This window comes from Streptomyces sp. 796.1 (assembly GCF_047525675.1).
GTDB lineage: Bacteria > Actinomycetota > Actinomycetes > Streptomycetales > Streptomycetaceae > Streptomyces.
On sequence record NZ_JBLIWA010000030.1, the window covers coordinates 1 to 57,671 of the forward strand.

A 57,671-nucleotide genomic window follows, 5' to 3' on the forward strand; every position below is an offset into this window, starting at 1 on the left:
GGCGAGGGGCGGGGCGCGCCGCCCGCCGCGGACTGACGGGCCCGCCGGCAGCGGGGGCGGGACGGCCCGGGGGCGGCGGGGCACCGGGCACGGGTCAGCCGCCGAGCGCCGCGGCCAGATAGCGGGCCGTGATGCTGCGCGGCGCGGCGGCGACGGTCTCCGGCGGGCCGGCCGCGACGATCTCGCCGCCCCGGTCGCCGCCGTGCGGGCCGAGGTCGAGCACCCAGTCCGCGCCGGCGACGACGGCCATGTCGTGTTCCACCACGAAGACGGAGTTGCCCGCGTCGACCAGGCCGTGCAGTTGCCGTAGCAGCAGGTCGGTGTCGGCCGGGTGGAGCCCGGTGGTGGGCTCGTCGAGCAGGTACACGGTGTGGCCGCGGTGGGCGCGTTGGAGTTCGGTGGCGAGCTTGATGCGCTGGGCCTCGCCGCCGGAGAGTTCGGTTGCTGGCTGGCCGAGCCGCAGGTAGCCGAGGCCCACCTCGCGCAGTGCCCGCAGTCCGCGCCGGGCTGCGGGCACGTCGGCGAGGAAGTCGGCCGCGGCGTCCACGGTCAGTTCGAGCACGTCGGCGATGGTGGCGCCGCGGTAGGTGATCTCCAGCGTCTGCGGGTTGTACCGCGCCCCGTGGCAGTCGGAGCAGGGCGCGTACGTACCGGGCAGGAAGAGCAGTTCGACGGCGACGAACCCCTCACCCTGACAGGTTTCGCAGCGCCCGCCGGCGACGTTGAAGGAGAACCGTCCGGCCCGGTAGCCGCGGGCGCGGGCCTCGTCGGTGCCGGCGAAGACCTTGCGGACGGCGTCGAACAGGCCGGTGTAGGTGGCCAGGTTGGAGCGCGGCGTACGGCCGATGGGGCGCTGGTCGACGCGGACCAGCCGGTCCACGGCTGCCAGGCCCTCGACCGTGGCGGGCAGGGGCGCGCCCTCGCGGCCTGCCGTACGGCCGTCGCCACCGACATCAGCACCGGCCCCGGCGTTGGCGGGCCCTTCGCCGTCCGGCGCATCCGGGTCGTCGCCGGGGGCACCGAGGTGGTCGGCCAGCACCTCCGCGAGCACCTGGGTGATCAGGGTGGACTTGCCCGATCCGGAGACGCCGGTCACCGCCGTGAAGACGCCAAGGGGCAGTTCCACGTCCAGGTCCCGCAGGTTGTGCCGCCGTACGCCGCGCAGCGTGAGCCAGCGCGCGGGCTGCCGGGGCGTACGGACCGGGACGCGCGGCGCGGTGGGGAAGAGGTACTCGCGGGTGGCGGATGCGGGGACGTCGGCGAGGCCGGCGACCGGCCCGCTGTAGAGCACCCGGCCGCCGTGTTCGCCGGCGCGCGGACCGACGTCCACCACCCAGTCGGCGCGGCGCACCACGTCCAGGTGGTGTTCGACGACGAAGAGCGAGTTCCCGGCCGCCTTGAGCCGGTCGAGCACGGTGAGCAGCGCGGCGCCGTCGGCGGGGTGCAGCCCGCCGGACGGCTCGTCCAGTACGTAGACGACGCCGAACAGGCCGGAGCGCAGTTGGGTGGCGAGCCGCAACCGTTGGAGTTCACCGGCCGAGAGGGTGGGGGTGGGGCGGTCCATGCTGAGGTAGCCGAGGCCGAGTTCGGTCAGCACCTCGATGCGGGCGACCAGGTCCCGGGAGAGGGTCGCGGCGACCTCGGCGGTGATGTCATCGGCGGGGGCGGCGGCCTGAGTCCCGCCGGGCGCGGTGGTCGCCGGGCGGAGGACGTCGGCCAGCCGGTCCAGCGGCAGGCCGGCGAGGTCGGCGATGGTGTGACCGGCGAAGGTGACGGCCAGCGCCTCGGGCCGTAGCCGGCGCCCCTCGCACGTCGGGCAGTCCGCGCTGATCAGGAACTGCCGTACCCGGCGACGTAGCGTCTCGCTCTTGGAGTCGGCGAAGGTGTGCAGCACATAGCGTTTGGCACTCATGTACGTGCCCTGGTAGGGGCGTTGGATGCGGTCGGCGTCGCGGACCGGGTGCACGGTCACCACCGGCTGCTCGTCGGTGAACAGCATCCACTCGCGGTCGTCGGCGGGCAGTTCGCGCCAGGGCCGGTCGATGTCGTGGCCGAGGGCGGCCAGGATGTCGCGGAGGTTCTTGCCCTGCCAGGCGCCGGGCCAGGCGGCGATCGCCCCCTCCCTGATGCTCAGCCCGGGATCGGGCACCAGGGACGCCTCGGTGACGTGGTGGACCCGGCCGAGCCCGTGGCAGGCGGGACAGGCGCCGGCCGCGGTGTTGGGTGAGAAGGCGTCGGAGTCCAGGCGCTCGGTGGCCCCCGGCGGATAGCTGCCGGCCCGGGAGAAGAGCATGCGCAGCGAGTTCGACAGCGTGGTGACGGTGCCGACGGATGAGCGTCCGGTGGGCGCGGAACGGCGCTGTTCCAGGGCGACGGCCGGCGGCAGTCCGGTGATCTCCGCCACCTTGGGCGCGCCGACCTGGTGGATGAGGCGCCTGGCGTAGGGGGCGACGGACTCGAAGTAGCGGCGCTGCGCCTCGGCGTAGATGGTCGCGAAGGCCAGCGACGACTTGCCGGAGCCGGAGACGCCGGTGAAGACGACGAGGGCGTCCCGCGGAACGTCCACGTCAACACCACGGAGATTGTGCTCGCGGGCCCCGCGCACCCGCACGTACGAGTCGGTCATCCCCCCATGATCGCGCCCGCCCGGCGTGCGGTGACGTCGGGCTGCCGCCGACCGGGTGGGGCGCGCTGCCTGCCCGCGGGGCACGGGAGCGGATGTGGAGGTGTGGGGGCGGATGCCAGCAGCCGGGGTGCTCCGCGGACGGCGGCGGAACGAGTGGGGGCCGGCCGCCGAGGCCCGGCACGGGGAGGCCCGCGGAAAACTCCCGCGCCATCCCACACCGGGCCGCCCTACCCTGCAACCATGCCGCCCACGCCGATATCCGACGGCTTAGCCGCCGCGTCCGTGCAGCCCTCCCGCCCCGCCCCTTCGACCTCGGACGCCGCACTGGTGCCCGCCACGCTGCCCGTGGTCGCCGAGATGTCCAAGACCGCCTCCGGCCGCGCCTGGCTCGCGGGGTTGCCCGCGCTGATAGCGGAGTTCCAGGACCGATGGGAGCTGCGGCTCGGGCCGCCGATCCACGGCGGGAGCTGTTCCTGGGTGGCCCCGGTGACGCTGCCGGGCGGCGGGCCCGCGGTGCTGAAGCTGACCTGGCCGCACCGGGAGGCAGCCGGCGAGGCGCAGGGGCTGCGCACCTGGGGCGGGGCGGGCGCGGTGCGGCTGCTGGCGGCCGACGCCGAGCGGTACGCCCTGCTGGTGGAGCGCTGTGAGCCGGGCACCGAACTGGGCGAGGCGGGCGACCTCGCCCCCGACGCCCGGCTGACGGCCGCAGCCGACCTGCTCAACGACCTGTGGTCGGCGCCACCGCCCACGTCCGGGCTCGAACGGTTGGCGTCGGTCACCCGGGAGTGGGCGACGCTGGTGGAGCAGCGGATGGCACGGCTGGACCCCGGGTACGACCCGGGGCTGGTGGCGATCGGGGTGGACTTGCTCCGTACGCTGCCCGGGTCCGCCGGTCGCGAGGTCGTGGTGCACGGCGACTTCAACCCGGGCAACGTGCTCGCCAGCGGGCGCAGACCTTGGCTGGCCATCGACCCCAAGCCGATGGTCGGCGACCCCGGATACGACCCGTGGCCGCTGCTGACCCAGTTGGACGAGCCGTTCGAGTACGCGGCCCCGGCCCCGCTGCTGGCCCACCGGTACGCCCTGGTCGGCGACGCCGTGGGCGAGGACCCGCAGCGGCTGCTGGCCTGGTCGGTGGCGCGCACCGTGGAGAGCGCGCTGTGGTTCGCGGCCATGGGTGAGATCGAGGACGGCGCGGAGGAGATGGCCCAGGCCACGGTGTTGGCCGGGCTCGCGGGGCTGTGACGGGCAGGCTGCGTGGCCCGGTCGGCAGGCCACGGCCCCGTAGCGGCGGTGTCCGCCGTACGGGGCCGGCGCGGCGGCGACCTGGGCGGCGTGGCGCTGGCCTGACGCCGTCCACAGCCACGGTCGCGGCCACGACTCACCGGGTCTTGGCCAACGCCCCCGCAGCCACGGGACCCTCCGGCGCGGCGCCACCGGCCCCAGCAGCCGTCCCCGTGCCGTCAGCGCCGTCGCCATCGGCCCCCGTGCCCGCGTCCGCCCCCGCGCGCCCCTCATCGGCGCCGTCATCGGCCTCGTCCGCGAACTGCGTGCGGTAGAGCTGCTCGTACCGGCCGTGCTGGGCCAGCAGTTCGGTGTGCGTTCCGCGCTCCACGACCCGGCCCTCCTCGATGACCAGGATCAGGTCGGCGGCCCTGACCGTGGCGAGCCGGTGGGCGATGACCACGGCGGTCCGGCCGTCCAGCGCCTCGGTCAGTGCGTCCTGGACGGCCGCCTCGGAGGTGGAGTCCAGGTGCGCGGTGGCCTCGTCGAGGATGACCACCTGGGGGCGGGCCAGCAGCAGCCGGGCGATGGTCAGGCGCTGGCGCTCGCCGCCGGAGAGCCGGTAGCCGCGTTCGCCGACGACGGTGTCGAGGCCGTCGGGCAGGGCGGCGATCAGTCCGTCGAGCCGGGCCCGGCGCAGGACCTCCCACAGTTCCTCGTCGCTGGCGCCCGGCCGGGCGAGGAGCAGGTTGGCGCGGATGGACTCGTGGAAGAGGTGGCCGTCCTGGGTGACCATGCCGATGGTCTCGCGTACCGAGTCGGCCGTCAGGTCGCGCACGTCCACGCCGCCCACCCGCACCGCCCCGGCGTCCGCGTCGTACAGCCGCGGCAGGAGTTGGGCGATGGTGGACTTGCCGGCGCCTGACGAGCCGACCAGGGCGACCATCTGGCCGGGCTCGGCCCGGAAGGAGACCTGGTGGAGCACCTGTTCGCCGCCGCGGGTGTCGAGCGTGGCGACCTCTTCGAGGGAGGCGAGGGAGACCTTGTCGGCGGCCGGGTAGCCGAAGTCGACGCGGTCGAACTCCACCGCGGCCGGGCCGGCGGGGAGTGTACGGGCGTCCGGCTTCTCGGCGATCAACGGCTCCAGGTCGAGCACCTCGAAGACGCGCTCGAAGCTGACCATGGCGCTCATGATCTCCACGCGGGCGCTGGCCAGCGCGGTCAGCGGCGCGTACAGCCGGGTCAGCAGCAGGGCGAGGGCGACGACCGCGCCGGGGTCGAGCGAGCCGCGCAGCGCGTAGTAGCCGCCGAGCCCGTACACCAGGGCCAGCGCCAGCGCCGAGACCGTGGTCAGGGCGGTCATGAACACGGTCTGCACCATGGCGCTGCGCACCCCGATGTCCCGCACCCGCGCGGCCCTGGCGGCGAACTCGGCCGACTCGTCCGCCGGCCGTCCGAAGAGCTTGACGAGCGTGGCGCCGGGGGCCGAGAACCGCTCGGTCATCTGGGTGCTCATCGCCGCGTTGTGGGCCGCGCCCTCCCGCTGGAGCCGGGCCAGCCGGGCGCCCATCCGCCGGGCGGGCAGCACGAAGATCGGCAGCAGGACCAGCGCGAGCACGGTGATCTGCCACGACAGGCTGAGCATCACGGCCAGCGTCAGGAGCAGCGTCACCACGTTGCTGACCACGCCGGAGAGGGTGTCGCTGAAGGCCCGTTGGGCGCCGATCACGTCGTTGTTGAGCCTGCTCACCAGGGCGCCGGTGCGGGTGCGGGTGAAGAAGGCGACCGGGAGCCGCTGTACGTGGTCGTAGACGGCGCGGCGCAGGTCGAAGATGAGCCCTTCGCCGATGCGCGCCGAGAACCAGCGCTGGGTGAGGCCGAGTCCGGCCTCGGCCACCGCGATGACGGCGATCAGTACGGCGAGGCCGACCACGTGGCCCACCGCGTCGCCGTCCACGATGGCGTTGACGACCCGCCCGGCGACCACCGGCGTGGCGACCGCGAGCGCCGCGGTGACGACGCTGAGCACCAGGAAGGTGACCAGCAGGGGACGGTGCGGGCGGGCGAAGCGCACGATCCGGCCGAGCGCCGCCCGGGAGAACGGGCGCTTGTCGTTCTTCGCGTTCATCGCGTGGTGCAGCGATGTCCAGGCGGTGACTTCCATGTCCACGGGGACTCCTCGGTGGGCGGCGGGCCGCCTGACCGGCGGTTGACCACGAAGGTAGGACTTCAACAAATGTTTAAGTCAACTCTCCGGGCGAGCCGCGCCGCTCCCCGCGTGCTGCACCACGGCGCGCCCGGGCACCGTCCCACCGGCCCGGCCGGTCCCGCCGAGCGGGCGGTCACGCCTTCGCGCCGGCGGGCAGCGGTCGCCATCAGCCCGGCCCGGGTCGCCGTCAGCCGGACCGCTGGCGTCAGCCGGCCCGCTGGCCCTGCGGGCCGGTACCGGCGATCCGGGTCGGCGCCCCCTCCGGGGTGAAGGCGTGCGGAAAGGTGAAGGCACGCGGCGCGGGGCCGTGCGCGTGCAGGTGCTCAAGCCGGGTCACCCCGTCCCGCCAGGTGGGCGTCACACCGTCGGGGACCCACCAGAAGGCGTACCCCGGGTGTGTCGCCCGCTCGAACCAGTCTTGACGCCTGTTCAGCGCCGCACGGTGCAGACCGGTGTAGATGGCGTCGAAGGCGGAGCGCGGGTCGGTCCAGAGCGAGAGGGATGCGGCCATGGCGAGGGTCTCCGCCGTGCGGCCCCTGTCGTACCAGGCCGGTACGGCGAACTCGCCCCACGCGCCCCAGTCCAGCTCGAAGTGCGTGCCCTCGCCGGCTTCCGCTCGGGCGTGGGCGAGGTATCCGGGGTGCTGTCCGATCGTCCGGTAGATGGCCTCGCCGTGGTCGTGGAACTCACGTGTGGGCAGCGCCGGATCGGCGAGCGGCGACTTCAAGACGCCGAAGGTGTACAGCGCGAGTTGGGGCATGCGGCTCTCCCTGGTCGGGGGTGGCTGGCGGGGGCCCGGTTCGGCGGTGGCGCACAGGGGGGCGGGATTCCGTGGGCGTGGCCGAGCCGCCCCGTCACGGGTGGCCCGGCCGGCGGGAACCTTCCGCTCCCCCTCCCGACCGCCGAGGACGAGGTGAAGGTAGCCGCCTCCGCGCTCCCTGTCGAAGTTGCGCCGCCGCCTCCGAAGTGGCTTCCTCACCACGCTCTTGCGGGGGTTGGGGAGGGCACGGGTGGGCGCGTCGTGCGCGGTCAGGGACGCGGAGCCGGTACGTGAGCGTCTGGTGCCGCCGGTGCCGGCGCCAGCAGCGCGGCCGTGCGGGGATGCTGTGGAGCCGTGCGCAGCAGGTCGGCCGGGCCGCACTCCACCAACTCGCCGGCGTCGAGCACGGCGATGCGGTCGGCGACCGCGGCCGTGTCCTGGTCGTGCGTGATGAGGACCAGCGCGAGGTCGCCGCGGTCGCGGGCCAGGCCGACCAGGAGGTCGAGGACCGCGCGCCGGGTGACCGGGTCGAGGCCGGCGGTGAGCTCGTCGCAGAGCAGCACCCGCGGCCGGGCCAGCAGCGCGCGGGCCAGGGCGGCCCGGTGCAGCTCGCCGCCGGACAGCTCGGCCGGCCGGCGGGCCACCAGGTCGCCCGTCAGACCGGTCTCGGCGAGCAGCGCGCGGGCCTGCGCGCGCGCCGTGTCGGCCGCGGTGCCGTGCAGCCGCACCGCCGTGCGCGCCACCTGGTCGAGCACCGGCCGGTACGCGTCGAACGCGGCCCGCGCGTCCTGGAAGACGTACTGCACGGCGGCGAGCTCGGCCCGGGAGCGGTCGCGCAGGCTGCGCGGCAGCGGCCGGCCGGCGAGCAGCACCTCGCCCGTGGCGTCGCGGTGCAGCCCGGCCAGGCAGCGGGCCAGGGTGGTCTTGCCGCTGCCGGAGCGGCCCACCACGGCCAGGCACTCGCCGGGCGCGATGGTGAGTTCGACGTCGCGCAGGACGGGGGTGCTGGTGCGGCCGGTGCGGCCAGTGCCGTCGGCGTGGCTGGTGCCGTTGGGGTGGCTGGCCGCGCGGTGGTGGGCGGTGAGTCCGCGTACGGACAGTGCCGCGGCCGTCGCCCGGGGGGCCGGCCGTGGCGGGTGCGGGGCAGTGCTGGCGGCTGCGTCGTCCGGGCCGCTCCCCACCTGCGGTGGAGTCACGGTCGCTCGGCCCGCCGGAAGCGCCGCGGCGACCTGCTGCGGTGGATCGGGGCGAACCGGCGGTACGGGCGGGGCCGCGGCCAGCAGCTCCTTGGTCCAGGGGTGCTGCGGGTGGGCCAGCGCCGACCCGGTGGGGCCGCCTTCGACGATGCGGCCGGCGCGCATCACCCAGACCTCGTCGGCGAGTTCCCGCACCACCTCCAGGTCGTGGCTGAGCAGGACGAGTGCGATGCCGCGTCGCTTCACGGCGGCCAGCTCGCGCACCAACTGGCGCTTGGTCAGCGCGTCCAGGCCCGTGGTGGGTTCGTCGGCCACGATGACGCGGGCGCCGAGCAGCAGCGCCTGGGCGAGTACGACGCGCTGCTGCTGCCCCCCGGAGAGCTGGTGCGGGTAGCGGCGCACCAGCTCGGCCCCGTCGGTGAGTTGGGCCGCCGCCAGGGCGCGGAGCACTCGGGCGTGGGCGGCGGCCCGGCGCTCGCGGCGCGGCAGGTGGCGCACCTGGCGGCGGGCGACGTCGCCGAGCAGGGCGCCCACCCGGCGGGCCGGATTGAGCACCGCCGCGGGGTGCTGCGGCACGTGGCCGGCGAGCCCATCGGCCACGCGTACCTCGCCGGTGACCGTGGCCCCGGCCGGGAACCTGCCGATGAGGGCCAGCCCCGTACTGGTCTTGCCGCTGCCGGACGCCCCCACGAGCGCGGTCACCCGACCGGGCCCGACCCGCAGGTCCACCCCGTCCACGATGGCCCGCCCCGCCACCTCGATGCGCAGGTCCCGCACGTCGACGACGTTCTCCACGAGCGCGCTCATCGGTCTGGCTCCTCTGGTTGGGGGTGGGATTCCGGTTGGGGTTGGATGTGGGGTTGGGGCCGGCTGCCGGATGGGGGCCGGGGGTCCGGTCGGGGCTGGCTGGGGGATGGAGACCGGCCGTCTCGTTGCGGCCGGGTGCGCCGTCGGGACTGGAGGGCGGGTCGGGACTGAGCGCCGCGCGCCGTACGGGGCGTCAGGGCCGCGTCGAACAGCAGGTTGGTGCCCATCGAGAGCGCCACGATGAGCAGCGCCGGCAGCACCACGGCCCAGGGTTGGAGGAAGAGACCGGGGCGGTTGCGGTCGACCATGACGGCCCAGTCCGCGGCGTCGGGTTCGACTCCCACGCCGAGGAAGGCGGCGGTGGCCACCAGGTACAGCACGCCCGTCAGCCGTACGCCGGCGTCCGCGACGAGGGTGCGCCGGGTGGCGCGGCCGACGTGCCCGACCGCGATCCGCCACCAGCCCTCGCCCTGCATCCGCAGCGCCTCCACCGCCGGTCGCGAGGCCGCATCGGCCGCCGTCGCCCGCACCATGCGCGCCGCGTCGGGCAGGTTGACCAGCGCCACCAGCAGCACCAGACCGAGCGCGCCCGGCTGGTAGAGGGCGGCGACCAGCAGGACGAGCAGCAGCGAGGGGACGGCGAGCAGCACGTCCAGCGGACGCATCAGCACCTCCTCCAGCCATCTGCGGTGGGTGAGCGCCGCGGTGAGGCCAAGCGGCAGGGCGAGCGCGTAGGTGAGGACGGTCGCGGCGAGTACGACCAGTACCACCGACTGCCCGCCGACGAGCACCTGGTGCCACACGTCGCGGCCGACGAAGTCGGTGCCCAGGCCGAACTGGCCGCCGGCACTGAAGGAGACGCCCCGCTGCCCCGCGGCGCCCGCGAGCCACGGCCCGAGCAGGGCGATCAGCAGCGGCGGGACGACGAGGAGCAGCCCCAGCAGGAAGGGGCCGCCGGGCGGTCGGCGGCGCGCACGGGCCGGGCCCGGCGTCGCCGTGCCCCGCGACCGGCCGCGAGGCGGCGCCGACGGCGACGCATCGGGCGGGGACGCCGGCGTACCGGAGGCGGCCGGGGCCGCCGGGGAGGGGGTGTCCGGCGCACCGGAGAGGCCCCTGGGCGTGCCGGAGGGGGCGTCCGGCGCACTGGGCGGGTCCGTGGGTGCACCAGAAGAAGGGGTCGGCGCACCGGACGGAGCCGTGGGCTCGGTCATGCGGCCACCTCGGCGCGGGGTGCGAAGCGGCGCGCGACCAGGTCGGCGGCGAGGTTGAGCAGCACGGCGAGCACCCCGAAGACCACCGCGAGCCCCTGCACCACCGGCAGGTCACGGGCCGCGACCGCCTCCATGAGCACCGTGCCCAGGCCCGGGATGACGAACAGCGCCTCGACGACGATCACGCCGCACAGCAACCAGTCGACGGTACGGGCAAGTTGCTGGGCCGCCGGCGCCACGGCGTTGGGCAGCGCATGGGCGAAGCACACCCGCGGCCCGCTCACGCCGTACCTGCGGGCCTGGTCGGCGTACGGGGCGGCGAGCGCGTCGATCATTCCGGCGCGGACCAGGCGGCTGATGGAACAGACCGGCCGGCAGAGCAGCACCGCGACCGGCAGCACCAGGGCCGCGGGGTGGGCCGGCAGGTCGTCCCCGTAGCCGACGGCGGTGGGCGGCAGCCAGTCCAGGCGCAGCGCGAAGACGGTGACCAGCAGCACGCCGAGGGCGAATTCGGGCACCGCGTACACGCCGAGCGTCACCGCGGTGATCAGCCGGTCGAGCGCCCCGCCGGCGTGCCGGGCGGCCAGCACGCCGAGCCCGACCGCGAGCGGCACCAGCAGCGTGACCGTGAGCGCGGCCAGCAGCAGGGTGGGCCCGAACCCGGCGGTGAGGTAGCCGGCGACGGGCCGGCCGGAGGCCAGCGAGGTCCCGAAGTCGCCGCGGCACAGCCCGCCGACCCAGTCGGCGAACCTGGCCGCCGCTGGCCGGTCCAGGTCCAACGCGGCGCGCAGGTGCGCGATGCGCTCGGGGTCGGGCTGGTCGCCGGCGAGCGCGACGGCGGCGTCGCCCGGCAGCGCCTCGGTGAGCGCGAAGACCAGCAGCACCACGGCCGCGATCTGGGCGAGGCCGAGCAGCAGGCGCCGGACCAGCCAGGAGCGGAGCGGGGTCATCGCAGCCACACCCGGTCGAACCTGGCCCAGTCCACCGTGTTGGCGGGCGCGTCGGACCGCACACCGGCGACGTTGCGGGCGGTGCCGACGATCCAGTCGGCGAAGCCCCACACCAGGAAGCCGCCTTCGGCGTGCAGCCGACGCTGCATGCGCCGGTAGAGCGCGGCCCGGTCCTGCGGGTCGGCGGTGGACTGGGCCTGTCGGTACAGGGCGTCGAAGTCGCGGTGGCGCCAGTGGGTGGCGTTGGTGGTGGAGTCGGTGAGCAGCCGCTGGGAGAAGTGCGACTCGATGGGCATGGCGCCCGAGCGGTAGCAGCACAGGGTGCCGGAGTCGAGCACGTCGCTCCAGTAGCTGTCCTTGTTGCCCATCCTGACGTCGACGCGCACGCCCGCCTTGGCGGCCTGGTCCCGGAAGATGCCCGCGGCCTCGGTGAACCCGGCGGCGACCGCGGAGGTGTCCAGGGTGACGCGGAGGTCCTCGGCCCCGGCCCGCCGCAGCAGGTGGCGCGCCCGGTCCAGGTCCTGGGTGCGCTGCGGCAGGTCGGCCGCGTAGTACTGGTAGCCCTTGCCGAACAGGTCGTTGCCGATCTCGCCGGCCCCCGACAGCGCGCCGTCGACCAGTTCGCGCCGGTCGGCGATGTGGAAGAACGCCTGCCGCACCCGCGGGTCGTCAAACGGTGGCCGGTCGGTCTTCATCGCCAGGGCCTGCATGGCGCTGTTGCGCAGCCGTACGACGTTGATCTGGCCGCGCCCCTCGTGGGCGCGCGCGGTGGCCGGGCTCAGTTCGTGCGCGTAATCGACCTGCCCGCCCAGCAACGCGTTCAGCCGGGCGGACTCCTCGCCCGCGATGACGAACTGCACCTCGTCCAGGTGCGGCGGGCCGTCCCAGTAGTCGTCGAAGCGGCGCACGGTGCACGAGCGGCCGGGGGTGAAGGAGACGAACCTGAAGGGCCCGGAGCCGATGGGCCGCTCGAAGCGGTCGCTGTCGCGGGGCACGACGTACGCGCCGAACGCGGCCAGCACGTTGGGGAATTCGGCGGTGGGCCGCCGCAGCCTGAACTCGATGGTGCGCGCGTCCACGGCCCGGCTGGCGGCCAGGTCGATCGGTTCCAGGGAGGCCCTGGCCCGGAAGGTGCGCCGCGGGTCGGCGATGCGGCGGTAGCTGTAGAGCACGTCATCGGCGGTGACGGGGCTGCCGTCGTGGAAGGTGGCGCGGCGCAGGGTGACCCGCCACCGGTCGAGCCGGGGCCCGGGTTCCCAGCCTGAGGCGAGGCGCGGGGTTGCCGACATGTCGCCCGCGCAGTCGGCGAGCTTGTCGAAGAGCGCCTTGGCGCGAGCCACGTCGGCGAACAGGTTGCTGCGGTGCGGATCGAGGGTCTCGGCGGCGCCTCCACCGGCGAACGCGGCCCGCAGCCGCCCACCGCGCCGCGGCGTACCCGCACCACCGGTGGGCACGGCCCGCTCCCCCGCACCACACCCGGCGAGGGCGAGCGCACCGACCCCGGCCGCGGCACCGGCAGCCAGGAACCCGCGGCGCCGCAGCGCGGGGAAGGCGCGGTCGGGTGGCACCGCGGCCGTGAGGTGGGGGTGGCTCACTCTTTCTGCCGTCCCTGTTCTCTCCGCTATCTCCGTCTCGGGCTGAGGCTGGGGCTGGGGCTCGTTCTGGGGCTGAGACTGGGACACGGGGACTCCTGGTACGAGGTGGGTGTGATGTGCGTACGGGTGTGATGTGGGTGTGGGTGGGGGCGTGATGGGGTGTGGCCCGGGTGCCACGACAGGGGCGCGGGAGTACGCGGCGTACGAGTGGTGGGGCCGGGCCCGGGAGGCGACGGCGTACGGCCAAGGGGGCGCGGCGCCCGGAACCGGGGCCGGGGCCCGAGGCGGAAACCGGGCCGGTGGTCCCGGGGGGGGCGTCAACTACCGCTCACATGCGGTGCGTTCGGCCACCAGATGCAACCGGTCACCGTCCGCGGTGCCGCGCGGCGGCGGCGCGTCCTCACTCCAGGCGGGTTCGGTCCGCGGTCCTGGACCGTCGTGGAGTTCGTGGACCCGGAAGCCGTGGCTGGCCAGCAGGTGCCGCAACTCCTGTGGAAAGAGCAGCCGCCAGGCCGAGTCCTGTTCGACGGGGTCGGAGCCGTCGTCGAAGGTCCACACCCGACGCCTGCGCAGCAGTTGCCCGACCCGGTCGAGCCTGAGCGTGGTGGTGGCCGAGTAGCTGACGCCCTGCCAGTCGAACCGGGTGTGCACCGGGGTGTCGAGGAGTTCGGTGTTGCCCAGGAAGAACGCCCCGTTCCGCAGTTCGGCCAGGAGCAGCCCGCCGGGGGCCAGCGCGCGCCGGCAGGAGGTGAGCAACCCATCGAGGTCGGCACCGGTGTGGCAGTACAACAGGGCGCTGTCCAGACAGGTGATGACGTCGAACGCACCCCGGCCGAGGTCGAATCCACGCAGGTCAGCGGTGACGTAGCGGGGCCCGGGGTGGTGCCGCTCCGCGTAGTGGAGCATCGCGGGCGACAGGTCGGCGGCCACCACCCGACGCCCGGCCGCCTGGAGGTGGGCCGCGTCCCGACCGGTGCCACACCCGAGGTCGAGCACGCGCGGCCCGGCCCCGTACGCGCGCAGCGTCGCCTCCGCCCAGCGCCCCGCGAGCCGCCCCGGATCGGGGAAGCGCGCCTCGTACAGGGCCGGGTGGTCGGTGAGCAGGTTGCCGCTGGTGCGCGGTGTGGTGGGCGCGGTCGCGGCGGCTCCGGGGCCCGTGGCCGGTGGGGGTGCCGTCGCGGCGGACGGGGCCGCGGGGCCCGCCGCGGGCGCGGTGGGGCCGGTCCGCTGGGCGGGGGACGGTGCGGTGGGCCGACGTGCCGGGACGGTGGGGCGGTCGATCATCGCCGAACTCCCTTCGGATCACCATGGCGGGCGTCGTGGCGTCGGCCGTACGTTTCGCCGTCGGATCCACCGTGGAATTCGCCGTCGCGTTCGCCGTGAAGGGTGTCGGCGGGCTGGTGCGGTACGGGGCCGGCCGGTGCCGAGTCCACCGTCTGCCGTTCCGGGAGTTCCCGCGGTTCGGGTGGTTCGGGCGGTTCGGGCAGTCCCGACCGCCTCGGCCGTTCCGGCGCGCCCCCGGTCACGGGCAGCGCACCCGACCGGTAGAGCCAACCCACCGCCGCGGCCGATGCCAGGCCGATCCCCACACAGCAGGCCCACGGCAGCCAGGGGGCGCCGTGGCGACCGCCCGCGTCCATCGCCCAGCCGACGGCCGCGTTGCCCAGTGCCGCCGCGATGCCGGAGACCACGTAGAAGACGCCGAAGTAGGTGCCGGTCAGCCGGGCGTGGCCGAACCGCGGGATCAGCTCCATCACAAACGGCTGGGCCACCATCGTCCCCAGTGCCAGCAGCAACGCCCCGGCCAGCAGCGGCAGCAGGGCGAGCGCCGCACCGGCCGGACCGTCCGGTGGCGCCGCACCGCTGACCGCGAGCGGCGGCAGTAACGCCAGCCCCATCAGGGCCACCCCGCAGCCGATCCACCGGGCGCGTGCGCCGCGCCGGCCGAGCCGGGCGGTGATGCGCAGTTGGAGGGCGAGGCTGGCGACCGTGCCGACGAGGAAGACCAGGCCGGCCGCGCCGTCCCAGCCGCTGGCCCGGCGGGCCCCGGCGGGGAGCAGCAGGTAGAGCTGGTTCTCCAGCGTGAACATGCCGACCATGGCGAGCGAGAAGGCGAGGAAGGCCCGGTTGCCGACCGCCTCGCGCCAGTCGCCGAGCACGCTGCCCGGTGCCGGTGGCACCGCGCGGGCGGGCAGGACGAGCGCCTGGGCGACGGTCAGCAGCGCGAAGACGGCAGCGGCGGTCAGGGCCGCCGCCCGGAAGTCGATCAGCAACAGGGCGCTGCCGAGCACCGGCCCGACCAGGGCCCCGGTGGTGGCGAACACGTTGAACAGGGCGAACGCCTCGGCCTTGCGGTCGCCCGCCTCCTGCGCCAGATAGGCGCGTACGGCGGGGTTGAACAGCGCCCCGGCCACCCCGCTCAGCACCGACGCGGCCAGCAGCACGGCCAGCCCGTCGCCGAGCGCGAAGAGGGCGAACCCCACGGTGCGCAGCGCGCAGCCGGCGATGATCACGCCGCGGGCGCCGAGCCGGTCGGCCGCCGAGCCGCCGACGATGAAGAGCCCCTGCTGGCTGAGGTTGCGCACGCCGAGCACGATGCCGACCACCGCGGCCGACATGCCGAGGTCGGTGCTCAGGTGCGTGGCGAGGTAGGGGACGAGTAGGTAGAAGCCGGTGTTCACACCGAACTGGTTGACCAACAGGAGGCGGCTGGCGAGCGGGAAGCCGCGTATCTCTCTCCATATGTGCACGGGTTGCTCACTTCCTCGGTCGGGGGTGGGGTGGGCCGGCTGCTGGCCCGCGGGGGCCGGGCGCGGCCGTGGGCACGCGGGGGTCGGGCGCGGGAGCGTGGCTTGCGGGCCCGCACCGTCGCCGGCCGCAGGGCACCGCACGGCCGGCCAGAGGGCACGTCGCAGCGCCCGTCACGGCGCCGGTCGGGGCACCGCCCGGTCGGCACCGTCGGCATCGTGGGCACCGGCCGTCGGGCCCACGGGGCGTACGGGAAGTACGGGGCGTACGCCGAGCCCCGGGCGGTCCGGCGCGCGGACCGTGCCGTCGGTGCCGCCGATGCCCGTCCACGGGTCGTCGGCGAGCAGCAGGTGGCCGTCCAGGTCCACCCAGCGGGCCCGGTCGGCGATGTGCACGGCCGGGGCGATGCCGAGCGAACTCGCGGTGAGACAGCCGAGCATGAGGGCGGTGCCGCTGCCCGCGACGAGGTCGGCGATGCGCAGTGCCGCGTACACGCCGCCGCACTTGGCCAGTTTGACGTTGACGCCGTGCACCCGCCCGGCCAGCCGGCGCACGTCCTCGTGCGTGACGGCGTCCTCGTCCGCGATGACGGGCACCGGCGAGTCGGCGGCGAGCGCCGCCAGCGCGTCCGGGTCGCCGGGCGCGGTGGGCTGTTCGACGGCGGCCACGCCGATGGCGGCGTACCGCGGCAGTAGGGCGCGCGCCTGGGCCGCAGTCCAGGCCCCGTTCGGGTCGAGCAGCAGCCGCACGCCGGGGGCCGCGGCTCCGATGGCGCGCACCCGGGCCAGGCCCGTCTCCGGGTCGGCGCCGCCGACCTTCACCTTGAGCGTGCGGAAGCCGCGCGCGGCCAGCCGGCGGGCGGTCTCGGCGGCGTGGTCAGCGGTGCTGATGCCGAGCGTGCGGGCGGTGCCCGCGACCGGTGCGGCCCGGGCGCCGAGCAGCCGGTGCACGGGGGTGCCCGCGCGCTGGCCGACGAGGTCGAGCAGGGCCGCTTCGACGGCGGCGACCACGGCCGGCGGGGTGTCGGCCGCGGGCAACTCCCCCACCCGCAGCGCGTCGAGCGCGCTCTGTGGGTCGGCGTGCCGGGCCAGGTCGCGGGCGGCGTCGGCCAGCAGGCGACAGATGGTGGGCGCGTCCAGGCCGAAGTAGGTGCTGGCGACGGCCTCGCCGTGGCCGCACCAACCGTCGTGTTCGATGGTGAGCCACACCGCGTCGCGGGCGGCCATGACCGAGCGGGAGATGCGCAGCGGCTCGGCGAGGTGCAGCACGGTGGTGCGGACGGTGGTCCTCACGGGGCGGTCTCCAGGGGGTCGATGACCGTGCGGCAGCGCGCCCAGCCGGTGGCTTCCACGGCCGTGGGGTGCGGGATCTCGACGGGGCGGGTGGCGGCGCGGGCCGGGTCGATGCCGTGGGCCGTGGTGAAGGCGTCGTCGTAGATGCTGGTGAGGTAGCGGTGCGGGCCGTCGGGGAAGACGGTGGCGACCACCGCGCCGGGCTGTACCCGGGCGGCCCAGGCGGCGACCCGGGCGACGGCCCCGGTGCTCCAGCCGCCGCTGACGAAGTTGGACCTGGCCAGCCGCCGGCAGGCGTCGGCCGACTCGGCCGGCCCGACCCAGTGCACCTCGTCGAAGGCCCGGTAGACGACGTTGCGCGGGTGGATGCTGCTGCCCAGGCCGCGCATCAGGCGTGGCCTGGCGGGCTGGCCGAAGATGGTGGAGCCGGTGGCGTCCACGCCGATCAGCCGCAGGGCCGGCCACTGCCGGCGCAGCGGTCCGATCATCCCGGCGCTGTGTCCGCCGGTGCCGACGCTGCACACCAGCACGTCGAGGTGGTCGAGTTGGCCGGCGAGTTCGGCGGCCAGTGATGCGTAGCCGGCGCGGTTGTCGGGGTTGTTGTACTGGTCGGGCCAGTACGCGCCGGGCAGGGCGGTCCGTACCTGGCGGAGCCTGGCGATGCGGGCTGCCTGCCAGCCACCGCGGCGCGCAGGCCGCTCCACGATCTCCAGCCGGGCGCCGTGGGCGCGCAGCAACCGCCGCATGGCGGGTTCGAGTTCGGCGTCGCAGACCAGCACTACCGGGTGGCCGATGGCCTGGCCGGCGAAGGCGAGGCCGATGCCGAGGGTGCCCGAGGTGGATTCCACGACGGGTGCTCCGGGGGCGAGTTCGCCGCGTTCGCGGGCGCCGAGCAGCATGGCGACGGCGGCCCGTGCCTTCATGCCGCCCACGCCGAGCCCTTCGAGTTTGGCGAAGAACCCGGGGTGCGGCCCTGGCAGTGCGGCGGTGATGCGGGCGAGCGGGGTGCGGCCGATGAGCGCGAGGAGTTCGGGCCTTGCGGGGGCGGCGGGTGCCGTGGCCGTCGGGGCGAGAAGCCCGGCCGCGCCGGTCAACACGGCTGTCCGTACCGGTAGATGACGCTGTCGCCGCCGTCGAGCCAGAAGAACGGGTACGGCTCGGCGCACACGGCGCTGACGCCGGCGGCCAGGAGTCTGGGCGCGATGGCGCTGCCGGTCTGGGCGAACACCACCAGTGGCTTGCCGTGGTGTGCGGCGTGTTGGCGCAGCGCCTCGAAGCTGCCGTTGCCGAGCGTCATGCCGGAGACCAGGAGGGCGTCGCAGCGGTCCAGGACGGCCGCGGCGTCGGTGTGGACGGGTTCGCCCCATTCGGTGCTGCCGCCCTTGAGGTCGCAGGGCAGGTAGCCGATGCCGCGGGCGCGCAGCGCCTCAAGGAGCGAGTTGACGACGCCGACGACCAGCACCTGCCGTGCGGTGGCGGGCAGCAGGTCGGCGACGGCACGCGCGCGGGCGCGCGACTTGTCGAGCGAGGTGCCGGCCGGTAGCCGGTGCGGTCTGGCCCGTGGGTCGCGGTGGGGTGGGAAGGCGTGCAGCAGGTAGGCGTCGAGCGCGGCCACCCGGACGGCCGGCAGCCGGTGGTCGAGCAGGGTGGCGACGTCGGCGCCGACGCACTCGTCGAGCGTGCCGGCGCGCAGGGCCCCGGGTTCGACGGCGCAGCAGCCGACGGCGCCGGCCAGCCGCAGGCTGAGCACCTCGTTGCGGTAGCCGTGGGTGCGGCCCGTGTGGCGCACGGCCTGGCTGGTACTGAAGGCGACGGAGATCCGCTGGTGGGCGGGGTCGGGCCCGAGTTCGCCGGCGCGTACCCGGCGGAGCAGGTCGGGGTAGCCGGTGGCGGTGTGCAGTGCGGTGCTCATCGGGCCACCACCTCGGCCCGTACGCCCGCGAGCAGGTCATCGACGCGGGCGCGGGCGCCGCCGCCGGTGGGGTCGCCGGCCATGACGTGGCCGAGGTAGCCGTTGTTGCTCGCGGTCGCCTGGACGGCGGTGCCCGGCTCGGCGAACTGGGCCTCAAGGACGCCGGGGCGCCGGGCGAGTTCGGCGGCGCCGTGCACCGTCTCCAGCACGCCGCTGGCACCGGGGACCAGGAAGCCGACGGCGGCACTGGCGAGGCCGGTGTCCTGAGGGGTGAGGTCCGGGGTGGCGCCCAGGGCCAGGTCACCGAGGACGGCGGCGAGGTCGATGCCGGTGACGCGGCGGACCAGTTCGGTGATGCGGTTGCCCGCCGGCCTGGGGTTGACCTCCACGATGCGGGGGCCGTCCGGGGTGAGCTTGATCTCGGTGTGCGCGACGACCCGGTCGAGCCCGAGGGCGGCGATGGCCTGCCGTGCGGTGTCGGCGGCGGCCTCGGCGGTGGCGGGGTCGAGCGCGGCCGGGAACATGTGGCCGGTCTCGATGAACGCGGGGGCACCCGCCACGCTCTTGTCGGTGATGCCGACGACGTGGGTGAGCCCGTCGAAGGAGACGGACTCCACGCTGACCTCGGGCCCGGTCAGGAGCTCTTCGACGAGCACCTGGGGCGCGCGGCGCTGGCCGCGGGCGTTGACGGGGAAGTCGGCCAGCGCACGGTGGGCGGCGGCGAGTTCGGCCTCGTCGTCCACGCGTCGTACGAACATTCCGGCACACAGGTCGACGGGCTTGATGATCAGCGGATAGCCGATCTCGCGGGCGGCGGCTGCGGTGGCGGGCCAGTCGGTGCACACGGCGAAGCGGGGGCCCGGCACGCCGGCCTCTTGGAGTGCGCGCCGGGTGAGGTCCTTGCGGCAGGCGCTCCGTACGGCCTCCGGCGCGGGGCCGGGCAGTCCGAGGTGGGCGGCGAGGTGGGCGGCGGTGGGCAAGTAGTAGTCGCACGAGGTGAGGACGCCGTCGAAGCGCAGCGCCGGCTGGAGCCGTGTCACCTGGGCCGCCAGCGCGTCGACGTCGTGGGTGTCGCAGGTGAGGACGTTGCGCGCGCCGAGCAGGGGGTGGCGCGTGCCCTCGGCCGCGGTGCGTAGGTAGTGGTGCAGGTCACGGGTGAGGAAGGTGAACTCGTGCCCGCTCTCGCGCAGGGCGCGTGGCAGCAGTCGGCTCATGGCTCCGACCCAGCTTTCGACCATCAGAAGATGACCCACAACTCTCCTCATTGACAGGGCATTTGGGGTGACCGGGGCACGCCGAAGGGGGGCCTTGGGGCGGCCGGGCCCGTTGACTGGAACGACACGTTATCGATAATCATTTTCATTGTCATCTAGCTGGCCGCCCTTCCGGCGATCGCCCTCCCGATTGCGAGCCCACCGTGCCCCGCACCCCCACGACCGCTCCCGCCCCCGCGCGGACCATCCACGACCGCCGCGGCGCCAGGGCGCGCCGACGCCGACGCGCCACCGCGACCGGCGCGGCGCTGGCCAGCGTGCTCACGCTGACCCCGGCCAGCGCGCAGCCCGCCGCGCACCCCGCGACCGCCGCCCACCCGCCGCTGGCCTTCGGCCCGTGCCCGGCCGACGTGCCCGCCCCGCCGCAGGGCGAACGGGTCGAGTGCGGCACGGTGCGGGTGCCGCTGCACTGGGACCGCCCGGCCGGGCCCACCATCGCCGTCGCCGTCTCCCGCGTCCGGGCCTCGGGCACCGCGGCCGAGCGGCGCGGCGCACTGCTGGTCAATCCGGGCGGGCCCGGGGGCGCGGGCCTTTCGTACGCGGTGACCAAGCGGGCCAAGCTCCCTGAGCCGGTGCGCCGCGCGTACGACGTGATCGGCTTCGACCCGCGCGGCGTCGGCCACAGCGCGCCCGTCCACTGCGGTGCGATGGGCGGCCTGTTCGACCTCCCGGGCGCCGACCCGATACCCCGCGGCGCAGCGGCCGAGCGCCGTCACCTCGGCGCGCTGCGCCAGTTGGCCACAGACTGCGCAGCGGGTGCGGGCGAGGCACTGGACGCGCTGTCCACGGCGGCGACGGCGCGGGACATGGACGCCATCCGGGCCGCCATCGGCGAGCGGCGTACCCACTTCCTCGGCGTCTCCTACGGCAGTTACCTGGGGGCCGCCTACGCGGCGCTCTTCCCGCACCGCACCGGCCGCCTGGTCCTGGACAGCGTGGTCGGCCCCTGGGACTGGCACGACTTCGACGTACGCCAGGCCACGGACCTCATCGACCAGCGCCGGCGACTCTTCCGGTGGTGGGCGGGCGACGCCGACAGGTACCGCCTCGGGGAGACCTCCGGACAGGTGGACGCGGCCTACCGGCGGGCGCGCGCCGCTCTCGCGTCGGCCCCGGTGGACGGTTTCGGCCCGGCCGAGTTCGACCGCGCGGTCTACCGGGCCCTGGCCCGCACCGAACGCTGGGCCCCGCTCGGCGACGGCCTGCGCGACTACCTGCGGACCGGCTCCGTCGCCGGGCTGCGGCCCGCGGCCCCGTTCGACGGCCCGGCCTCACGCAACTACGAGGCGGCCAATCGGGTCGTCAAGTGCGCGGACGGCCCCGGCCCGAGCCCCCGGCAGGTCATCGCCGACCTGCGCGACCTGCGGCGCCGCGACCGAGATCCCGTACTGGTCGGTCTGGAGGCCAGCGCCTGCGCCTTCTGGCACCACCGGCCCCGCCACCGCACCCCGCTCGGCGGCCGGCTCGCCACGCCGCCGCTGCTGGTGGCCAGCGAGCACGATCCGATCACTCCACTGGCCGGCGCCCGCGCCCTGGCTTCCACCCTGCCGGGGGCGCGCCTGGTCACCCTGCGGAACGACTACGCGCACGGGGTCTTCGCCAGCCGGGGCAACCCGTGCGTGGACCGGGCGGTGACCGGGTACCTGCTCGCCGGCACCCTCCCCGCAACCGACCTGACCTGCCACGGCGCGGGCCTGCCGGCGCACGAGGGGCGCTAGCCGCCCCGGCCCGCAGCCCCGCGCGCGACACGCGGCCGGACGGGAAGCGGCGCCCGCCACCTGCCGGGTGGTAGGGATGGCGCGCTCCCCCGTGGGGCGAAGGCGAGGAGTGAGAGGCATGGAGTGGTTCACGGCCGATGGCTACTGGTGGAGCCGGCTGGTCTTCCAACGCGCGCTGGCCGCCCTGTACCTGACGGCGTTCCTGACCGCGGCCCTCCAGTTCCGGGCGCTGCTCGGCACGCACGGGCTGACCCCGGTGCCGCAGTTCGTGGCCCGGGTGCCCTTCCGTGCGGCGCCCAGCCTCTTCCACTTCCACTACAGCGACCGGGCGTACGCGGCCCTCGCCTGGGGCGGGGCCGCGCTCGCGGCGCTCGTCCTGGCCGGCGGTGCGGACGCGGTGCCGCTCGCGGCCGGGATGGCGCTGTGGGCCGCGCTGTGGGTGCTGTACCTGTCGATCGTGAACGTCGGCCAGACCTGGTACGGGTTCGGTTGGGAGTCGCTGCTGCTCGAAGCGGGATTCCTCGCCGTCTTCCTGGGCAACTCCCGCGTCGCCCCGCCGGTCCTGGTGCTCTGGCTGGTGCGGTGGCTGCTGTTCCGGGTCGAGTTCGGCGCCGGTCTGATCAAGATGCGCGGCGACCGCTGCTGGCGCGAGCTGACGTGCCTGGACTACCACCACGAGACCCAGCCCATGCCGGGCCCGCTGAGCTGGTTCTTCCACCATCTGCCGGCGCCGCTGCACCGGGTGGAGACCGCGGCCAACCACGTGGCCCAACTCCTGGTGCCGCTCGCCCTGTTCACCCCGCAGCCGGTGGCCTCCGTTGCCGCCCTCGTCATCATCGGCACCCAGCTCTGGCTGGTGCTCTCGGGCAACTTCGCCTGGCTCAACTGGCTCACCATCACGCTGGCCGTGACCGCCGTGGACGGCGACCTGATCGGCGACCTGTCCGGCGCCGGCGCGCCACCTGACCGCGGCACGCCACCGGTGTGGTTCACGGTGCTGGTGCTGGCGGTCACGGCACTGGTGGCGGTGCTCAGCTACTGGCCGGTGCGCAACCTGTTCGCCAGGCAGCAGCGGATGAACGCCTCCTTCAACCCGCTGCACATCGCCGGCGCGTACGGCGCCTTCGGCAGCGTCAGCCGACACCGGCGCGAGGTCGTCATCGAGGGCACCGACGCCCCGCCCGGCACGGCCGACCCACAGTGGCGGGCGTACGAGTTCAAGGGCAAGCCGGGCGATCCGCGCCGTCTGCCGCGGGCGTGCGCGCCCTACCACCGGCGGCTGGACTGGCTGATGTGGTTCGCCGCACTGTCACCCTCGTTCGCCAGGCCGTGGTTCGCCCCGCTGGTGGGCAAACTGCTCGCCGGCGACCGGGCGACGCTACGGCTGCTGCGCGGCAACCCGTTCCCCGACGCGCCACCGGCCCAGGTGCGGGCCAGGCTCTACGCGTACCGCTTCACCACCTGGGACGAGCTGCGCACCACCGGCGCCTGGTGGCACCGCACCCCGATCGGCGCCTTCCTGCCGCCGGTCACCGCCCAGTCGCTGGAGGCCACGGCCCGCCGGGCCGGCCTTGCCCCGCCCCATCACGAGCGGTGACCGGCCGGCGGGCCGACACCCCGTCCCGCGGATCCGACCCCCGCGGCCCCCGCCAGCGCGGCGTCAGGGCAGGTCGCGGGCGCCGAGGCGGAGGTGCTCGATGTGGTAGACGGCCTCGTCGAGCAGTTGGGCCACATGGTGGTCGTAGAGGCTGTAGACGATCCGCCGGCCCTTGCGGGAGCCGGTGACCAGGCCGAGGGCGCGGAGCAGGCGCAGTTGGTGGGAGACGGCCGACTGCTCCATGCCGACGGCCTCGGCCAGTTCGGTCACCGGGCACGGGCCCTGGCGCAGCCGGGTGAGGATCATCAACCGCGACGGCGTCGCCAGGGCTTGGAGCGTGGCGGCGATCGTGGCGGCGGAGTCCGCGTCGAGGAGTTCCACCGGGGTGGTTTCGCCCTTGGCGCCGCCTGTTCCGTGTCCCATGCGGGTCATCGTAACCACGAGTTTCGGCAAACATCTGAAGACCTCTTCATGTATTCGGCTATGGTGAGTGCATCCACCCGCCATCGCCCGCGAAGAGGTACGCCGCCATGGCCACCCAGCTCGTCGACGAGCCCCACGCCCCTTCATCCCCCGACGCCGCCGCCGGCGCCCCGCCGCCGCGCCGCACCCCGGTGGCCGCGCTGCCGGAGGTGCGCTGGGCGGCGCTGGCCACCCTCGCCTTCGTCCTGGCGCTCCCGCTGGACCTGGCCGGCGCGCCCGGCTGGGCGTGGGGGCCGCTGTACGCGGTGTGTTACGCGGCAGGTGGCTGGGAGCCGGCCTTGGCGGGCCTCGTGGCACTGCGCGAGCGGACGCTCGACGTGGACCTGCTGATGGTGGTGGCGGCGCTCGGCGCGGCGGGCATCGGCCAGTTCCTGGACGGCGGGCTGCTGATCGTCATCTTCGCCACCTCGGGGGCGCTGGAGGCGCTGGCGACCCGGCGGACGGCCGACTCGGTGCGCGGCCTCCTCGACCTGGCCCCGGCCACCGCCCGTCGGCTGGCCCCGGACGGCACCGAGCACCGGGTGGACGTCGCGGAGCTGACGGTGGGTGACGTGGTGCTGGTGCGACCGGGCGAGCGGCTGCCCGCCGACGGCGCGGTCACCGATGGCGCCAGCGACGTGGACCAGGCGACCATCACCGGCGAGCCGCTGCCGGCGCCCAAGCGGCCAGGCGACCCCGTCTTCGCCGGCACGCTCAACGGCACCGGCGCCCTGCGGGTGCGGGTGGAGCGCGACGCCGGCGACTCGGTCATCGCCCGGATCGTGGCGCTGGTGGAGGAGGCCAGCGAGACCAAGGCGCCGACCCAGTTGTTCATCGAGAAGGTGGAGCAGCGCTATTCGGTCGGCGTGGTCGTGGCCACGCTGGCGCTGTTCGCCGTGCCGCTGGCGCTCGGCGCGCCGTTCACCGAGACGTTGCTGCGGGCCATGACGTTCATGATCGTGGCCTCGCCGTGTGCGGTGGTGCTGGCCACCATGCCGCCGCTGTTGTCGGCGATCGCCAACGCCGGGCGGCACGGCGTGCTGGTGAAATCGGCCGTGGTGATGGAGCGCATCGGCGAGGTCGACCGGGTGGCCCTGGACAAGACCGGCACGCTCACCGAGGGGGCGCCGCGGCTGGCCGCGGTGCACGTCGTCGGGCCGGTGCCGGGACGGCCCGCGCGGGCGGCGGCGGGCGCGACAGGCGCGGCGGGCGCGGAGGCGGAGGCGGCTCCGACGGGCCCGGCCGGCGTCTCCCCGGCGGACGCCGCCCTGGCCCTGGCCGCAGCCGCCGAGCAGCCCAGCGAACATCCGCTGGCCCGGGCCGTGGTAGCGGCGGCACGGGCCCGCGGCCTGGCCCTGGAGCCCGCGCACGACTTCGACTCCGCCCCCGGCAGCGGGGTGCGCGCCCAGGTCGCGGGTCAGCGGGTACGGGTCGGCAGCCCGGCCGCGACGCTCGGCGAGGCAGCCGACGGCCGGGCGCCCTCGGGCCCGGCGCCCTCGGGCGTGTCGCAGGGGGGCGTACCGCCGGTGGGTACACCCACGGCGGCTGTGCCACCGGCGGGCGTGTCCCCCGTGAGCGCGGACCCACCCGGGGCGGCGGAGGCGCGGCAGGTGGCGGAGGCGCACCGGATGGTGGCGGCCGAGCAGGAGGCGGGCCGTACCGCCGTCGTCCTCACGGTGGCCGACCGCCCGGTCGCGGTGCTGGCCGTCGAGGACCGTACGCGCGCGGGCGCGGGCGATGCGGTCGCCGCGCTGCGCCACCTCACCGGCGCCGAGCCGGCCCTGCTCACCGGCGACAACGAGCGCGCCGCGCACCGGCTCGCCGCCGACACCGGCATCACCGACGTACGCGCCGACCTGCTGCCCCAGGACAAGGTCGCGGCGGTCCGCGGTTGGCAGGAGGCCGGGCACCGGGTGCTCGTGGTCGGCGACGGAGTCAACGATGCACCGGCGCTGGCCGCCGCGCACAGCGGCCTGGCCATGGGCCGCGCCGGCTCCGATCTGGCCCTGGAGACGGCCGACGCGGTGGTCGTACGCGACGAACTCGGCACGGTCCCGGCCGTGGTGGCACTGTCGCGGCGGGCCCGCCGGGTGGTGCGGCAGAACCTGGTGATCGCCGCCGTGTGCATCGGGGCGCTGGTGATCTGGGACCTGGCCGGCCACCTCCCGCTGCCGCTCGGCGTCGCCGGCCACGAGGGTTCGACCGTGCTGGTCGGCCTGAACGGGCTGCGGCTGTTGCGCGAGGCGCAGTGGGGGCGGGGCATGACGGGCCGAGAGGGCTGAGGGTTGATGGGGTGGGGCGGGGCGGCCGGCTGCGGTCATTGCGGGGGTGCGGCCGTCCGCGGGTCGGTGGTGGCGTACGAGGTGGCCGCGGCGGCGAGCGGCCACCCGCGGGCGCGGAGGGCGGGGCACCGGGCGTGGAGTGTGCGGCGCATGGCGCGGGATGCGCCGCACAGGATGCGGGGCGCAGAGCGTGGGGCGCGAGGCGTGAGGCCGCGGAGCAGTGGGCGTGGCTGAGGTGCGGGCCGGGGCGGTTCGGGGCAAGCTCGACGACGAAACCTGGGCGTCGGTCCGGACGACGGCGGCGCCGGCCGACGCGACGGGCGGCCGGGAGGCGGGCCGCGGCCGTGCGCCCCACCGTCCAGACCGCCGCAACCGCCGCGACCCGCGAGGGCAGAGCACTGACCACCAACGGCCCGGCCGCACGGCGCCGGGGGCGACCGCCACGGCTGTCCCGGGAACGGATCGTCGCCGCGGCCCATCAGATCCTGCGTACCGAAGGCACGGCGCAGTTGACGATGCGCCGGCTGGCCACCGCACTGCACAGCACGCCGACGGCCCTGTACCACCACGTGGCGGACAAGGACGCGCTGCTGGTCTCGGTTCTGGAACACGTGGCGCGCACCCTGCCCCGCCCCGACCTGCCCGCCGACCCGCGGCAACGGGTGCTGGCGGCCTGCACCCTGATGCACGGGGCGTTCCTGGCCGACCCGTGGATGGTGCCGATCGTCGCCCGCAGCGCGCCGGTGGGCACGTCGGCCGGCTGGCTCACCGAGGAGGTCGTGGCCGCGCTGACGGAGCTGGGCCTGAGTGACGAGCGGGCCTTCTGGGCCTGCCAGACCCTCTGCTACTTCACCGCCGGCCAGGCCCTGTCCACCGCGCCGGAGCACCGCTCGGACGACGGCCCGCCGCGCCCGGACTACGTCGAGGCTGCCACGTCCGACCAGGAGTCACCCCCGCTCCCCCACCTGACCCAACTAGCCGACCGCTCCCGCCAGTTGACGGACACGTACAGCTACCAACTCGGCGTCACGCACATCGTGGACGGGGCTCTGGCACAGGGTGGTTAGCTCACGGGCCGAACCACCTCGGCGCGTGGCAGAGCAGGACGGGGGCGCCCCGGTCCGCGCCGCGGCCCCGCCCCGGTGAGACCGCCGTGGCCGGCCCGTCCAGCCGCCTGGCGCACCCGCGCAACGGCAGCGCAGCACCAGCGGGTGCGGCGCCAGCGGGAGAGCGCGGCAAGTCCTGCCGGGCCTCGTTGACCATCGCCCAGCACTCGCCCGACCGTACGAACGCGGTGCCCACCGCCGCGCCGGTCCCCCACGCCCACCTCCCGTAACGACCGCGCCCCCAACGACCGCGCGCCGGCCGGAGCCGCCTGGGCGGTCCGACCGGCGCGCGCCGGTGCCGTGCTGCTGGGGAACGATCAGTCGGTGCCCAGGACGGCCTTGACCGCCTCGCGCGCCTCCTGCGGGGTGTCGGTGGCCAGGGCGGCGCGGGCCGCCTCCTGACACGCCTGGAGGGTGTGCTGGGCCAGCGTGGCGCGCACCCGCGGGATGGCGTTGGGGCTCATCGACAGGCTGGTGACGCCGAGGCCGGTCAGGACGCAGGCCAGCAGCGGGTCGGCCGCCGCCTCGCCACACACGCCGCAGCTCTTGTCCTGCGCCTGCGCGGCCTGCGCCGCGGCCTGCACGAGGTCGAGCAGGGCCGGCTGCCACGGGTCCTGGAGCCGGGCCAGCGAACCGGTCTGCCGGTCGGCGGCGAACGTGTACTGCGCCAGGTCGTTGGTGCCCAGCGAGAGGAAGTCCACCTCGCGCAGGACGGAGCCGGCGCGCAGCGCGGCCGACGGGATCTCGACCATCGCACCGACCTTGGCGGGCAGCCCGACCTCGCGGCAGGCGGCGGCGAAGGCCGCCGCGTCGGCCCGGTCGGCCACCATCGGCGCCATCACCTCAAGCTGCACCGACAGCCCGTCCGCGGCCCGGGTGAGCGCCTCAAGCTGGCCCTTGAGCACCTCGGGGTGCTCCAGCAGGGTGCGCAGACCGCGCACGCCGAGCGCCGGGTTCGGCTCCTCGGCCGGGGTCAGGAAGTCCAGCGGCTTGTCGGCCCCCGCGTCCAGCGCCCGCACCACCACGCGGGCGTCCGGGAACGCCTCAAGGACCTGCCGGTACGCCTCCTGCTGCGCCTCGACCGAGGGGGCCTGCTTGTGGTCGTCCAGGAAGAGGAACTCCGTCCTGAACAGCCCCACGCCCTCCGCGCCGGCCTCGACCGCGGCGGCCACGTCGCCGACGCCGCCGATGTTGGCCAGCAGCGGCACCCGGTGGCCGTCGCTGGTGGCGCCGGGGCCGCTCACCGCGGCCACCGCGGCGCGGCGCTGCTCGGCCCGGGCGATCAGTTCGGCGCGGCGCTGCTCGTCGGGCTCGATGACGACCTGCCCGTCGGAGCCGTCCAGCGCCACGGTGGTGCCCTCCACGAGCTCCCCGGCGCCGGGCACCGCGACCACGGCCGGCACGCCGAGCGCCCGCGCCAGGATCGCGCTGTGGCTGGTCGGCCCGCCCTCCTGGGTCACGAAGCCGAGCACCAGCGCCGGGTCGAGCAGCGCCGTGTCGGCGGGCGCCAGGTCACGGGCGACCAGCACGTACGGGTGGTCGCTGTCGGGCACGCCCGGCATCGGCACCCCGAGCAGCCGGGCCACCAGGCGGTTGCGCACGTCGTCCAGGTCGGCGACGCGGCCGGCCAGGTACTCACCGGCGCCCAGCAGCAGCACCCGGTAGGCGGCGAAGGCGTCGTAGACCGCGCGCTCGGCCGTCCCGCCGTCGGCGATGCGCCGCTCGACGTCGGCGGCGAGCTCCGGGTCGCGCGCCATCAGGGCCTGCGCCTCCAGCACGGCCTGTGCCTCGCCGCCGGCCAGGTTCCCCCGCGCGATCAGGTCGGCGGCCACCCACTCCACGGCCTGCCGCGACCGCGCCTGCTCGCGCTCCACCTCGTCGGCGGCGATCGTGCGCACCGGCGGTTCCAGTACGGCGGTGCCCATGTGGCGCACCTCGCCCACCGCTACCCCGTCGCTCACCCCGACGCCACGCAGCACCGTCTCCATCAGACCCATCTCCCGTTCCACCGATGAAACCCCCGCATCCGCACCCGCGCCCGTTTCCGCGGACACGCCGACGCGGGGCGGTCGTCCCGCCCCGCTCTGCCGCGGGTGGCAACCGACCACCCGCCCGCGATCTACTGCCAGCGGAAGAGGACGCCCTGCGCGGCGACCTCCCCGTCCTCCACGACGTCGCTCAGCGCCTCGGCGGTGGCCTCAAGGGCGACCACCGGGCACACCGGCGACTTGCCGGCCGCTTCGACGGCAGCCGGGTTCCAGCGCACCACCGGGTCGCCGGCCTGCACCGTGTCGCCCTTGGCCACCAGCAGCTCGAAGCCCTCGCCATTCAGCTGAACGGTGTCGATGCCCAGGTGCGTGAGCACCCCGTGGCCCTCGTCGTCGACGACCACGTACGCGTGCGCGTGGAGCGAGACGATGACGCCGCTGACCGGGGCGACGGCCACGCCCTCCTCGCGGGCCGGGTCGATGGCGGTGCCCGGGCCGACCATCGCGCCGGAGAAGACCGGGTCGGGAACGGCGGCGAGACCGATGGCACGCCCGGCCAGGGGGGACAACACGAGGGTCATGGGAAGCCTTTCAACAGCGAGGGTGGGGTGGTACGAGCACGGTGGCGGCCGACCGGCGCAAGTCGCCGGCCCCTCGACCGCCACCGTGGTGGGACATGGCTCAGTGGGTCTCGGTGACCTTGGCCAGCGCGCGGGGCGAGTCCGGGTCCTGGCCGCGGGCGATGGTGACCTCGTACGCCAGCATCTGGAGCGGCAGGATCTCCAGGATGGGCTGCACCTCCTCGGCGACGCCAGCGGTGGGCAGCGCGAAGCCGGCGGACGCCTTGGCGGCCTCGGCCTCGGTGCCGATCACCACGAGGTCGGCGCCGCGGCCACGGAGCCGCTCAAGCACCGGCTGGAGCGCCTCGCCGCCGCGCCCGTCGGTGACGATGGCGATGACCGGCGAGACGTTGTCGACCATGGCCAGCGGGCCGTGCAGCAGGTCGGCGCCGGAGTAGGAGAGGGCCGGGATGTAGCTGGTCTCCATCAGCTTCAGCGCGGCTTCCTTGGCGGTCGGGTAGCCGTAGCCGCGGGAGGTCAGCACCATGCGCTCGGCGAAGCGGTAGCGGCCCGCGAGGACGCGCACCTCCTCCTGCCGGTCCAGGACCTGCCGGGCCAGGTCGGGCAGGACCTTGGCCGCCGCGCCGTCACCGCCGGCGAGCCCCTCCACGAACAGGTACAGGGCCAGCAACTCGGCGGTGTAGGTCTTCGTCGCCGGCAGCGCCTTCTCCGGGCCGGCCAGCACGTCGATGTGGTACTCGGAGACCTGGGCCAGCGGCGAGTCGGCGTTGTTGGTGACGGCGAGGGTGATCGCACCGGCGTCGCGCGCGGCCCGGGTGGAGGCCACCAGGTCCGGCGAGCCACCCGACTGGCTGACGGTGATCACCAGCACGTCCCGCAGGTCGGGCTTGGCCTCGTACGCCGTGGTGGTGGACATCGAGGTGAGGCCGCACGGCAGGCCGAGCCGGATCTCCAGCAGGTACTTGGCGTAGAGCGCCGCGTTGTCCGAGGTGCCACGGGCGGTCAGCAGGACGAAGCGGGGGTTGCGACCCGCGATGGCCTGGGCCACCTCGCGGATGCGGGGCGCGCCCTCCTCCAAGATGCGACGCAGTACCTCGGGCTGCTCGGCCATCTCGCCGGCCATGATCCGGCCCGGACGATCTTCGTGCTGAGCGGCAGTCGTCGCCGACATGTAGGTGCCTCCCATTGGGCGCTGTGAAGCGCGGATGGTGATCTCCCGCGCGTCTTATTTGTACCCCGTACCGCTTCAGAGGTCTAGTCCACTCCCCCGCGTGGCGCGACGGTGCCCTGACGGGCACTCTGCGTGTGGGTCAACACCCGCCCACAGGGCACCAGTCGACCTCCGCTACCCCGTTCGAGTGCCCGCCGGTGCGGGTGAGCCGGGGGCCGGCGACGTGACCGCTGGGCACGGGCCGCCGTTGGCCCGGTGTGACGACGACGCGGCGTGCCACTTCATACCACCGCCGACGCCCCCTGCGCTCCCCGACGGAGGCGAAGGCCACGTGTACAACGGGTGCGGAAACGGTTCGGCTCACCCAGCAACCTGCGCCGACCGGCGTGCCGGCCCCGGTCCCGGCGCTGATCACCACGCCGGTACGGGTCGCGCCGGCCCCCGCAGCGCCCCTCCCGACCGGCCTTGCTGCTTCCTCCTCCGCCCTCTCCCCCGTCTCCCCCGCCCGGGCGGCACGGGTCTCCGGCGCCCCGGCCCCGCTGCCGCGCCCGCCGGTCCCGACGACTGACGTGCCGATCTACGCGGAGCTCGCGCAGCGCTGGGGCGCCGCGGGGCGGGCGGTGCCTGGCGCGTACGACGAGGAGTGGCAGGCGTTGGCCGGCGGGCCCGCCTGGCCGCGGGAGGAGACGGGCCGCAGGACGGGCCAGGCGGTGGATGCCCCCGGGCGCCCGGCCTCCGCGCAGGGCCGGTCGGGCGGCGGCCCCGCAGGCCGCGACTGAGGCGACCGGGCCGGCCCCACAGGCCGGTGCCCTCGCGGGCGCCGGGACGGCCGGACGTGGCCCGCTCAGCGGGTCGAGCGCTCGGGGGCGGGGAGCCGGTCGGCCCGCGGCCCCCATGCCGCCGGGCGCCGAGGGGCCCGCACGGCGCGGCACCGGGGCCCGACGGCCGGCGTTGCGGCTCCCGCGGCCCGGAGCGGCCGAGACCGCCGGCCCGGCGCGGGGGCCGGGCACGGCGGTCTCGGTCGCAGCCGCCGCCGTGCCGGGCCCGTTCCGTCCCTCTCAGCCCGCTTCAGCGCGTGCCTGCACGCGCCGGTCCGCGCCGGTCCGCACCGCTAGCCGGCCACCGTTCCGTTTGCGGCCAACCGGGCCAGGACTTGGCGCAGCGCCGGGGCGCCGCGCCGGGCGTCCTGGTCGCTGGCCAGGAACCAGTCGAGTTCGGCGATCTCGCGGGCCGGCCGCAGCTCACCGGTGGCCGGGCCGGTGAAGCAGGTCATGCGCAGCGGCCGGCCGCCCTGCCCGTGGGCCTCGTCCTCGATGACGAACGCCGGGGTCAGCTCCCGCGGGTCGGCCCGCACGCCGAGTTCTTCGGCGAGCTCCCTGGCCAGTGCCTGGGGGCCGCTCTCGCCTGGTTCGAGCTTGCCGCCCGGCAGGTAGAACACGTCCCGGCCCTGGGTGCGGACGGCCAGCAACCGGCCGTCGCGCACGCACAGCCAGGCCACCGACTCCAGCGGGGCGAGCGGCTCAGTCATCGCCGCCGCCCGCCGCGCCGTCTTCGAGGTTGCCCTCGGTCTCCAGGTACAGCTCGCGCACGGCCGCCAACGTCTCCTGGTCGGGCTCCGCCCACAGGCCCCGGCTCTCCGCTTCGAGCAGCCGCTCCGCCATGCCGTGCAGGGCCCACGGGTTGGCCTCTTCGAGGAAGGCCCGGTTCTCCGGGTCGAGCAGGTAGCTCTGGGCGAGTTTGTCGTACATCCAGTCGGCGACCACGCCGGTGGTGGCGTCGTACCCGAAGAGGTAGTCGACGGTCGCGGCCAGTTCGAAGGCGCCCTTGTAGCCGTGCCGGCGCATGGCCTCGATCCAGCGCGGGTTGACCACCCGGGCGCGGAAGACCCGGGAGGTCTCCTCGTGCAGGGTGCGGGTGCGGACCGTCTCCGGGCGGGTGCTGTCGCCGATGTACGCGGCCGGGGCGGTGCCCTTGAGCGCGCGCACGGTGGCCACCATGCCGCCGTGGTACTGGAAGTAGTCGTCGGAGTCGGCGATGTCGTGCTCGCGGGTGTCGGTGTTCTTCGCCGCGACCGCGATCCGCTTGTAGGCGGTCTCCATCTCGTCCCTGGCCGGCCGTCCGTCGAGCCCGCGGCCGTACGCGTAGCCGCCCCAGACGGTGTAGACCTCGGCCAGGTCGGCGTCGGTGCGCCAGTCGCGGCTGTCGATGAGCTGGAGCAGGCCGGCCCCGTAGGTGCCGGGGCGGGAGCCGAAGATGCGGGTGGTGGCGCGGCGTTCGTCGCCGTGCTGGGCGATGTCGGCCTGGGTGTGGGCGCGTACGTAGTTGTCGGCCGCCGGCTCGTCCAGCGCGGCGGCCAGCCGTACGCCGTCGTCCAGCAGGCCCACCACGTGCGGGAACGCGTCGCGGAAGAAGCCCGAGATGCGCAGCGTCACGTCGATGCGGGGGCGGCCGAGTTCGGCCAGCGGGATGGCTTCGAGGCCGGTGACCCGGCGGGACGCCTCGTCCCACACCGGCCGCACGCCGAGCAGGGCCAGCGCCTCGGCGATGTCGTCGCCCGCGGTGCGCATGGCGCTGGTGCCCCACAGGGACAGGCCGACCGACTGCGGCCAGGTGCCGTCGTTGTCGGTGCGGTAGCGCTCAAGGAGGGAGTCGGCGAGTGCCTGGCCGGTCTCCCAAGCGAGCCGGCTGGGCACCGCCTTGGGGTCGACCGAGTAGAAGTTGCGGCCGGTGGGGAGCACGTTGACCAGGCCGCGCAGCGGCGAGCCCGACGGGCCCGCGGGGACGAAGCCGCCGGCGAGCGCGTGCACCACGTGGTCGATCTCGGCGGTGGTGCCGGCGAGCCGCGGGACCACCTCGCGGGCCGCGAAGTCGAGGATGGCGGCGACGTCCTTGCGCACGTCGTCGGGGAGCGCGGCGCACACCGTCTCGGTGGCGCCCACCTCCCAGCCGGCGTCCTCCATGGCCTGCACCAGCGTCCTGGCCCGCTCCTCGATCTCGTCCGCGCTGGTGCGGGTGGCGGCCGACTCGTCCAGGCCGAGCGCCTCACGCAGCCCGGGCAGGGCCGCGGTGCCGCCCCAGATCTGCCGGGCGCGCAGGATGGCCAGGACCAGGTTGACCCGCTCGGGCCCGGTGGGCGCGCCGCCCAGTACGTGCAGCCCGTCGCGGATCTGGGCGTCCTTGACCTCGCACAGCCAACCGTCGACGTGCAGCAGGAAGTCGTCGAACCCGTCGTCGTCGGGCCGGTCGTCAAGACCGAGGTCGTGGTCGAGCTTGGCGGCCTGGATCAGGGTCCAGATCTGGGCGCGGATGGCGGGCAGCTTGGCCGGGTCCATCGCGGAGATCGCCGCGTACTCGTCGAGGAGTTGCTCCAGCCGGGCGATGTCGCCGTAGGACTCGGCGCGGGCCATCGGCGGCACCAGGTGGTCCACCAGCGTCGCGTGCACCCGGCGCTTGGCCTGGGTGCCCTCGCCCGGGTCGTTGACCAGGAAGGGGTAGATCAGCGGCAGGTCGCCGAGGGCGGCGTCCGGGCCGCAGGCAGCGGACAGGCCGGCGTTTTTGCCCGGCAGCCACTCCAGGTTGCCGTGCTTGCCCAGGTGCACCATGGCGTCGGCGCCGAAGCCGCCGTCCTGCTGCGCGGTGGCGATCCACCGGTAGGCGGCCAGGTAGTGGTGCGAGGGCGGCAGGTCGGGGTCGTGGTAGATGGCGATGGGGTTCTCGCCGAAGCCGCGCGGCGGCTGGATGACCACGAGCAGGTTGCCGCGCCGCAGGGCCGCGAGGACGATCTCGCCCTCGGGGTCGCGGCTGGTGTCCACGAACATCTGCCCCGGCGGCGGGCCCCAGTGCTCCTCCACGGCGTCCCGCAGCTCCTGCGGCAGCCCCGCGTACCAGCGGCGGTAGTCGGCGGCCGGGATGCGCACCGGGTTGCGGGCGAGTTGTTCCTCGGTCAGCCACTCCTGGTCGTGGCCGCCGGCCTCGATGAGGGCGTAGATGAGTTCGTCGCCGTTGCCGGACGCGAGGCCGGGCAGCGCCCCCTCGCCCTCCTCGGGCCCGAGGTCGAAGCCCTCGGCGCGCAGCCTGCGCAGCAGGGCGACGGCGCTCGCCGGGGTATCGAGACCGACCGCGTTGCCGATCCTGGAGTGCTTGGTGGGGTACGCGGAGAGCACCAGGGCCAGGCGCTTCTCGGCGGCCGGTACGTGGCGCAGCCGGGCGTGCCGTACGGCGATGCCGGCGACGCGGGCGGCGCGCTCGGGGTCGGCCGCGTAGACCGGCAGGCCGTCCTCGTCGACCTCCTTGAAGGAGAACGGGACGGTGATCAGACGGCCGTCGAACTCGGGCACGGCCACCTGCGTCGCGGCGTCCAGCGGCGAGAGGCCCTCGTCGTTCTCCTCCCAGGCCGCGCGGGTGCCGGTCAGGCACAGCGCCTGGAGGATGGGCACGTCGAGCGCGGCGAGCGCGCCCGCGTCCCAGGACTCGTCGTCGCCGCCGGCTGACGCCTCGGCGGGCTTGGTGCCGCCCGCGGCCAGCACGGTGGTGACGACGGCGTCCGCGGCGCCGAGCGCCTCGATGAGCTCGGGCTCGGGGGCCCGCAGCGAGGCGACGAACAGCGGCAGGGCCCGCCCGCCGGCGTCCTCGACGGCCGTGCAGAGCGCGTCCACGAAGGCGGTGTTGCCGCTCATGTGGTGAGCCCGGTAGTAGAGCACCGCGATCAGCGGGCCGCTGGCGTCGGCCCGGGCGGTGCGCTCCAGCGGGCCCCAGGTCGGGGCGGGCTGCGGGGGCTCGAAGCCGTGGCCGGTCAGGAGCACGGTGTCGGAGAGGAAGCTGGCGAGTTGGCCGAGGTTGGCGGGCCCGCCGTGCGCGAGGTAGGCGTGCGCCTCGGCGGCGATGCCGACCGGGACCGTGGACGCCTCCATGAGCTGGGCGTCCGGGGCCTGTTCACCGGTGAGCACGACGACCGGGCGGTCGCCGGCGAGCAGCAGGTCAAGGCCGTCCTGCCAGGCCCGCAGGCCGCCGAGCAGGCGGACGACGACGAGGGAGACGCCGTCGAGCAGGGCGGGCAGGTCGGCGAGGTCGAGCCGGGCCGGGTTGGCGAGCCGGTAGGGCACCGGGCCCTCGGCCGCACGAGCGCTGAGCAGGTCGGTGTCGGACGTCGACAGCAGGAGGATCATGCGGCAGCAGCCTTCCTCGGGGTCCGCGCCCCGGGCGGGTGGGAGGACGGCAGGAGTTCCTGGCTCGCCCGGCATCGCTGCCGGACTCACAGTGGCGGGACCGCGCCGGGTTCACACCGGCTTCCTCCCCTGGCGCCGTCGCTTGCGGGAGCGGGCCAGCAGGCCCGTCGGGGAGCATAGTAACGACCTGGCCAGCGCCGCGTCGCCGGCTCCCGCCCCCGGTCAGGCCCGGCACGCCCGGGCGTGGCGGCCCCGACCGCGGCCCAGCCGGCCGCGACGGCCGCCGGCCCGCGTACCCGCCACGGCCGAGGGCCACCGGGTTGGGCCCGCCGGCCAGCCGGGCCGACCCGACAACCGGACGGCACTTCAAGGCCAAGCAAGGCCGAATAAGGCCGGAACCCGACGCCCGCGCGCGACGGCTGGCCCGCGGTCGGGCCGCGACACGGCGCACGCTTGGCGGGGTTCGACGCCGCCGTGCGTACGGTGTACCGCGCCCGTCCAGCGCCCGACCCGGTCCTGCACGCGGTGCAGCCGGGCCTCGCCGTACACCCCGCGCGACCCCTGTGCCCGGCGGGCCCCGCCCCGCCGCAGCCGTACGCCCGGCGCGACCCTGCCCCCGTCTTGCGCCGGGCCGCGCCCCTGCGTCCGGTGCAGCCGCGCCCCGCCCCGTACGTCACGCGACCTCACGAGCGGCGCGAAGGACACCGACCACGCCAGCGGCGCTGACGAGAGCAACCACACCAACAGCACCGCGACCGCGACCAGCACCAGCACCAGCACCAGCACCAGCACCAGCACCAACACCAACACCAACACCAACAAGGACAGCCCGAGCCGAACCGAACCACCGCGCTGAGCGACCCGCAAGCGGCGCGGCATCGCCCCTCCCGTCGGTCTCGTGGCCCGTCAGCCCGGAGCTGGTGGCCGGGGGTCCCCGCTGACCTGGTGCGGGAGGTTCCGGGCGGGGGGATCGTCGGTATGCTCGCCGCCATGCCCCTCACCCCGACAACCACCCCAACTGGGGAGGAACCGCCCAGCCGCACGGGCGATGACGCCTGTCCCGGCGCGCTGCGGCTGCACCGGGCCGACGACGGCTTCCTGGCCCGCGTCCGGCTCCCCGGCGGGCTGCTGACGGCGTCGCAGGCGACCGAACTCGCGCTGGCAGCACAGGAGTTGGGGGACGGCGCGCTCGATCTGACCTCGCGGGGCAACGTACAGCTCCGCGGTCTCGGCGCGGCCTGCGGCGGGGAACTGGCCGACCGGCTGCGGGCGGCCGGCCTGCTGCCTTCGGCCAGCCACGAGCGGGTGCGCAACGTGGCGCTGTCGCCACTGTCGGGGCTCGACGGCGGCGGGCGGGTCGACGTGACGCCCTGGGTGCGGGAGTTGGACCACCTGCTGTGCGCGGCGCCGGACGCGGCCGGCCTCTCGGGGCGGTTCCTGTTCGCGGTGGACGACGGCCGCGGCGACGTGGCCGCACTCGGGGCCGATGTGACATTGATCGCAACGGCACCCGGGGACGCGCTGCTGCGGGTGGCCACCGGGCACCCGGCGCCGCCGGCCGGCGCCGCCGTACCCGACCCCGTCCTGCTGCGCATCGCCGCGGTCGACGCACCGCGCGCCGCGCTGACCGCGGCGCTCGCCTTCCTCGCCGCGGCGCGGGCCAGTGACGCGAAGGCGTGGCGGAGTTGGGAACTGCCCGGCGGCCCCGAGCGTTACGCGCTCTTCGCGCGGGAGCTGGACGCCGCGCTCGCCGCCGCGGGCATCGCAGCCCGCCCCTGGCCGCACGACGGGCGGCCACCACACGTCATGCCCGCGGGGTTCGCCGCGCCACTGCCCGGGCTGGTGCCGGCGCCGGACGGCGGGCGCACCGCGCTCAGCGTGGCCGCGCCGCTCGGCCGCTTCGCCGGTGCCCAGTGGCACCTGCTGGCCGATGCCGCCCGGGCGGGCGCTGGCACCTTGCGGGTGACGCCCTGGCGCGGCGTGGTGGTCCCCGGCCTGACGCCGGCCGCCGCCGCGGCCCGGCTGGCCGAGTTGGCCGGGACCGGCGTGCTCGCGGACGCCGGGTCCGCCGGGTACGGGGTCGGCGCGTGCACCGGGCGCCCCGGCTGCGCCAAGTCCCTGGCCGACGTACGGGCCGACGCGGCCGACACCATCGCCCGTGCCTCCACCCGGGCTTCGCTCCCCGCGGCCCGCGGCACGGGCCCGGCCCGCACCGACCGCCCGGCACCGCTGCTGCCCGTCTACTGGTCGGGCTGCGAGCGGCGCTGCGGCCACCCCCAAGGGCGCTGGGTCGACGTGCTCGCGGGCGTCGACGGCTATCGGGTGACCGTCACGGGTACGGAGCACACGGCGCGTACGGCGTCCGACACGGCGGAACAGCGGGCTGGCAAGGCCCCGACGGCGGAGCGGGAGACGGGGACGGATACGAGGTCAGGGCCGGGGCCGGAGGCTGAGGCGGGGCCGGCGCCGGCCGGCGCGGCCGGGCGGGCCGAGCACGCCGGGCGACCGGCCCCGTCCTACCAGCAGCCGCCCGACCTGCCGGTTGCGCCCGAAGAATTGGCGGGCGTGCTGGCGGCGGCGCGCACCGTTCCGTAGCCACCGGGCGGGCCGGCGCCCGCCGCCGCCGTACCGGGCCACCGCGGCGCACACCGCCCGGCCCACACCGATCGAGGACAGACCGAGGGACATCGAGGACACAGTGTTCGACTACGAGAAGGACGGCGCGGCCATCTACCGCGCCTCCTTTGCCACCATCCGCGCCGAGGCCGACCTCGCCGCCCTGCCGCCCGACGTCAGCCAGGTCACGGTGCGGATGATCCACGCCTGCGGCATGGTCGACCTCGTCAAGGACCTCGCGTACACACCGCAGGTGGTGTCCGCGGCGCGGGCCGCGCTGCGCGCCGGTGCGCCCATCCTGTGCGACGCGAACATGGTCGCCAGCGGCGTCACCCGCAAGCGGCTGCCGGCCGACAACGAGGTGCTGTGCACCCTGGCCGACCCCGCGGTGCCCGCACTGGCCAAGGAGTTGGGCACCACGCGCAGCGCCGCGGCGCTCGAACTGTGGCGCGACCGTCTTGCGGGGTCCGTGGTGGCCATCGGCAACGCGCCCACCGCGCTGTTCCGGCTCCTGGAGATGATCGAGGCGGGTGCTCCGCGCCCGGCCGCGGTCATCGGCGTTCCGGTCGGCTTCATCGGCGCCGCCGAGTCCAAGGAGGCGCTGGCCGGGCACCCGGCGGCGCTCGACCACCTGGTGGTGCGCGGACGGCGGGGCGGCAGCGCCATGGCCGCCGCCGCGATCAATGCGATAGCGAGCGAGGAAGAGTGAGCGAGCAGCAGGAGCGGCCGGCCGGCACCGGCAAGCTGTACGGGGTCGGGCTCGGCCCGGGCGACCCGTCGTTGATGACGCTGCGGGCCGTCGAGGTGATCGGCGGCGCCGACGTGGTCGCGTACCACAGCGCCCAGCACGGTCGGAGCATCGCCCGCGCGATCGCGGAGCGGCACCTGCGGCCCGACCACATCGAGGAACGGCTGGTCTACCCGGTCACCACCGAGTCCACCGACCACCCGGGCGGCTACCGCGGCGCCATGGAGGACTTCTACGCCGAGGCCGCGGCCCGGCTCGCCGCCCATCTGGACGCGGGCCGCACGGTGGCGGTGCTCGCCGAGGGCGATCCGCTGTTCTACGGCTCGTACATGCACATGCACAAGCGCCTCGCGGACCGCTACCCGACGGAGGTGATCCCCGGCGTCACCTCGGTCAGCGCGGCGGCGGCGCGCACCGGGGCGCCGCTGGTGGAAGCCGAGGAGGTGCTGACGATCCTGCCGGGCACGCTGCCCGAGGAGGAGCTCACCGCGCGGCTCGCGGCCACCGACTCCGCGGCCATCATGAAGCTGGGCCGCACCTTCCCCACCGTACGGCGGGCACTGGAGCGCTCGGGGCGGCTGGCGGAGGCACGGTACGTGGAGCGGGCCACGATGAGCGCGGAGCGCACCGCGGCGCTGGCCGACGTGGACCCGGACTCGGTGCCGTACTTCTCGATGGCCCTGCTGCCGAGCCGGATCGGCGCCCAGCGGCCCGGTGACGCCGCGCCGCAAGCCGCGGCTGCGGTGGACGCCGCCGAGCAGCCGCAGGCCACCTCGGTCGGTGCGGCGCAGGCCGGGCCGGTGGCCGGCGGTGAGGTCGTGGTCGTGGGGCTCGGCCCGGCCGGTCCGCTGTGGCTGACGCCGCAGGCGCGCGGCGCGCTCGCCGCGGCCGACGACCTCGTCGGCTACACCACCTATCTGGACCGGGTGCCGGTCAGGGCGGGTCAGCGGCGGCACGCCTCGGACAACAAGGTGGAGGCGGTACGGGCGGAGTTCGCGCTCGACCTGGCCCGCCGCGGACACCGGGTGGCGGTGGTCTCCTCCGGTGACCCGGGCGTGTTCGCGATGGCGACCGCCGTCCTTGAGGCCGCCTGCGAAGACCCCTACCGCGAGGTCCCGGTGCGGGTGCTGCCCGGGATGACCGCCGCGCACGCAGCCGCAGCGAAGGCCGGCGCCCCGCTCGGCCACGACTACGCCGTCATCTCGCTGTCCGACCGGCTCAAGCCCTGGGAGGTCATCGCGGAGCGGCTGCGTTCGGCCGCGGCGGCGGACCTGGTCCTCGCCCTGTACAACCCCGGCTCGCGCAGCCGCAGTTGGCAGGTGGGCAAGGCCAGGGAACTCCTCCTCGAACTGCGCGCCCCGGACACCCCGGTGGTGCTCGGCCGCGACGTGGGCGGCCCGGAGGAACGCGTACGGATCGTCCGCCTCGGCGACCTGGACCCGGAACAGGTCGACATGCGCACCATCGTGCTGGTCGGCTCGTCGCAGACCCAGGCGGTACGGCGGGGCGACGGCACCGAGGTGGTGTGGACGCCGCGCCGCTATCCCCCGGCGTGAGGGGTCGGTACCGGTCTGCGGGGTGAGGCCGTGGGGCGCTCTGCTGGCTGAGGTGGGGCGCCCGGCTGGCTGGGAGTGGGTGCTTGTTGCTGGCTGGCGGGGTGGCTCGCCGCGGGATCGCACCGCTGCGGGGCGGGCGTCCGCGTACGTAGGCCGTTCGCGTACGCGGACCGTTCCCTTCCGCTCGGGGCAGCGGGACGGCGAGGCGACGCGGGGCAGTGGTCAGGCCACAGCGGGAGCCGCACCACCCCGGCCAGCAGCCCGTACGCCCGTACGCACAAGGCCGGCGGCCCCGCTCAGCCCAGCCGCTCCCCCAACCAACGCACGGCCCCCGCCACGTCCTCGACCGTGGCCACGCCGGCCGGGGCCGGGGGGCGGCGGACCACGACGACCGGGAGGTGGGCGTCGCGGGCCGCGGTGAGTTTGGCCGCGGTGGCCTGGCCGCCGCTGTCCTTGGTCACCAGGACGTCGATCCGGTGGCGCCGCAGCAGCTCCCTCTCGCCCGCGAGGTCGAACGGGCCGCGGTCGAGCAGAACCTCCATCCGGGGCGGCGCCGGCGGGGCCGGGGCGTCCACCGAGCGGACCAGGAACCAGTGGTCGGCCAGGTGCGCGAAGGCCGCGAGGCCCATCCGTCCGGTGCTGAGGAAGACCCGTTCGCCCAGGCCCGGCAGCGCGGCGGCGGCCCCGGCCAGCGAGTCCACCAGGTGCCAGCGGTCCCCGGGGGCGGCGACCCACCCGGGGCGGCGCAGGGCGAGCAGGGGAACATGGGCGGTGACCGCCGCCCTGGCGGCGTTGGAACTGATCGTGTCGGCGAAAGGATGGGTGGCGTCAATGACCGCGTCCACCTGGTGTTCCCGCATCCAGCGGACCAGCCCGTCAACCCCTCCGAAGCCACCGATGCGCACCTGCCCCGCCGGCAGCCTGGGCCCGGCCACCCGCCCGGCGAGCGAACTGGTGACGCGGACCGGACGGCCCCCGGCGGCCCCGTTCGCCACCAGTTCGGCGGCGAGCAGCCTGGCCTCGGTGGTACCGGCGAGGATCAGCACGTGCGGTGCCGCGGTCATGGGCGCGCTCCAGGTTCGTACGGGCGGTGGCGCCGGCCGCCGGGGGGCGGCCGGCCGCAGGGGTGCCCAGTGCGGTGCGGTGACCGGCCCTGCGCGCCGGACGGCCGCTGGGCCAGGCCGTCCGACGTGCGACGACGCCCCCCGCACCCGGCGTTCGGGTACCCGCGCTACGGTACGCGCCGCCGCCCCGCCCCCGACGAGCCGGTGCCCCGGGCGGCCCCCGCTGGCCTGCGCCCCGCCCGCTGCCGGGCGGCCGGTAGTACCGGTCCCGCCGGCCACACCGGATATCCCGGGCCCGTCGGTCATGCCAGGCGTGTCGATCGCCGAGGTGGCGTCAGCACCGGGCGGTGTCGGCCGTGGCTGAGCAGCACGTACCGGAGACGCCCGACGAACCTGCCGGGGCCGCGGAGGCGGCGGGCGGGCGGCAGGCGCAGCTCCAGCACACCGGGCTGCGACCGGGTTGGACGACGGGGGCGTGTGCCACGGCCGCAGCGAAGGCCGCGTACACCGCCCTGCTCACCGGCGACTTCCCGGACCCGGTGACGATCACGCTGCCCCGGGGGCAGCAGCCGGCCTTCGCGCTCGCGGCCGAGGAGTTGGCGTCGGGTTGGGCGATGGCCGCCATCGTGAAGGACGCCGGGGACGATCCGGACGTCACGCACGGGGCGCTGGTGCGCAGCCGGGTGCGGGAGTTGCCGCCGGGCTCGGGCGTGGTCTTCCGGGCCGGGCCCGGCGTCGGCACCGTCACCCGGCCCGGGCTGCCGCTGCCGGTGGGTGAGCCGGCGATCAACCCGGTGCCGCGACAACTGATGCGCGAGCACGTCGCCGAGGTCGCCCGGGAGTTCGGCGGGCGCGGCGACGTCGAGATCGAGGTGGCCGTCGATCACGGCGAGGAGCTGGCCCGCAGCACCTGGAACCCGCGCCTGGGCATCATCGGCGGCCTGTCCATCCTGGGCACGACGGGGGTCGTGGTGCCCTACTCGTGCTCCGCCTGGATCGACAGCATCCGGCGCGGCATCGACGTGGCACGGGCGGTGGAGCAGCGGCACGTGGCCGGCTGCACCGGCTCGACCTCGGAGAAGGTCGCGATGGCCGAGCACGGCTTGCCCGAAGAGGCGCTGCTCGACATGGGCGACTTCGCCGGTGCGGTGCTCAAGTACCTGCGCCGCAACCCGGTGGACCGGCTGACCATCGCCGGCGGCTTCGCCAAGCTCTCCAAGCTGGCCGCCGGCCACCTCGACCTGCACTCCGCGCGCTCCCAGGTGGACAAGGGCTTCCTGGCCGAGCTCGCCAGGCACGCCGGCGCCGACGAGGCCCTGGCGGCGGCGGTGGCCGCGGCCAACACCGGGCTTGAGACGGTGCAACTGTGTGCCGCGCGCGGCGTCCCGCTGGGCGACCTGGTGGCCGAGACCGCCCGCGAGCAGGCCCTGGAGGTGTTGCGCGGCGCGCCGGTCGCGGTCGACGTGATCTGCATCGACCGCGCCGGCACGATCGTGGGCCGGGCCGAGCCGCGCGGCCCCGGCGCCTGACCTTCGGCGGCCGGGCCGCGCGGGCCCGGCCCGCGGAGCAGCGGCACCCGCGCGCGCTGGCCCCACCCGGTGCGTACGCGGTGCCTGCGCCCCGGCGGCCGTGAACCACCGGTCCGCGCCCAGCCGGCCGTCAACCCACCCGTCGTTGCCCGATCGACGGGCGCCCCACCGGCGATCGCCGTGCCGGCCTAGACTCGCGGGAATGACAGCCAACAGCGCGGTGGTCCGCCCGGTGGCGCCAGGCGACCTGGAGACGGTCGGCGCCATCTACGCGCACTACGTGCGCCACACCGTCGTCACCTTCGACGAGAACGCACCGGCGACGGCCGACTGGCAGCGGCGGCTGGACGAACTCTCCGCCCGGGGGTTGCCGTTCCTCGCCGTCGAGTACTGCGGCGACGTGGTGGGCTACGCCTATGCGACGCCCTGGCGCGCCAAACCCGCCTACCGGCACACCGTCGAGAGCTCGATCTACCTGGCGCCCGACCGCACCGGCCGCGGCCTCGGCGGCGTCCTGCTGCGCGACCTCCTGGAGGCGTGCGCGGCGGCGCGCGTACGGCAGGTGATCGCCGTCATCGCCGACGCCGGCACCGGGGCCTCGGTCGCCCTGCACCGGCGGCACGGCTTCACCGACGCGGGGCGGCTGGCCGCGGTCGGCGCCAAGCACGGGCGGTGGATCGACACGCTGTTGATGCAGCGCACCCTGGTCCCGCGGCCGGCCGGGCTCCCCGTACCGCCGCAGTGACCGGCCCCACGACCACCGCGGGGCCGGCCTTCGCTCCCACCGCCGCTGAGCCGCCGCCGCTGACGCCGTCGGGCGGCCCTACGCGGACCGTTCGCGATCGGTGGAGTACAGGTAACTGTCGCTGAACTGCTCGGCGCCCAGGGTGCGGCCGACCATGATGACGGCCGTACGGGTGATGCCGGCCGTGGTGGTCTGGGCGGCGATGGTCTCCAGCGTGCCGCGCAGGACGAGCTCGTCGGGCCGGCTGGCCATCGCCACGACGGCGGCCGGGCAGTCGGCCCCGTAGTGCGGCAGCAACTCGGCCACCACCCGTTCCACGTGCCGGGCGGCGAGGTGCAGGACGATCAGGGCGCCGCTGCGGCCGAGGGTGGCCAGGTCCTCGCCGGCGGGCATCGGGGTGGCGCGTTGGGCGACCCGGGTGAGGATGACGGTCTGCCCGACGGTCGGCACCGTCAACTCGCGGCCGAGCGCCGCCCACGCCGGCACCCCGGGCACCATCTCGTACGGCACGCCCGCCGCGTCCAGCCGCCGCATCTGCTCGGCCACCGCGCTGAACACCGAGGGGTCGCCCGAGTGCAGCCGCGCCACGTCGTGACCCGCGGCGTGCGCGGCCACCAGTTCGGCGGTGATCTGGTCCAGGTCGAGTCGCGCGGTGTCCACCAGGCGGGCGTCGGGCGGGCACTCGGCCAGCAGTTCGCGGGGGACCAGGCTGCCCGCGTACAGGCACACGGCGCAGCGCGCCAGGGTACGGGCGCCGCGCAGCGTGATCAGGTCGGCGGCGCCGGGGCCGGCACCGATGAAGTACACCGTCATCGTTCTTCTCCTCGGTCCGGTCCGGCCGCCCGGTCGGCGGTCGGTGCGTCGGGCGGGCACGCGGCGGGGCTGGCCGCGGCTGCGGGCCGGGCTGCGACGGCGGCCGGCTTGGTGACCGCCCACTGGGTGACCGGCATCGCCTGTCGCCAGCCGGTGAAGCCGCCGACCGGCACGGCGCGGGAGACGGCGATGCGGACGAGTTCCCCGCCGTGCCTGCGGTACCAGTCGGCCAGCAGCGCCTCCGACTCCAGCGTCACCGTGTTGGCGACCAGCCGGCCGCCGCCGGGCAGCGCGGCCCAGCAGGTTTCGAGCAGGTCGGGCGTGGTCAGCCCGCCGCCGATGAACACCGCGTCCGGCGTGGGCAGTTCGGTCAGCGCGTCGGGCGCCTTGCCGGTGATCACCCGCAGCGCTGGCACCCCGAGGGCGGCGGCGTTGCGGCCGATGCGGGCGGCCCGGACCGGATCGCGCTCGACGGTCAGCGCCCGGCAGGCGCGGTGCGCGCGCAGCCATTCGATGGCGATGGAGCCGGAGCCGCCGCCGATGTCCCACAGCAGTTCGCCGGGGGCCGGCGCGAGCGCGGCCAGCGTGGCGGCCCGCACCCGGCGCTTGGTGAGCTGGCCGTCGTGCTCGTACGCGTCGTCGGGCAGCCCGGGTACGGCGGCGAGCCGCGGGGCCAGACCGGTGGACCGGCACTCGATCGCGATCACGTTCAGCGCGTCGCCCGGCTCGTCCGGCCAGGTGTCGGCGGTGCCGGTACGGTGCCGTTCGCGCTCGCCGCCGAGTTGTTCGAGGACCCACAGGGCGCTGGGCCCGAACCCGCGCTCCCGCAGCAGCGCCGCGACCTCGCCCGGGGTGTGGGCGCCGGCGCTGAGGACCAGCAGCCGCCTGCGGTCGTAGAGCCAGCGGTTCAGGCCGGCCAGCGGCCTGCCGACCAGGCTGACCACGTCCGCGTCCTCCTGCGGCCAGCCGAGCCTGGCGCAGGCGTACGCCACGGACGAGGGGTGCGGCAGCACCCGTAGCCGCTCGGGGCCGCACTCCTCGCTGAGCGCCCGCCCGATGCCGTAACAGAACGGGTCGCCGCTGGCCAGGACGGCGATGCGGCGCCCGGCGTGCGCGGCGAGCAGCCCGGCGACGGCCGGCCGCAGCGGGGTGGGCCAGGGCACGCGGCGCCCGGGGCACGCGGCGGGCAGCAGGTCGAGCTGGCGCGTCCCGCCGATCACCACCTCGGCCTCGCGCAGCGCCTCGCGCGCGGTGGCCGTGAGCCCGCCCCAGCCGTCGGCACCGATCCCCACGACCGTCACGGGCCCGGCGTCGTCGGCGGGGGCGGTGGGCGGAGCGGTGTTCACGGGTGGGGGTTCCTCGACGGTCGGGGACGGCAGCAGCCGAACTCTACTGACCTGCTGCGATCACCTTGCGACCGGGCCGCCCCCGACGGCCGGGGCCGGAGGGCGTGCGATCCGTGCGCGGTCCTTGCCGGGCTCGACCGGTCGGTGTCGGTCAGCGCGGAGCGCGGAGCACCCCGTCCGTCACCGCCCCGGCACGCGGGGCAGTACGCAGTCCCCGCACAGGCCGCCGCCCGGCACCCGGTAGTACAGGCAGCAGGTGCTGCGGCGGAAGACCGGGCCCGCGCCCGGCAGCCAGTCGCCGGTCGAGCGCAGTGGCTCGGTCGCGAACAGTTCCCGACTGAGCGCCCTGGCCAGTTCGGCCGCCTCGGCCGGTGCCTGGGGCCGGAGGGCGAGCGTCGTGGGGGCCGCCGACGGCGTGCGCAGCCAGCGGTACAGCACCCCGAGTGCGCCCGCAAGGGCCGAGCCCGCGTTCCCCCAGAGCAGCGTCCCCGCGACGCCGGACGCGGCGGTGGTCGCCCGGTGCAGCGGGGTCAGGTGCGCGTCCACGACGGCGCTGCGGAGTTGTGCGGCGAGGGCCGCGGGGTCGCTGGTCGGCGCCGGGGGCCGGTCCTGGGCGTCCGTGGTCGGTGGCAGCCACAGTTCGTCCGGCGCGCTGCGCTCGGGGTGCCACCACAGCCGCCGCGGGCCGAAGTCGGGTACCTGGCCGGCGAGTACGGCGCTGCCCACGGCAAGCGACCACAGCCGGCCCGCCAACCCCTGGAAGCTGAGCGAGGCCACCACCCGGGCCTCGTCCGTGCCCAGTCGTCCGGCCACCGTGGCGTGCCGGTGGCGCAGCCCGGGCGGTGCGTCGCCGGCACCCGGTACGTCCGCCGCACCGGGCAACTCCCCCGCGCCCGGCACGTTCCCCGCGCCCGGCTCGGCGGCCGGCGCCTTTGCTCCGCCAGGGCCGGGGCCCGTGCCGTACGCCTCGGCGAGCGGTAGGTAGCCGTCGGCGCGGGGCCCGCCCGGGCCCGGCGGGTCGGTGCGCACGGCGAAGAAGGGGCCGATCGCGGCGACCGCGGCCAGCACCTGGGTCGGCGAGGTGGTCGAGGTGGGTTCGGGCATCGGCGTGACCGTCCTTCCTGGGCCTCGGGCCCCTGGGGCGGGATCAGGCTAACCGGCCGCCCGGCGCCGGGGTCCAGGGGGCGGCGCCCGGTGCGGTTGGGCGCGGAGCACGTCACGTACTGAGGTGGGTGTGTCGCCTGAGGCCGGCGGCGCCGGGGCAGGTGCGTCGCCCGTGGCCGGCGCCGGGCCGCGCGCATCGCTCGTGGCCAGCGCCGTCGGGGCGGGTGAACGACGAGTCGGGGCGGGTGGGGTGACAGCCGGGGGTGGGGCGGCAAGTCAGCGCGGGTGAGATGGCGGCCGGGGCGGGTGGGGTGGCGACCGGGGCGGGTTGAGAAGATCGCCCCAGCAACGCGCCCGCCCGCCGGGCCCCGTGCCCTACCGGCCCGCCCCTACCCGCACCGACCCGCCCCTGTCCGTCCGCCTCTCCGCGGCCCGCCCCTCGGCAGGCCACCCCGCCGAGCCGGCGCCCGTCACCCATCGATGCGGGTACGCCACGCGCGTGCCCGCCAGCGACCCACCGGAGCAGATCGATGAACCACTCCCCCGCCGCCGCAGCCGTCCTCACCCAGGTGCGCGGCCAGGTCGGCACGCTCACCCTCAACCGTCCACGGGCGCTGAACGCCCTCACCCACGCCATGGTGCGCGACCTCACCGACGCGCTGACCGCCTGGGAGCAGGACGACACGGTGCGGGCGGTGCTGCTCACGGGTGCCGGCGAGCGCGGCCTGTGTGCGGGCGGCGACATCCGGGCCATCTACGAGGACGCCCGCGTCGGCGGCACCGCGTCGCGCGCGTTCTGGCGCACCGAGTACCTGCTCAACGCGCAGATCGCCCGTTACCCCAAGCCGTACGTGGCGCTCATGGACGGCATCGTGATGGGCGGCGGCGTCGGCGTCTCCGCGCACGGCTCGGTGCGCATCGTCACTGAACGCTCCACGCTCGCCATGCCGGAGGTCGGCATCGGCTTCGTCCCCGACGTCGGCGGCACCCACCTGCTAGCCGCGGCCCCCGGCGAGTTGGGCACCCACCTGGCGCTGACCACGGACCGGATGGGCCCGGGCGCCGCCATCGCAGGCGGCTTCGCCGACCACTTCCTGCCGTCGGCCGAACTCCCCGCGTTCGCCGAGGCGTTGGCCACCGGCGACGTCGCCGACGTGGTGGCCGGGTTCGCCCGGCCGGCCCCGGCTGACGAGTGGGAGCAGCACCGCCCGTGGATCGACGCGTGCTACGCGGCCGACTCCGTCGAGGAGATCGTCACCCGGCTTGAGGAGTGTGGCGTGCCGGCCGCGAAGGAGGCCGCCGAGCGCATCATGACCAAGTCGCCCACCGCGCTGAAGGTCACGCTCAGCGCGCTGCGCCGGGCCCGCCGGCTTGGCGCCCTGGAACCGGTGCTCGACCAGGAGTACCGCGTCTCGTGCGCCGCGCTGTCGCTGCCTGACCTGGTGGAGGGCGTCCGGGCGCAGGTCGTCGACAAGGACCGCAGGCCCCGCTGGAACCCCGCCCGCCTGGCCGACGTCAGCCCGGCCGACGTGGCCGGGTTCTTCGCCGATCTCGGTCCGGAGGAACTGGGCCTGGCGGCACGCCCGTAACGCCCGCGGCCCGCACGCCCGGCCTGCCTGGGCCACCCGGTCCCGCTGCGGGGCGCGCGGGCCCGGGCGCGCGGTTCCGACGCGCGCACGGCAGCGTGCCCCGGCGCCGGGCGGTACCGGATCGGCGCCGGGCCCGCCCCGGCGCCGGTGACGCGATCCCCCGCGGGGGCGTCCCGGGGTCCGGCCTAGACTCCGCCGCATGAGCTACGTGATCACCGACATCGCTCGGGACCTGGCCCCGCAGGGCGTGCTGCGGGCCTCCATCAACCTGGGCAACCCGGTGCTGGCCCAGGGCACGCCGACGGCGCCGACCGGCATCACGGTGGACCTCGCGCGGGAGGTCGGCGCCCGGCTGGGGCTCCCGGTGGAGTTCCAGTGCTTCGACGCCGCCCGCAAGTCGTACGAGGCGATGGCCACCGGCCGGGCCGACCTGTGCTTCCTGGCCATCGACCCGGCGCGGGAGGCCGACGTCGCCTTCACCGCGCCCTACGTCGTCATCGAGGGCGTGTACGTCGTCCCGCAGCAGGCGCCCTTCGCCAGCGCGGCCGAGGTGGACCGCGCTGGCGTCCGCATCGGCGTCAAGCACGGTTCCGCGTACGACCTGTTCCTCTCGCGCACCCTGCGCCACGCGTCCGTGGTCCGCGGCGACGAGGGCGTGGACACCTTCCGGGCGCAGGGGCTCGACGTCGGGGCCGGCATCCGCGAGCCGATGACTGCATACGTGGCCGCACACCCGGACGTCCGGCTGATACCGGATGCCTTCCTCCAGATCCGGCAGGCGGTGGGCACCACCAAGGACCGCGCGCCCGCCACGATCGGCTTCCTCCGGGACCTGGTCGACGAGCTGACGGCGAACGGTTTCGTCGCCGCCGCGCTGCGCCGCGCGGGCCAGTCCCCGGCCCTGGTCGCCCCGCGCGACTGAGCACTCCCGCACCGCCTCGTGGCCGGGGGCCGGGCGCCGGACGACCCTGCGGGCCGGCCGAACCGTGTGGCCGGGTGGCCGCGTACCCGCCCCGGGCCCCGGCCCCGTGCGTGGCGGCGCCCCGGCCGCGAAACCGACCGACGGACGGCGATGGCGACAGTGACGCCAGCGGCAACGACAACGGCAACGACAACGGCAACGGCCCTGCACACGACGGCGGGCGGCCGGACGGGGTTGTTCCCGTCCGGCCGCCCGTCTCGGTGGGCCCGTCGTACGACCGGGCCGCGCTCAGGCCCGCGGGTGGCGGCCGTTGAGCGCGGGGTCGGCGTGTTCCGTACCTTCCGTACCGGTCGGTGACCCGAACGCGGCGAGGAGTTGCTCGGCCGCGAGGGAGGCCGTCAGCGTGCCGTCCCGCAGTTGCCGCTCGACCTCGGGGGTCAGCCGGCGCACCGCGGGGTGCTCCCGGAGCCTGGTCAGGAGCTGGTCCTGAACCATCGTCCAGGTCCACTCGACCTGTTGGTCGCGCCGCTTGCGTTGGAGCGCGCCCGTCGAGTCGAGGACCTTGCGGTGCTGCTCGATGCGGTCCCACAGGGTGTCGAGCCCGGTGCCCTCGCGGGCGCTACAGGTGAGCACCGGCGGGTTCCACACCTCGTCCGGGTGGGGCGGCGCCTCGCCACCCCGGCCGGCCGCGCCCGCCCCGTGCCCGCCGCTGGCCTGCGGGCGCAACAGCCTCAGCGCGCCGGCCAGTTCGCGGGCGGCCGAGCGGGCGTCCCGCTCGTGCGGCCCGTCGGCCTTGTTGACCGCCACCAGGTCGGCCAGTTCCACGACGCCCTTCTTGATGCCCTGGAGCTGGTCTCCGGTACGGGCCAGGGTCAGCAGCAGGAAGGTGTCGACCATGCCGGCCACGGCCGTCTCGGACTGGCCCACGCCCACCGTCTCGACCAGCACCACGTCATACCCCGCGGCCTCCATCAGCACGATGGTCTCCCGGGTGGCCCGGGCCACCCCGCCCAGCGTGCCGGAGGTCGGCGAGGGCCGGACGAAGGCGGCCGGGTCGACGGCCAGCCGCTCCATCCGGGTCTTGTCACCCAGGATGGAGCCGCCGGTCCGGCTGGACGAGGGGTCGACGGCGAGCACCGCGACCCGGTGGCCGCGCCCGGTGAGCAGGGTGCCCAGCGCGTCGATGAAGGTGGACTTGCCGACGCCCGGCACCCCGCTGATGCCGACCCGGCGTGACGTGCCCGCGTACGGCAGCAGTTCGACCAGCAGTTGTTGGGCGAGGGCGCGGTGGTCGGGCCGGGTGGACTCCACGAGGGTGATGGCCCGGGCGATCTGCGCCCGGGAACCCTCGCGGACGCCCCGTGCGTACGCGCCTACGTCGATCTTGGGTGGCATGGGCTCACAGCTCGTGGCCGAGCGCCGCACCCAGCGACGTGACCAGGTCGTAGGCGGCGTCGGGGATCACCGTGCCGGGCGGGAAGACGGCCGCTGCGCCCATCTCGCGCAGCGTCTCGACGTCCTGCGGCGGGATGACGCCGCCGACCACGATGGTGATGTCCTCGCGCCCCGCCTCGGCCAGTTGCTCGCGCAGCGCGGGCACCAGCGTGAGGTGACCGGCGGCCAGCGAGGAGACGCCGACGATGTGCACATCGGCCTCCACCGCCTGCCGGGCGACCTCGGCGGGGGTCTGGAACAGCGGGCCGACGTCGACGTCGAAGCCGAGGTCGGCGAAGGCGGTGGCGATCACCTTCTGGCCCCGGTCGTGCCCGTCCTGCCCCATCTTGGCGACCAGGATGCGCGGCCGACGGCCCTCGGCCTCCTCGAAGGCGCGCACCAGCGCCCGGGTGCGGTCCACGCCGGTTGACGGTCCTGCTTCGTCTCGGTACACACCGGAGATCGTACGGATCTGGCCCGAGTGGCGCCCGTACACCTTCTCCAGGGCGTCGGAGATCTCGCCGACGGTGGCCTTGGCGCGGGCGGCGTTGACGGCCAGTGCGAGCAGGTTGCCCGAGAGGTCGCCGGCGCGCTGGGCGCCGTTCTCGGCGGCGCCGGTGAGCGCCCGCAGCGCGTCCTGGCACGCCTGCTCGTCGCGCTCGGCGCGCAGCCGGCGGAGCTTGTCGATCTGTTGGGCGCGGACGGCGGAGTTGTCGACCTTGAGGACGTCGATCTGCTCGTCGCTGTCCACCCGGTACTTGTTGATGCCGATCACTGGCTGCCGGCCGGAGTCGATCCGCGCCTGGGTGCGGGCCGCGGCCTCCTCCACGCGCAGCTTGGGGATGCCGGCGTCGATGGCCTGCGCCATGCCGCCGGCGGCCTCGACCTCCTCGATGTGCTGCCAGGCGCGGCGCGCGAGGTCCAGGGTGAGCCGCTCCACGTACGCGCTGCCGCCCCACGGGTCGATGACCCGACAGGTGCCGGACTCCTGCTGGAGCAGGAGTTGGGTGTTGCGGGCGATGCGGGCGGAGAAGTCGGTGGGCAGCGCCAGCGCCTCGTCCAGCGCGTTGGTGTGCAGCGACTGGGTGTGCCCCTGGGTCGCGGCCATCGCCTCCACGCAGGTGCGGGCCACGTTGTTGAACACGTCTTGCGCGGTCAGCGACCAGCCCGAGGTCTGTGAATGGGTGCGCAGCGAAAGGGACTTGGCGTTCTTCGGGTCGAACTGCTTGACCAGCTTGGCCCAGAGCAGCCGGGCCGCGCGCAACTTGGCGATCTCCATGAAGAAGTTCATGCCGATCGCCCAGAAGAACGAGAGCCGCGGCGCGAAGGCGTCCACGTCCATGCCCGCGTCCAACCCGGCGCGCAGGTACTCAACGCCGTCGGCGAGGGTGTAGGCCAGCTCCAGGTCGGCGGTGGCCCCGGCCTCCTGGATGTGGTAGCCGGAGATGGAGATGGAGTTGTAGCGCGGCATCTTCTGCGAGGTGAAGGCGAAGATGTCGGAGATGATCCGCATGGAGGGCTGCGGCGGGTAGATGTAGGTGTTGCGGACCATGAACTCTTTGAGAATGTCGTTCTGAATGGTTCCGGCCAGCTTCTCGGGCGCGACGCCCTGTTCCTCCGCGGCGACGATGTAGAGCGCGAGGATGGGCAGCACCGCGCCGTTCATCGTCATCGACACGCTCATCTTGTCCAGCGGGATGCCGTCGAAGAGCTGCCGCATGTCGTAGATGGAGTCGATGGCGACGCCCGCCATGCCGACGTCGCCGGTGACCCGGGGGTGGTCGCTGTCGTAGCCGCGGTGGGTGGGCAGGTCGAAGGCGACCGACAGGCCCTTCTGGCCCGCGGCCAGGTTGCGCCGGTAGAAGGCGTTGGACTCCTCGGCGGTGGAGAAGCCCGCGTACTGGCGCACCGTCCACGGCTGGTTGACGTACATCGTCGGGTACGGGCCGCGCAGGTAGGGCGCGATGCCCGGGTAGGTGCCGAGGAAGTCGACGCCTTCCAGGTCGGCGGCCCCGTACAGCGGCTTGACCCCGATGCCCTCGGGGGTCTCCCAGACCAGCGCGTCCTGGTCCTTGCCGGTGCTCTGGCGGAGCGCGGCCCGCCAGTCGTCGGTGGTCGGGCCGGGTGCGCCCGTGTCGTCGCCGGTCAGTTGGATGTTCGCGAAGTTCGGGATGGCTCCCGTGGCGTCCGCTCCGCCTTGCATCACGCAATCCCCATGGTGTTCAGGGCCGAGGTCAGCACCTCGACCGCGTCGCAGCCCGCGAAGACGAACTCGTCCACCCCGGCTCGAAGGTAGTCTTCCCGCCGCTCGCCGGGGCGGCCCGCCAGGTAGACGCGGGTGGCGCCGGCGGCCTTGAGCCGGGCGGCGGCGTCCTCCGCCTGTTCGGCGTAGAGCTGGTCGGTCGAGCACAGGCAGGCGATGCGCGCGCCGCTGCCGGCGAAGGCGTCGGCCGCGGCCTGTGCGTCGGTGCCGGCCTGCTCCTGGACGGCCGCGATGCCGCCGGCCTGGAACAGGTTGGCGGCGAAGGTGGCGCGCGCGGTGTGCGCGGCGGCCGGGCCGAGGGTGGCCAGGAAGACCTTCGGCCGCTCGCCGGTCGCCGCCAGGTGGGCGTCACTGCGGGCGCGCAGCGTCTCGTACGCCTCGTCCCTGCGCACCCGCGGCAGGCCGCCGGTGAGCCGCTGCGGGGCGGCCTCGCGCTCCACCGGGCGCTCGTCCAGCAGCGGGAACTCGCTGACGCCGGTGATCGGCTCCTTGCGCCGGGCGAGGTCCTTGGAGCGGCGCTGCCAGGTGGCGGCGAGCCGGTCGGGGATCAGGCCCGAGGTGAGCCCGTCGGCGATGCCGCCGGCCGCTTCGATCTCCTGGAACCAGGCCCAGGCCGCCTCGGCGACCTCGTCGGTCAGCCGCTCCACGTACCAGGAGCCACCGGCCGGGTCGATGACGCGGGCCAGGTGCGACTCCTCCAGCAGGATCGCGGAGGTGTTGCGGGCGATGCGCCGGGCGAAGCCGTCGGGCAGGCCGAGTTCGCTGTCGAAGGGGAGCACGGTCACCGCGTCCGCGCCGCCGACGCCGGCGCCGAGGGTGGCGACGGTGGTGCGCAGCATGTTCACCCACGGGTCGCGCCGGGTCATCATCACCGGCGAGGTGACCGCGTGCTGCCGCTGGGCCGCGGTGCCTTCGGCGGCGCCGCACACCTGCGCCACCCGGGCCCACAGCCGGCGGGCGGCGCGCAGCTTGGCGATGTTCAGGAACTGGTCGGCGGTGGCCGCGTAGCGGAATTCCAGTTGGGCCAGCGCGGCGTCGACGGAGAGGCCACCTGCGGTGAGGGCGCGCAGGTAGCCGACGCCGGCGGCGAGCGAGCAGCCGAGCTCTTCGGCGGTGGAGGCGCCGGCCTCGTGGTAGGGCAGGGCGTCCACGCTCAGGGCCCGCACGCCCGGGTAGTCGGCGCTGGCGCGGCGGGCGAGTTCCACCGCTGCGGCCAGTTGCGCCTCCAGCGCGTCGGCCGCTCCGGTACGGGCCAGCAGGCCGTACGGGTCGGCGCCGAGCACGGCGAGCGCGGCGTGCCGGGGCACCTCGCGCGCGTCGTAGAGCGCGAACAGGGCCGCGCCGGCGGCAGCGGCGTCAGCGCCGGGGTCGAGTGCGACGGTCACCAGGTCCAGGTAGACGCCGTCCAGGGCGCGGGGCAGCGCGTCGACGGGCAGCGCGCCGTCGCCGACCGCGAGCCACAGCGAGGTCACGCCGTTCTCCAGGTCGGCGAGGACCGCTTCGCGGGTGCGCTCGGGGTCGGGGTGCGCGTGCCGCTGGCGTACGTCCCAGCCGTCTACCGCAGCCCCTTCGGGGCGTCCGCCGCGGAGGAACGGGGCGAAGCCGGGGAAGCCGGCGGCCGTGGAGGCGTCGGGCGCGTCGTCAGAGGTGTACAACGGACGGGCGGCGATCCCGTCCTGGAGCGAGGTGGTGAGCACTTCCTCAGCAGCGGCTCCGCTGGCGTCGGACGCACCGGACTTGCGCAGTACGTTGCCAACAAGGTGTTGCCATTGCTCTCGGGTTGCTTCCGGGAACTCGGCTGCCAAGGGGAGCCCGTCGGGCAGGACCGTCATGCGACGGAGACTAGGCGAGGTTTGTGGGCGACAGGAGTAGGGCACCCTGTGATCTTGCCCTCGTTACGGTTGAGTAAGCGCCACACATCGCTAGGGTACGGACAGAATGACCTGCAAAGGGCTTACGCGCAACGGGGGTTCACCATGGGATACGGCACAGACGAGACTGCCGTAGGGAACTTGACAAACGGGGCTTCGCCCGTCATCCCGAGCGCGTTGGTGCCCGCCGAGGTCGCCTGGGCCGACGCGGTGCGCACCGACGCCACGCCCGACGTTCTCTTCCCCGAGGAAGCGGCTCTGCTCACCCGGTCCGTACAGAAGCGGCGGAACGAGTTCACGACGGTCCGGGCGTGTGCCCGGCGGGCCATGGCGGGCCTAGGTCTGCCGCCCACCCCGGTGCTGCCCGGCAAGCGCGGCGAGCCCGGCTGGCCCGAGGGCGTGGTGGGCAGCATGACGCACTGCGACGGGTACCGGGCCGCCGCGCTGGCGCCCGCCTCCGTCGCGCGATCGATCGGCATCGACGCGGAGCCGCACGCCCCGCTGCCCGACGGCGTGCTCGACGTGGTGTCGCTGGCCCCGGAGCGGGAGCGCGGACAGCAGATCGCGCGGGGCGCCTGGGGCGGCGACCCGGTGCACTGGGACCGGCTGCTGTTCAGCGCGAAGGAGAGCGTCTTCAAGGCGTGGTATCCGCTGGCCCGACGCGAACTCGACTTCTCCGACGCCGAGTTGACCTTCGACGCGGCCCCGGCTTCGTCCGTCCCCGGCTCCGGCGGCCCCGACCGGCAGGGCACCTTCCGGGCCCGACTGCTCCCCTCGGCCGACGTTCCCGACGGGTTCCCCTTCAGTGGTTTCGAGGGCCGCTGGGTCATCCACGACGGCTTCGTCGTCACCGCGATCGTGACGCCTCCGGCGACGGTGCCCGGCCCCCGTTGATCCTGCGGGTGGCCCTTTCGGGGCACTGGTCACCCTCCCCGTTTCCGTCATGTTAACCCGTCATCTCCCTTGCCTTGACTGGCAGTTCCGTTGTTACGAGAGCGCGTCGAGGCCAACCTCTCCCGCGCGGTATTGGGTACCGCGGCGACGGGTGCCACGGTGACGGGCGCCGCGCCCGCGGTCTGCTCAGAACAGCTCGCCCGGCAGTGGCCGTAGGGGGCCGGTGGGGGCGGCCGTAGGGGGCGAGTCGGCGTGCCCCACACGGCGTACCGCGACGGCATCTGGGTGGCGCGGCGCCACACCTCACACCGGCGCCACACTCCACCCCAAAGACGCCCGCAGACACCCGCGCCGTCACCGGAAACACCCTCCGCCCCACCCGGGCCGAACGCACCCCTCACACACCCACACCCGGCACAGCACGTCATGCAGCATGTGCAAGGCTCATTCATCCATTCGTTTGCAGATGCTGCTCAAACTGGCCTACTGTCCCGCACATGCAGTCCTACAGCATCGGCCAAGCGGCGCGGCTGCTTGGCGTCAGTTCGGACACCGTGCGCCGGTGGGCGGATGCGGGGCGGGTCGAGACGCACCGCGACGAGTCCGGTCGACGGTTGATCGACGGGCGGGAGCTCGCGGCGTTCTCCGTGGAGTTGGCGCAGGGGGGCGAGGGGGACGGGGACGCGCCGTACACCTCGGCGCGCAATGCGTTCCCCGGCATCGTCACCGCCGTCAAGCTCGGCGACGTCGCGGCCCAGGTGGAGATCCAGGCCGGGCCGCACCGGCTGGTCTCACTCCTGACCCGGGAGGCCGTGGAGGAACTGGGCCTTGAGGTGGGCGTGCGCGCCACCGCGCGCGTGAAGTCGACCAACGTGCACATCGATCGCGTCTGACCCGGCCGACCGGGCTGGCGGCTCCGCGCCCGCCCCACCGCGCACCCCGTGCACGGCGCCCGCCCGCCCACGCCGCTCCCCCGCCAGGACCGTGAACAGGACCGTGAAGGAGCCCATCGTGTCCCTGACTCCGCTACGTCGCCGTGCCGCCGGCGCCGCGCTCTGCCTCGCCGCACTGCTCCCGCTGACGGCCTGCGGCTCCGACGACGACTCGACGGGCTCCGACGCCAAGACCCGACTGACGGTGCTGGCAGCGGCCTCGCTCACGGACGTCTTCGCCGACGTCGGCAAGGCGTACGAGAAGGACCACCCGGACGTACGGCTGCGGTTCTCCTTCGCCGGGTCGCAGGACCTGGCCGCGCAGGTACGGGCCGGCGCCCCGGCCGACGCGCTGGTCACCGCGGACCTGC

At 75.3% G+C, this 57,671-nt stretch carries 41 protein-coding genes, 2 pseudogenes and 1 riboswitch (1 of these 44 running past the window's edge); of the genes and pseudogenes, 16 read left to right on the forward strand and 27 right to left on the reverse strand.

Features of this window, described 5'->3' with window-relative positions:
* Positions 1–94: 94 nt before the first annotated feature.
* The gene (locus ACMA1D_RS20510; protein ID WP_414725465.1) at positions 95–2,626 is read right to left on the reverse strand and encodes an ABC transporter; all 2,532 of its coding nucleotides are present in this window, start codon (positions 2,624–2,626) and stop codon (positions 95–97) included.
* A 240-nt stretch (positions 2,627–2,866) separates the two neighbouring features.
* On the opposite strand from ACMA1D_RS20510, the gene ACMA1D_RS20515 reads away from it, so the two are divergent.
* Positions 2,867–3,871, forward strand: a complete 1,005-nt coding sequence (locus ACMA1D_RS20515; RefSeq protein ID WP_414725466.1) for an aminoglycoside phosphotransferase family protein — start codon at positions 2,867–2,869, stop codon at positions 3,869–3,871.
* Between the two features lie 136 nt (positions 3,872–4,007).
* Here the strand turns inward: ACMA1D_RS20515 and ACMA1D_RS20520 are convergent, their stop codons facing one another.
* From ACMA1D_RS20520 to ACMA1D_RS20575, 12 genes and pseudogenes are all read right to left on the reverse strand, one after another.
* Positions 4,008–6,020, reverse strand: coding sequence for an ABC transporter ATP-binding protein (locus ACMA1D_RS20520; RefSeq protein ID WP_414725467.1), 2,013 nt, complete (start codon positions 6,018–6,020; stop codon positions 4,008–4,010).
* A gap of 244 nt (positions 6,021–6,264) precedes the next feature.
* Positions 6,265–6,819: a DUF3291 domain-containing protein gene (locus tag ACMA1D_RS20525; RefSeq protein WP_414725468.1), complete on the reverse strand. Its 555-nt coding sequence runs from the start codon at positions 6,817–6,819 to the stop codon at positions 6,265–6,267.
* A 269-nt stretch (positions 6,820–7,088) separates the two neighbouring features.
* On the reverse strand, positions 7,089–8,822 hold the full coding sequence (locus ACMA1D_RS20530) for an ABC transporter ATP-binding protein (RefSeq protein WP_414725469.1): 1,734 nt from the start codon (positions 8,820–8,822) through the stop codon (positions 7,089–7,091).
* A 122-nt stretch (positions 8,823–8,944) separates the two neighbouring features.
* Positions 8,945–9,766, reverse strand: a pseudogene (locus tag ACMA1D_RS20535) (ABC transporter permease subunit); the annotation flags it as partial.
* A 263-nt stretch (positions 9,767–10,029) separates the two neighbouring features.
* Positions 10,030–10,983 (reverse strand): ABC transporter permease, encoded by a 954-nt coding sequence (locus ACMA1D_RS20540; RefSeq protein ID WP_414725470.1) that lies wholly within the window; start codon positions 10,981–10,983, stop codon positions 10,030–10,032.
* Positions 10,980–12,578 carry an ABC transporter substrate-binding protein gene (locus ACMA1D_RS20545; protein WP_414725471.1) on the reverse strand — a complete coding sequence of 533 codons (1,599 nt, stop codon included), beginning with the start codon at positions 12,576–12,578 and terminating at the stop codon, positions 10,980–10,982. Before ACMA1D_RS20545 ends, ACMA1D_RS20540 begins: the two co-directional genes overlap by 4 nt.
* A gap of 321 nt (positions 12,579–12,899) precedes the next feature.
* A complete protein-coding gene (locus ACMA1D_RS20550) occupies positions 12,900–13,862 on the reverse strand; it encodes a class I SAM-dependent DNA methyltransferase (RefSeq protein WP_414725472.1) in 963 nt (320 codons plus the stop codon).
* Positions 13,863–14,092: 230 nt separating this feature from the next.
* Positions 14,093–15,328, reverse strand: a pseudogene (locus ACMA1D_RS20555) (MFS transporter); the annotation flags it as partial.
* Positions 15,329–15,499: 171 nt separating this feature from the next.
* Positions 15,500–16,618 (reverse strand): enolase C-terminal domain-like protein, encoded by a 1,119-nt coding sequence (locus ACMA1D_RS20560; RefSeq protein ID WP_414725473.1) that lies wholly within the window; start codon positions 16,616–16,618, stop codon positions 15,500–15,502.
* A complete protein-coding gene (locus ACMA1D_RS20565; RefSeq protein ID WP_414725474.1) occupies positions 16,615–17,715 on the reverse strand; it encodes a PLP-dependent cysteine synthase family protein in 1,101 nt (366 codons plus the stop codon). The genes ACMA1D_RS20560 and ACMA1D_RS20565 overlap by 4 nt, the downstream gene beginning before the upstream one ends.
* Positions 17,709–18,530 (reverse strand): Rossmann-like domain-containing protein, encoded by an 822-nt coding sequence (locus tag ACMA1D_RS20570; RefSeq protein ID WP_414725475.1) that lies wholly within the window; start codon positions 18,528–18,530, stop codon positions 17,709–17,711. Before ACMA1D_RS20570 ends, ACMA1D_RS20565 begins: the two co-directional genes overlap by 7 nt.
* Positions 18,527–19,783 carry an ATP-grasp domain-containing protein gene (locus ACMA1D_RS20575; protein WP_414725476.1) on the reverse strand — a complete coding sequence of 419 codons (1,257 nt, stop codon included), beginning with the start codon at positions 19,781–19,783 and terminating at the stop codon, positions 18,527–18,529. Before ACMA1D_RS20575 ends, ACMA1D_RS20570 begins: the two co-directional genes overlap by 4 nt.
* A 164-nt stretch (positions 19,784–19,947) precedes the next feature.
* Between ACMA1D_RS20575 and ACMA1D_RS20580 the strand changes: the two genes are divergently transcribed.
* Together ACMA1D_RS20580 and ACMA1D_RS20585 are read left to right on the forward strand one after the other, a co-directional pair.
* Complete coding sequence (locus tag ACMA1D_RS20580; protein ID WP_414725477.1) at positions 19,948–21,522, forward strand: alpha/beta hydrolase; 1,575 nt, start codon at positions 19,948–19,950, stop codon at positions 21,520–21,522.
* Between the two features lie 118 nt (positions 21,523–21,640).
* The gene (locus ACMA1D_RS20585; RefSeq protein ID WP_414725478.1) at positions 21,641–23,119 is read left to right on the forward strand and encodes a lipase maturation factor family protein; all 1,479 of its coding nucleotides are present in this window, start codon (positions 21,641–21,643) and stop codon (positions 23,117–23,119) included.
* 63 nt (positions 23,120–23,182) lie between these two features.
* Here ACMA1D_RS20585 and ACMA1D_RS20590 read toward each other — a convergent pair whose 3' ends face one another.
* A complete protein-coding gene (locus ACMA1D_RS20590; protein WP_349993731.1) occupies positions 23,183–23,542 on the reverse strand; it encodes a metalloregulator ArsR/SmtB family transcription factor in 360 nt (119 codons plus the stop codon).
* Positions 23,543–23,649: 107 nt separating this feature from the next.
* On the opposite strand from ACMA1D_RS20590, the gene ACMA1D_RS20595 reads away from it, so the two are divergent.
* Both ACMA1D_RS20595 and ACMA1D_RS20600 read left to right on the forward strand, forming a co-directional pair.
* The gene (locus ACMA1D_RS20595) at positions 23,650–25,863 is read left to right on the forward strand and encodes an HAD-IC family P-type ATPase (protein WP_414725479.1); all 2,214 of its coding nucleotides are present in this window, start codon (positions 23,650–23,652) and stop codon (positions 25,861–25,863) included.
* Positions 25,864–26,207: 344 nt separating this feature from the next.
* Complete coding sequence (locus ACMA1D_RS20600; RefSeq protein ID WP_414725480.1) at positions 26,208–26,930, forward strand: TetR/AcrR family transcriptional regulator; 723 nt, start codon at positions 26,208–26,210, stop codon at positions 26,928–26,930.
* Between the two features lie 356 nt (positions 26,931–27,286).
* On the opposite strand, the gene ptsP is transcribed toward ACMA1D_RS20600, so the two are convergent.
* From ptsP to ACMA1D_RS20615, 3 genes are all read right to left on the reverse strand, one after another.
* Positions 27,287–28,957 (reverse strand): phosphoenolpyruvate--protein phosphotransferase, encoded by a 1,671-nt coding sequence (gene ptsP, locus ACMA1D_RS20605; RefSeq protein ID WP_414725530.1) that lies wholly within the window; start codon positions 28,955–28,957, stop codon positions 27,287–27,289.
* A gap of 131 nt (positions 28,958–29,088) precedes the next feature.
* Positions 29,089–29,538, reverse strand: coding sequence for a PTS glucose transporter subunit IIA (locus ACMA1D_RS20610; protein WP_414725481.1), 450 nt, complete (start codon positions 29,536–29,538; stop codon positions 29,089–29,091).
* A 100-nt stretch (positions 29,539–29,638) separates the two neighbouring features.
* Positions 29,639–30,709: an SIS domain-containing protein gene (locus ACMA1D_RS20615; protein WP_414725482.1), complete on the reverse strand. Its 1,071-nt coding sequence runs from the start codon at positions 30,707–30,709 to the stop codon at positions 29,639–29,641.
* Positions 30,710–31,095: 386 nt separating this feature from the next.
* Between ACMA1D_RS20615 and ACMA1D_RS20620 the strand changes: the two genes are divergently transcribed.
* Positions 31,096–31,488: a hypothetical protein gene (locus ACMA1D_RS20620; protein WP_414725483.1), complete on the forward strand. Its 393-nt coding sequence runs from the start codon at positions 31,096–31,098 to the stop codon at positions 31,486–31,488.
* Positions 31,489–31,820: 332 nt separating this feature from the next.
* On the opposite strand, the gene ACMA1D_RS20625 is transcribed toward ACMA1D_RS20620, so the two are convergent.
* The 3 genes from ACMA1D_RS20625 to ACMA1D_RS20635 all read right to left on the reverse strand — a co-directional run bounded on the left by ACMA1D_RS20625 (position 31,821) and on the right by ACMA1D_RS20635 (position 36,753).
* Entirely contained in the window at positions 31,821–32,237 is a 417-nt protein-coding gene (locus ACMA1D_RS20625; protein WP_414725484.1) for an NUDIX hydrolase, read from the reverse strand.
* A complete protein-coding gene (gene cobN / locus ACMA1D_RS20630) occupies positions 32,230–35,874 on the reverse strand; it encodes a cobaltochelatase subunit CobN (RefSeq protein ID WP_414725485.1) in 3,645 nt (1,214 codons plus the stop codon). The genes ACMA1D_RS20625 and cobN overlap by 8 nt, the downstream gene beginning before the upstream one ends.
* Before the next feature lie 53 nt (positions 35,875–35,927).
* Positions 35,928–36,001: riboswitch (cobalamin riboswitch) on the reverse strand.
* Between the two features lie 239 nt (positions 36,002–36,240).
* Complete coding sequence (locus ACMA1D_RS20635) at positions 36,241–36,753, reverse strand: hypothetical protein (protein ID WP_414725486.1); 513 nt, start codon at positions 36,751–36,753, stop codon at positions 36,241–36,243.
* Positions 36,754–36,864: 111 nt separating this feature from the next.
* Here ACMA1D_RS20635 and ACMA1D_RS20640 point away from each other — a divergent pair, with 111 nt between their 5' ends.
* The 3 genes from ACMA1D_RS20640 to ACMA1D_RS20650 all read left to right on the forward strand — a co-directional run bounded on the left by ACMA1D_RS20640 (position 36,865) and on the right by ACMA1D_RS20650 (position 40,794).
* Positions 36,865–38,469 (forward strand): hypothetical protein, encoded by a 1,605-nt coding sequence (locus tag ACMA1D_RS20640; protein WP_414725487.1) that lies wholly within the window; start codon positions 36,865–36,867, stop codon positions 38,467–38,469.
* Positions 38,470–38,572: 103 nt separating this feature from the next.
* Complete coding sequence (locus ACMA1D_RS20645) at positions 38,573–39,199, forward strand: precorrin-8X methylmutase (protein WP_414725488.1); 627 nt, start codon at positions 38,573–38,575, stop codon at positions 39,197–39,199.
* The gene (locus ACMA1D_RS20650) at positions 39,196–40,794 is read left to right on the forward strand and encodes a precorrin-2 C(20)-methyltransferase (RefSeq protein ID WP_414725489.1); all 1,599 of its coding nucleotides are present in this window, start codon (positions 39,196–39,198) and stop codon (positions 40,792–40,794) included. The genes ACMA1D_RS20645 and ACMA1D_RS20650 overlap by 4 nt, the downstream gene beginning before the upstream one ends.
* Positions 40,795–41,090: 296 nt before the next feature.
* Here the strand turns inward: ACMA1D_RS20650 and ACMA1D_RS20655 are convergent, their stop codons facing one another.
* On the reverse strand, positions 41,091–41,858 hold the full coding sequence (locus ACMA1D_RS20655) for a cobalt-precorrin-6A reductase (protein ID WP_414725490.1): 768 nt from the start codon (positions 41,856–41,858) through the stop codon (positions 41,091–41,093).
* Between the two features lie 356 nt (positions 41,859–42,214).
* On the opposite strand from ACMA1D_RS20655, the gene ACMA1D_RS20660 reads away from it, so the two are divergent.
* Both ACMA1D_RS20660 and ACMA1D_RS20665 read left to right on the forward strand, forming a co-directional pair.
* On the forward strand, positions 42,215–43,387 hold the full coding sequence (locus ACMA1D_RS20660) for a cobalt-precorrin-5B (C(1))-methyltransferase (protein ID WP_414725491.1): 1,173 nt from the start codon (positions 42,215–42,217) through the stop codon (positions 43,385–43,387).
* Between the two features lie 202 nt (positions 43,388–43,589).
* Entirely contained in the window at positions 43,590–44,132 is a 543-nt protein-coding gene (locus ACMA1D_RS20665; RefSeq protein WP_414725492.1) for an N-acetyltransferase family protein, read from the forward strand.
* A 78-nt stretch (positions 44,133–44,210) separates the two neighbouring features.
* Here the strand turns inward: ACMA1D_RS20665 and cobM are convergent, their stop codons facing one another.
* The 3 genes from cobM to ACMA1D_RS20680 form a co-directional block, all read right to left on the reverse strand.
* Positions 44,211–44,945 (reverse strand): precorrin-4 C(11)-methyltransferase, encoded by a 735-nt coding sequence (gene cobM, locus ACMA1D_RS20670; protein ID WP_414725493.1) that lies wholly within the window; start codon positions 44,943–44,945, stop codon positions 44,211–44,213.
* Positions 44,942–46,291, reverse strand: a complete 1,350-nt coding sequence (gene cbiE / locus ACMA1D_RS20675) for a precorrin-6y C5,15-methyltransferase (decarboxylating) subunit CbiE (protein WP_414725494.1) — start codon at positions 46,289–46,291, stop codon at positions 44,942–44,944. The genes cobM and cbiE overlap by 4 nt, the downstream gene beginning before the upstream one ends.
* A 180-nt stretch (positions 46,292–46,471) precedes the next feature.
* On the reverse strand, positions 46,472–47,395 hold the full coding sequence (locus tag ACMA1D_RS20680) for a (2Fe-2S)-binding protein (protein WP_414725495.1): 924 nt from the start codon (positions 47,393–47,395) through the stop codon (positions 46,472–46,474).
* Between the two features lie 530 nt (positions 47,396–47,925).
* Here ACMA1D_RS20680 and ACMA1D_RS20685 point away from each other — a divergent pair.
* Positions 47,926–48,984: an enoyl-CoA hydratase/isomerase family protein gene (locus tag ACMA1D_RS20685; RefSeq protein WP_414725496.1), complete on the forward strand. Its 1,059-nt coding sequence runs from the start codon at positions 47,926–47,928 to the stop codon at positions 48,982–48,984.
* A 199-nt stretch (positions 48,985–49,183) separates the two neighbouring features.
* A complete protein-coding gene (locus tag ACMA1D_RS20690; RefSeq protein ID WP_414725497.1) occupies positions 49,184–49,906 on the forward strand; it encodes a transporter substrate-binding domain-containing protein in 723 nt (240 codons plus the stop codon).
* Positions 49,907–50,194: 288 nt separating this feature from the next.
* Here the strand turns inward: ACMA1D_RS20690 and meaB are convergent, their stop codons facing one another.
* From meaB to mutA, 3 genes are read right to left on the reverse strand one after another with little or no spacing between them, the layout of a single operon-like run.
* Entirely contained in the window at positions 50,195–51,301 is a 1,107-nt protein-coding gene (gene meaB / locus ACMA1D_RS20695) for a methylmalonyl Co-A mutase-associated GTPase MeaB (RefSeq protein WP_414725498.1), read from the reverse strand.
* A gap of 4 nt (positions 51,302–51,305) precedes the next feature.
* Positions 51,306–53,543: a methylmalonyl-CoA mutase gene (gene scpA / locus ACMA1D_RS20700; protein ID WP_414725499.1), complete on the reverse strand. Its 2,238-nt coding sequence runs from the start codon at positions 53,541–53,543 to the stop codon at positions 51,306–51,308.
* Positions 53,543–55,435, reverse strand: coding sequence for a methylmalonyl-CoA mutase small subunit (mutA, locus tag ACMA1D_RS20705; protein WP_414725500.1), 1,893 nt, complete (start codon positions 55,433–55,435; stop codon positions 53,543–53,545). Before mutA ends, scpA begins: the two co-directional genes overlap by 1 nt.
* A gap of 204 nt (positions 55,436–55,639) precedes the next feature.
* Between mutA and ACMA1D_RS20710 the strand changes: the two genes are divergently transcribed.
* The 3 genes from ACMA1D_RS20710 to modA all read left to right on the forward strand — a co-directional run.
* Positions 55,640–56,368, forward strand: a complete 729-nt coding sequence (locus ACMA1D_RS20710) for a 4'-phosphopantetheinyl transferase family protein (RefSeq protein ID WP_414725531.1) — start codon at positions 55,640–55,642, stop codon at positions 56,366–56,368.
* Positions 56,369–56,865: 497 nt separating this feature from the next.
* The gene (locus ACMA1D_RS20715) at positions 56,866–57,261 is read left to right on the forward strand and encodes a TOBE domain-containing protein (protein ID WP_414725501.1); all 396 of its coding nucleotides are present in this window, start codon (positions 56,866–56,868) and stop codon (positions 57,259–57,261) included.
* A 118-nt stretch (positions 57,262–57,379) separates the two neighbouring features.
* Positions 57,380–57,671, forward strand: partial view of a molybdate ABC transporter substrate-binding protein gene (gene modA, locus ACMA1D_RS20720; RefSeq protein ID WP_414725502.1) — the 5' portion only. Its footprint extends 485 nt past the window's final position; 292 of the gene's 777 nt are visible here — the first part of the coding sequence; its start codon is at positions 57,380–57,382; its stop codon lies beyond the right edge, outside the window.

Coding starts and splice junctions, on each gene's coding strand:
- ACMA1D_RS20515 (WP_414725466.1), top strand. CDS start 2,867: ATGCCGCCCACGCCGATATCCGACGGCTTAGCCGCCGCGTCCGTGCAG.
- ACMA1D_RS20635 (WP_414725486.1), bottom strand. CDS start 36,753: ATGCCGCGCCGCTTGCGGGTCGCTCAGCGCGGTGGTTCGGTTCGGCTC.
- scpA (WP_414725499.1), bottom strand. CDS start 53,543: ATGCAAGGCGGAGCGGACGCCACGGGAGCCATCCCGAACTTCGCGAAC.
- ACMA1D_RS20715 (WP_414725501.1), top strand. CDS start 56,866: ATGCAGTCCTACAGCATCGGCCAAGCGGCGCGGCTGCTTGGCGTCAGT.
- mutA (WP_414725500.1), bottom strand. CDS start 55,435: ATGACGGTCCTGCCCGACGGGCTCCCCTTGGCAGCCGAGTTCCCGGAA.
- cobN (WP_414725485.1), bottom strand. CDS start 35,874: ATGATCCTCCTGCTGTCGACGTCCGACACCGACCTGCTCAGCGCTCGT.
- ACMA1D_RS20690 (WP_414725497.1), top strand. CDS start 49,184: ATGAGCTACGTGATCACCGACATCGCTCGGGACCTGGCCCCGCAGGGC.
- ACMA1D_RS20615 (WP_414725482.1), bottom strand. CDS start 30,709: ATGTCGGCGACGACTGCCGCTCAGCACGAAGATCGTCCGGGCCGGATC.
- ACMA1D_RS20685 (WP_414725496.1), top strand. CDS start 47,926: ATGAACCACTCCCCCGCCGCCGCAGCCGTCCTCACCCAGGTGCGCGGC.
- ACMA1D_RS20510 (WP_414725465.1), bottom strand. CDS start 2,626: ATGACCGACTCGTACGTGCGGGTGCGCGGGGCCCGCGAGCACAATCTC.
- ACMA1D_RS20540 (WP_414725470.1), bottom strand. CDS start 10,983: ATGACCCCGCTCCGCTCCTGGCTGGTCCGGCGCCTGCTGCTCGGCCTC.
- ACMA1D_RS20525 (WP_414725468.1), bottom strand. CDS start 6,819: ATGCCCCAACTCGCGCTGTACACCTTCGGCGTCTTGAAGTCGCCGCTC.
- ptsP (WP_414725530.1), bottom strand. CDS start 28,957: ATGGAGACGGTGCTGCGTGGCGTCGGGGTGAGCGACGGGGTAGCGGTG.
- ACMA1D_RS20625 (WP_414725484.1), bottom strand. CDS start 32,237: ATGACTGAGCCGCTCGCCCCGCTGGAGTCGGTGGCCTGGCTGTGCGTG.
- ACMA1D_RS20550 (WP_414725472.1), bottom strand. CDS start 13,862: ATGATCGACCGCCCCACCGTCCCGGCACGTCGGCCCACCGCACCGTCC.
- ACMA1D_RS20595 (WP_414725479.1), top strand. CDS start 23,650: ATGGCCACCCAGCTCGTCGACGAGCCCCACGCCCCTTCATCCCCCGAC.
- ACMA1D_RS20655 (WP_414725490.1), bottom strand. CDS start 41,858: ATGACCGCGGCACCGCACGTGCTGATCCTCGCCGGTACCACCGAGGCC.
- ACMA1D_RS20610 (WP_414725481.1), bottom strand. CDS start 29,538: ATGACCCTCGTGTTGTCCCCCCTGGCCGGGCGTGCCATCGGTCTCGCC.
- ACMA1D_RS20530 (WP_414725469.1), bottom strand. CDS start 8,822: ATGAGCGCGCTCGTGGAGAACGTCGTCGACGTGCGGGACCTGCGCATC.
- meaB (WP_414725498.1), bottom strand. CDS start 51,301: ATGCCACCCAAGATCGACGTAGGCGCGTACGCACGGGGCGTCCGCGAG.
- cobM (WP_414725493.1), bottom strand. CDS start 44,945: ATGACGGTGTACTTCATCGGTGCCGGCCCCGGCGCCGCCGACCTGATC.
- ACMA1D_RS20585 (WP_414725478.1), top strand. CDS start 21,641: ATGGAGTGGTTCACGGCCGATGGCTACTGGTGGAGCCGGCTGGTCTTC.
- ACMA1D_RS20570 (WP_414725475.1), bottom strand. CDS start 18,530: ATGAGCACCGCACTGCACACCGCCACCGGCTACCCCGACCTGCTCCGC.
- ACMA1D_RS20590 (WP_349993731.1), bottom strand. CDS start 23,542: ATGGGACACGGAACAGGCGGCGCCAAGGGCGAAACCACCCCGGTGGAA.
- ACMA1D_RS20640 (WP_414725487.1), top strand. CDS start 36,865: ATGCCCCTCACCCCGACAACCACCCCAACTGGGGAGGAACCGCCCAGC.
- ACMA1D_RS20680 (WP_414725495.1), bottom strand. CDS start 47,395: ATGCCCGAACCCACCTCGACCACCTCGCCGACCCAGGTGCTGGCCGCG.
- ACMA1D_RS20665 (WP_414725492.1), top strand. CDS start 43,590: ATGACAGCCAACAGCGCGGTGGTCCGCCCGGTGGCGCCAGGCGACCTG.